Annotated in this window: 50 protein-coding genes (2 of these 50 only partly in view); 22 read left to right on the top strand and 28 right to left on the bottom strand. The window is 46.9% G+C overall.

From position 1 onward, the window contains the following. Nucleotides 1–419: the beginning of a sensor histidine kinase gene (locus tag GO755_RS12540; RefSeq protein WP_157585199.1), read on the bottom strand. Its footprint begins 742 nt before the window's first position; the window shows 419 of its 1,161 coding nt (coding positions 1–419); it begins with the start codon at nucleotides 417–419; the stop codon falls past the left edge of the window. A gap of 251 nt (nucleotides 420–670) precedes the next feature. Here GO755_RS12540 and GO755_RS12535 point away from each other — a divergent pair, with 251 nt between their 5' ends. The 3 genes from GO755_RS12535 (at nucleotide 671) to GO755_RS12525 (ending at nucleotide 3,499) form a co-directional block, all read left to right on the top strand. Continuing rightward, entirely contained in the window at nucleotides 671–1,012 is a 342-nt protein-coding gene (locus GO755_RS12535; protein ID WP_157585197.1) for a hypothetical protein, read from the top strand. A gap of 157 nt (nucleotides 1,013–1,169) precedes the next feature. Further along, on the top strand, nucleotides 1,170–2,627 hold the full coding sequence (locus GO755_RS12530) for a Gfo/Idh/MocA family protein (RefSeq protein ID WP_157585195.1): 1,458 nt from the start codon (nucleotides 1,170–1,172) through the stop codon (nucleotides 2,625–2,627). Between the two features lie 167 nt (nucleotides 2,628–2,794). Continuing rightward, on the top strand, nucleotides 2,795–3,499 hold the full coding sequence (locus tag GO755_RS12525; RefSeq protein ID WP_157585193.1) for a hypothetical protein: 705 nt from the start codon (nucleotides 2,795–2,797) through the stop codon (nucleotides 3,497–3,499). On the opposite strand, the gene GO755_RS12520 is transcribed toward GO755_RS12525, so the two are convergent. Beyond that, a complete protein-coding gene (locus GO755_RS12520; protein WP_157585191.1) occupies nucleotides 3,496–4,038 on the bottom strand; it encodes an RNA polymerase sigma factor in 543 nt (180 codons plus the stop codon). The genes GO755_RS12525 and GO755_RS12520 overlap by 4 nt on opposite strands. 247 nt (nucleotides 4,039–4,285) lie before the next feature. Between GO755_RS12520 and GO755_RS12515 the strand changes: the two genes are divergently transcribed. From GO755_RS12515 to GO755_RS12505, 3 genes are read left to right on the top strand one after another with little or no spacing between them, the layout of a single operon-like run. After that, nucleotides 4,286–4,591, top strand: a complete 306-nt coding sequence (locus GO755_RS12515; protein WP_157585189.1) for a (2Fe-2S) ferredoxin domain-containing protein — start codon at nucleotides 4,286–4,288, stop codon at nucleotides 4,589–4,591. A 55-nt stretch (nucleotides 4,592–4,646) separates the two neighbouring features. Next, complete coding sequence (locus GO755_RS12510; protein ID WP_157585187.1) at nucleotides 4,647–5,336, top strand: YjjG family noncanonical pyrimidine nucleotidase; 690 nt, start codon at nucleotides 4,647–4,649, stop codon at nucleotides 5,334–5,336. 24 nt (nucleotides 5,337–5,360) lie between these two features. Then, complete coding sequence (locus tag GO755_RS12505; protein WP_157585185.1) at nucleotides 5,361–6,140, top strand: 3-hydroxyacyl-CoA dehydrogenase; 780 nt, start codon at nucleotides 5,361–5,363, stop codon at nucleotides 6,138–6,140. 8 nt (nucleotides 6,141–6,148) lie between these two features. On the opposite strand, the gene GO755_RS12500 is transcribed toward GO755_RS12505, so the two are convergent. The 5 genes from GO755_RS12500 to GO755_RS12480 form a co-directional block, all read right to left on the bottom strand. Further along, nucleotides 6,149–7,426, bottom strand: coding sequence for an SGNH/GDSL hydrolase family protein (locus GO755_RS12500; protein WP_157585183.1), 1,278 nt, complete (start codon nucleotides 7,424–7,426; stop codon nucleotides 6,149–6,151). Between the two features lie 155 nt (nucleotides 7,427–7,581). Next, on the bottom strand, nucleotides 7,582–10,503 hold the full coding sequence (locus tag GO755_RS12495) for a TonB-dependent receptor (RefSeq protein ID WP_198174822.1): 2,922 nt from the start codon (nucleotides 10,501–10,503) through the stop codon (nucleotides 7,582–7,584). A 385-nt stretch (nucleotides 10,504–10,888) separates the two neighbouring features. Further along, nucleotides 10,889–11,776, bottom strand: coding sequence for an FKBP-type peptidyl-prolyl cis-trans isomerase (locus GO755_RS12490; protein WP_157585179.1), 888 nt, complete (start codon nucleotides 11,774–11,776; stop codon nucleotides 10,889–10,891). Nucleotides 11,777–11,810: 34 nt separating this feature from the next. Continuing rightward, nucleotides 11,811–12,749: an FKBP-type peptidyl-prolyl cis-trans isomerase gene (locus tag GO755_RS12485; protein ID WP_157585177.1), complete on the bottom strand. Its 939-nt coding sequence runs from the start codon at nucleotides 12,747–12,749 to the stop codon at nucleotides 11,811–11,813. Between the two features lie 112 nt (nucleotides 12,750–12,861). Then, nucleotides 12,862–13,818 carry a fasciclin domain-containing protein gene (locus GO755_RS12480; protein WP_157585175.1) on the bottom strand — a complete coding sequence of 319 codons (957 nt, stop codon included), beginning with the start codon at nucleotides 13,816–13,818 and terminating at the stop codon, nucleotides 12,862–12,864. Between the two features lie 309 nt (nucleotides 13,819–14,127). Here GO755_RS12480 and GO755_RS12475 point away from each other — a divergent pair, with 309 nt between their 5' ends. From GO755_RS12475 to GO755_RS12450, 6 genes are all read left to right on the top strand, one after another. Then, a complete protein-coding gene (locus GO755_RS12475) occupies nucleotides 14,128–14,406 on the top strand; it encodes a hypothetical protein (RefSeq protein WP_157585173.1) in 279 nt (92 codons plus the stop codon). 332 nt (nucleotides 14,407–14,738) lie between these two features. Next, nucleotides 14,739–15,476, top strand: coding sequence for an isoprenyl transferase (locus GO755_RS12470; RefSeq protein ID WP_157585171.1), 738 nt, complete (start codon nucleotides 14,739–14,741; stop codon nucleotides 15,474–15,476). A gap of 109 nt (nucleotides 15,477–15,585) precedes the next feature. Then, on the top strand, nucleotides 15,586–18,186 hold the full coding sequence (gene bamA, locus GO755_RS12465) for an outer membrane protein assembly factor BamA (protein WP_157585169.1): 2,601 nt from the start codon (nucleotides 15,586–15,588) through the stop codon (nucleotides 18,184–18,186). 116 nt (nucleotides 18,187–18,302) lie between these two features. Beyond that, complete coding sequence (locus GO755_RS12460; RefSeq protein ID WP_157585167.1) at nucleotides 18,303–18,875, top strand: OmpH family outer membrane protein; 573 nt, start codon at nucleotides 18,303–18,305, stop codon at nucleotides 18,873–18,875. A gap of 19 nt (nucleotides 18,876–18,894) precedes the next feature. Continuing rightward, complete coding sequence (locus GO755_RS12455) at nucleotides 18,895–19,572, top strand: OmpH family outer membrane protein (RefSeq protein WP_157585166.1); 678 nt, start codon at nucleotides 18,895–18,897, stop codon at nucleotides 19,570–19,572. A gap of 243 nt (nucleotides 19,573–19,815) precedes the next feature. Next, nucleotides 19,816–21,402 carry a hypothetical protein gene (locus GO755_RS12450; protein WP_157585164.1) on the top strand — a complete coding sequence of 529 codons (1,587 nt, stop codon included), beginning with the start codon at nucleotides 19,816–19,818 and terminating at the stop codon, nucleotides 21,400–21,402. Between the two features lie 45 nt (nucleotides 21,403–21,447). On the opposite strand, the gene GO755_RS12445 is transcribed toward GO755_RS12450, so the two are convergent. The 7 genes from GO755_RS12445 to GO755_RS12415 all read right to left on the bottom strand — a co-directional run bounded on the left by GO755_RS12445 (nucleotide 21,448) and on the right by GO755_RS12415 (nucleotide 29,343). After that, the gene (locus GO755_RS12445; protein ID WP_157585162.1) at nucleotides 21,448–22,317 is read right to left on the bottom strand and encodes an aldose 1-epimerase family protein; all 870 of its coding nucleotides are present in this window, start codon (nucleotides 22,315–22,317) and stop codon (nucleotides 21,448–21,450) included. 85 nt (nucleotides 22,318–22,402) lie between these two features. Then, entirely contained in the window at nucleotides 22,403–22,870 is a 468-nt protein-coding gene (gene rpsG / locus GO755_RS12440; RefSeq protein ID WP_012928933.1) for a 30S ribosomal protein S7, read from the bottom strand. Nucleotides 22,871–23,016: 146 nt separating this feature from the next. Further along, nucleotides 23,017–23,445 carry a 30S ribosomal protein S12 gene (gene rpsL, locus GO755_RS12435; protein ID WP_111347395.1) on the bottom strand — a complete coding sequence of 143 codons (429 nt, stop codon included), beginning with the start codon at nucleotides 23,443–23,445 and terminating at the stop codon, nucleotides 23,017–23,019. Nucleotides 23,446–23,590: 145 nt separating this feature from the next. Next, entirely contained in the window at nucleotides 23,591–23,914 is a 324-nt protein-coding gene (locus GO755_RS12430; RefSeq protein WP_157585160.1) for a DUF3467 domain-containing protein, read from the bottom strand. Nucleotides 23,915–23,973: 59 nt separating this feature from the next. After that, entirely contained in the window at nucleotides 23,974–24,363 is a 390-nt protein-coding gene (locus GO755_RS12425) for a DUF4870 domain-containing protein (RefSeq protein WP_157585158.1), read from the bottom strand. A gap of 197 nt (nucleotides 24,364–24,560) precedes the next feature. After that, nucleotides 24,561–25,793 (bottom strand): peroxiredoxin family protein, encoded by a 1,233-nt coding sequence (locus GO755_RS12420; protein WP_157585156.1) that lies wholly within the window; start codon nucleotides 25,791–25,793, stop codon nucleotides 24,561–24,563. Nucleotides 25,794–25,893: 100 nt separating this feature from the next. After that, nucleotides 25,894–29,343 (bottom strand): pyruvate carboxylase, encoded by a 3,450-nt coding sequence (locus GO755_RS12415; protein ID WP_157585153.1) that lies wholly within the window; start codon nucleotides 29,341–29,343, stop codon nucleotides 25,894–25,896. Between the two features lie 437 nt (nucleotides 29,344–29,780). On the opposite strand from GO755_RS12415, the gene GO755_RS12410 reads away from it, so the two are divergent. After that, complete coding sequence (locus GO755_RS12410; protein ID WP_157585816.1) at nucleotides 29,781–30,434, top strand: DUF1345 domain-containing protein; 654 nt, start codon at nucleotides 29,781–29,783, stop codon at nucleotides 30,432–30,434. 1 nt (nucleotide 30,435) lies between these two features. Here the strand turns inward: GO755_RS12410 and GO755_RS40905 are convergent, their stop codons facing one another. Next, complete coding sequence (locus GO755_RS40905) at nucleotides 30,436–30,612, bottom strand: hypothetical protein (protein WP_198174821.1); 177 nt, start codon at nucleotides 30,610–30,612, stop codon at nucleotides 30,436–30,438. A 377-nt stretch (nucleotides 30,613–30,989) separates the two neighbouring features. Here GO755_RS40905 and GO755_RS12405 point away from each other — a divergent pair, with 377 nt between their 5' ends. From GO755_RS12405 to GO755_RS12385, 5 genes are all read left to right on the top strand, one after another. Beyond that, the gene (locus GO755_RS12405; RefSeq protein WP_157585151.1) at nucleotides 30,990–31,703 is read left to right on the top strand and encodes a ferritin-like domain-containing protein; all 714 of its coding nucleotides are present in this window, start codon (nucleotides 30,990–30,992) and stop codon (nucleotides 31,701–31,703) included. 15 nt (nucleotides 31,704–31,718) lie between these two features. Then, on the top strand, nucleotides 31,719–32,462 hold the full coding sequence (locus GO755_RS12400) for a ferritin-like domain-containing protein (protein ID WP_157585149.1): 744 nt from the start codon (nucleotides 31,719–31,721) through the stop codon (nucleotides 32,460–32,462). Between the two features lie 139 nt (nucleotides 32,463–32,601). After that, nucleotides 32,602–33,957, top strand: a complete 1,356-nt coding sequence (locus tag GO755_RS12395; protein WP_157585147.1) for a neutral/alkaline non-lysosomal ceramidase N-terminal domain-containing protein — start codon at nucleotides 32,602–32,604, stop codon at nucleotides 33,955–33,957. A 59-nt stretch (nucleotides 33,958–34,016) separates the two neighbouring features. Next, on the top strand, nucleotides 34,017–36,617 hold the full coding sequence (locus GO755_RS12390; protein ID WP_157585145.1) for a glycoside hydrolase family 9 protein: 2,601 nt from the start codon (nucleotides 34,017–34,019) through the stop codon (nucleotides 36,615–36,617). 98 nt (nucleotides 36,618–36,715) lie between these two features. Then, entirely contained in the window at nucleotides 36,716–37,009 is a 294-nt protein-coding gene (locus GO755_RS12385) for a hypothetical protein (protein WP_157585143.1), read from the top strand. Nucleotides 37,010–37,079: 70 nt separating this feature from the next. Here the strand turns inward: GO755_RS12385 and GO755_RS12380 are convergent, their stop codons facing one another. The 4 genes from GO755_RS12380 to GO755_RS12365 form a co-directional block, all read right to left on the bottom strand. Continuing rightward, entirely contained in the window at nucleotides 37,080–38,291 is a 1,212-nt protein-coding gene (locus GO755_RS12380) for an ATP-grasp domain-containing protein (protein ID WP_157585142.1), read from the bottom strand. 62 nt (nucleotides 38,292–38,353) lie between these two features. Next, nucleotides 38,354–39,829, bottom strand: coding sequence for a leucyl aminopeptidase family protein (locus tag GO755_RS12375; protein ID WP_157585140.1), 1,476 nt, complete (start codon nucleotides 39,827–39,829; stop codon nucleotides 38,354–38,356). A gap of 18 nt (nucleotides 39,830–39,847) precedes the next feature. After that, nucleotides 39,848–40,924 carry an alpha/beta hydrolase gene (locus tag GO755_RS12370; RefSeq protein WP_157585138.1) on the bottom strand — a complete coding sequence of 359 codons (1,077 nt, stop codon included), beginning with the start codon at nucleotides 40,922–40,924 and terminating at the stop codon, nucleotides 39,848–39,850. Nucleotides 40,925–40,989: 65 nt separating this feature from the next. Continuing rightward, nucleotides 40,990–41,418 (bottom strand): response regulator, encoded by a 429-nt coding sequence (locus GO755_RS12365; RefSeq protein ID WP_157585136.1) that lies wholly within the window; start codon nucleotides 41,416–41,418, stop codon nucleotides 40,990–40,992. Nucleotides 41,419–41,902: 484 nt separating this feature from the next. On the opposite strand from GO755_RS12365, the gene GO755_RS12360 reads away from it, so the two are divergent. From GO755_RS12360 to GO755_RS12345, 4 genes are all read left to right on the top strand, one after another. Then, a complete protein-coding gene (locus tag GO755_RS12360; protein WP_157585134.1) occupies nucleotides 41,903–43,069 on the top strand; it encodes a DUF4856 domain-containing protein in 1,167 nt (388 codons plus the stop codon). Nucleotides 43,070–43,140: 71 nt separating this feature from the next. Beyond that, nucleotides 43,141–44,301, top strand: a complete 1,161-nt coding sequence (locus GO755_RS12355; RefSeq protein WP_157585132.1) for an imelysin family protein — start codon at nucleotides 43,141–43,143, stop codon at nucleotides 44,299–44,301. Between the two features lie 77 nt (nucleotides 44,302–44,378). Then, the gene (locus GO755_RS12350) at nucleotides 44,379–45,728 is read left to right on the top strand and encodes an HTTM domain-containing protein (protein ID WP_157585130.1); all 1,350 of its coding nucleotides are present in this window, start codon (nucleotides 44,379–44,381) and stop codon (nucleotides 45,726–45,728) included. Beyond that, complete coding sequence (locus GO755_RS12345) at nucleotides 45,706–48,129, top strand: TonB-dependent receptor domain-containing protein (RefSeq protein WP_157585128.1); 2,424 nt, start codon at nucleotides 45,706–45,708, stop codon at nucleotides 48,127–48,129. Before GO755_RS12350 ends, GO755_RS12345 begins: the two co-directional genes overlap by 23 nt. 130 nt (nucleotides 48,130–48,259) lie before the next feature. Here GO755_RS12345 and GO755_RS12340 read toward each other — a convergent pair whose 3' ends face one another. The 9 genes from GO755_RS12340 to GO755_RS12300 form a co-directional block, all read right to left on the bottom strand. Beyond that, entirely contained in the window at nucleotides 48,260–49,891 is a 1,632-nt protein-coding gene (locus tag GO755_RS12340) for a SulP family inorganic anion transporter (protein WP_227686938.1), read from the bottom strand. Between the two features lie 85 nt (nucleotides 49,892–49,976). Beyond that, a complete protein-coding gene (locus GO755_RS12335; RefSeq protein WP_157585124.1) occupies nucleotides 49,977–50,267 on the bottom strand; it encodes a hypothetical protein in 291 nt (96 codons plus the stop codon). A gap of 125 nt (nucleotides 50,268–50,392) precedes the next feature. Further along, on the bottom strand, nucleotides 50,393–51,760 hold the full coding sequence (locus GO755_RS12330) for a HAMP domain-containing sensor histidine kinase (protein ID WP_157585121.1): 1,368 nt from the start codon (nucleotides 51,758–51,760) through the stop codon (nucleotides 50,393–50,395). A 3-nt stretch (nucleotides 51,761–51,763) separates the two neighbouring features. Next, a complete protein-coding gene (locus tag GO755_RS12325; RefSeq protein WP_157585120.1) occupies nucleotides 51,764–52,447 on the bottom strand; it encodes a response regulator transcription factor in 684 nt (227 codons plus the stop codon). 338 nt (nucleotides 52,448–52,785) lie between these two features. Beyond that, nucleotides 52,786–54,000: a sialidase family protein gene (locus GO755_RS12320; protein WP_157585118.1), complete on the bottom strand. Its 1,215-nt coding sequence runs from the start codon at nucleotides 53,998–54,000 to the stop codon at nucleotides 52,786–52,788. Nucleotides 54,001–54,099: 99 nt separating this feature from the next. Then, entirely contained in the window at nucleotides 54,100–56,442 is a 2,343-nt protein-coding gene (locus tag GO755_RS12315) for a TonB-dependent receptor (protein WP_317165854.1), read from the bottom strand. Between the two features lie 115 nt (nucleotides 56,443–56,557). Next, the gene (locus tag GO755_RS12310) at nucleotides 56,558–56,935 is read right to left on the bottom strand and encodes a hypothetical protein (RefSeq protein ID WP_157585116.1); all 378 of its coding nucleotides are present in this window, start codon (nucleotides 56,933–56,935) and stop codon (nucleotides 56,558–56,560) included. Nucleotides 56,936–57,015: 80 nt separating this feature from the next. Beyond that, nucleotides 57,016–57,423, bottom strand: coding sequence for a hypothetical protein (locus GO755_RS12305; protein WP_157585115.1), 408 nt, complete (start codon nucleotides 57,421–57,423; stop codon nucleotides 57,016–57,018). Next, on the bottom strand, nucleotides 57,413–57,671 hold the 3' portion of the coding sequence (locus GO755_RS12300; RefSeq protein ID WP_157585113.1) for an MbnP family protein. The gene runs 536 nt beyond the window's last position; the window shows 259 of its 795 coding nt (coding positions 537–795); its start codon lies beyond the right edge, outside the window; the stop codon is at nucleotides 57,413–57,415. The genes GO755_RS12305 and GO755_RS12300 overlap by 11 nt, the downstream gene beginning before the upstream one ends.

The following is a 57,671-nucleotide window of genomic DNA, read 5'->3' as shown; positions in this document are numbered from 1 at the left end:
ATGGCAAAAACGAATGTATTCCCCGAGAAGCGCCCATTTACCATCATCCGAATAGGATAAACAATAAATTTGGCCAGTACTGCCGACAGGAACGAGGTTGCAATAATCAGAAGAATGGTGTTTATAAATGACCATCCATAGCGCCCGGTAAGTAGGTATCGGGGTATCACCCAATACATCAGACTATAGGCCAGAAAGATGTGAGCAGGCATGAATAAGATCGAGTCGATCCCCGATACAAGAAAGCCTTTCAGGAAAGCTATCGGCCAGGCAACTCCTTCATTAAGAAGGTAGTTAGCGGGCAAAAAACCATAGGTAAGCGTAAAAAATAATGCCCATGCCAACCAGAATAAACCATGCCGTACCAGTCGTTGGCGCGGTTGGTTTGAGAAGACAAATTCCTGCGTAAGAAGTTGCATAAGTCAGCTGATTACATAGCCGAAAATAGACAAACAGATTGGGTTTGCCTACAAGCTAGTCCAATTGTCGACAGACGACGGTGAATAGTCGCCCAATAACCACATTTAGGCCAAAATGCCGTTGGTAGACAGGAGAATGGAGTATAGTGTCGAACGTAAGTTGCCGGGCGAAAATCGAAGCGGGCTATTATGCGTGTTTCTACTTTTGATTCAGTTATCAACTAATCGTAAACACACAAACACGTAAAACAATGAACACCATTTCACAACTCCGCCTGGCCTTCGTGGCCCTCCTCTTTACCACTGCCTCATTCACTACGCAGGCACAATTAAAAAAAGAGCAACCCATTGCCAAAGATGGTTTCTGGGTCGTTGAAACAATGCCCAAAAGTCAACAGAGCATCGTACGTTTTTATACGAATGAGGAAAAACTCATTTACGAAGAAACCATAGACCGCAACCTGAACATTGCCCGCAAACAAACCAAACTTCAATTAAATGTAGCGCTTGAACAGACTCTATTTATCTGGAATGCTACCCACAAAGTACCAACCGACCGCCAATGGGTAGCCGTGCAGTTTGAGAAGAAGTAGGGTTGAACTGGCAACATTTTTAAACGCAGAGGCACAGAGAACACAGAGTTATCGGTATTATTTACCTCTCTGTGTTCTCTGTGCCTCTGCGTTTTAAAACAAGGGTAAATCGGCCTGTAAACGCGCTTTATCGGGTATACTAGAAACCCTCAACTCTATGCAGGCTAACAGACGCAAATTCATAAAAAGCTTATCGGCAGCTTCGGCACTCGTTGCTACTGAGAGCCTTGCCAAACCATTCGGTTTTCCAGCCTATATTCCGAACCTGAAGACGATTAGTCCCAACGACAAAATCCGGTTTGCTACGATTGGCATGGGTATTCAGGGCAACTTCGATACACAAGCCGCCCTGCGTAATCCCGATGTAGAATTGGTTGCTGTAGCTGATTTGTATGATGGTCGACTCGAGCACGCCAAAAGCGCTTATGGTAAAGACAAAGACCTCTTCACCACCCGCGATTACCGCGAAATTCTGGCTCGACCCGATGTTGATGCGGTCCTGGTTGTTACACCAGATCATTGGCACGACCACGTCACGATTGCTGCTCTGAAAGCAGGCAAGCACGTATATTGTGAGAAGCCGATGGTGCAACATCTGAACGAAGGCAAAGCAGTGATTGATGCCTGGAAGAAATCGGGAAAAACCATGCAGGTTGGCAGTCAGCGCATCAGCAGTGCCTCGTTTCAGGAAGCGAAACGGCTGGTGGAAGCGGGCGAAATTGGCCAGATCAATTATATCGAATCCAATAATGACCGGTTCAGCGCAATCGGCGCCTGGGACTATTCCATTCCACCCGATGCATCGACCCAAACCGTCGACTGGGATCGTTTTCTGGGCGATGCACCGAAGCGACCTTTTGACGAAAAACGATTCTTTCGCTGGAGGAACTACAAAGATTACGGCACGGGCGTAGCAGGCGATCTATTCATTCACCTCATTACGGGCGTTCACTTTGTAACCAACACAATGGGACCCACTCGCATTTACTCGTCGGGCAACCTGGCTTACTGGAAAGACGGTCGCGATGTACCCGATATCATGGCGTGCATTATGGATTATCCCAAAACAGATCAGCACGAGGCTTTCCAGATGGTGCTCCGGGTAAATTTTGCCAATGCGGGAAAAATCAACGACGTAACGCGCATCATTGGCAACGAAGGCCAAATCGAGTTTTCGGAAAATAACCTCATCATGACCAAGAAGAAACTGCCACTTGCTCCTGGCTATGGCGGCTACGACAGTTTCTTTACGTTTACTGAACCTGTTCAACAGGAATTTGTGAAAGGGTATGATGCCAAATATCCACCCGAAACGCGCAAGGCAGATCCAGTAAAAGAAGTGAAATTCGAAGCGCCCAAAAATGATGATGCCCATGCTAAGCATTTCGGTAACTTTTTTGATAACGTGCGAGCTGGTAGTCAGGGTACCCTCGAAGATCCGGTTTTCGGTTTCCGGGCGGCCGCACCCGTGCTAGCCTGTAACGAAAGTTATTTCGAGCAGAAAGTTGTGCATTGGGACCCCGTTACAATGACTCAGAAAAACCCAACGACTCCATCAGCGACGCATAAGAAAAAATCGACTGTTGCTTCAGCAAAGACTGTAGCTAAAAAGTAATTCTCAAAGACAACAAAACCACGCAATCCCCATTGGAATGGCTCACCCAAAACAGTCAATCTAATGGGGTTTTTGTGTAACTATAAAACCAAATTGCCCACTATTCCGGTATATATATCCAGGCTTTAAAAACCGCACGAAACTCCGATCTATAGGTTTATTTACATATGGAAAACTTGACGACAAAACCTGCTCCCGTCCGCAAACCTAAGCCAGGCCGCTGGTTCTGGTGGGGTATTTTGTTGGCATTGGTAGTCTGGGTCGTGGTGGATTTGTATATACCCAGAAAGAACAGCCTTCGCCAATTCGATCCGAAAGAGGTAGCGCGACTGGAAACCGCCATGTGGCGATCTTATTATGAAAAAAAGCCAGTACTCCTGTTTTGGCAATTGGCTACTGGTCTGCGTCAGCAATTCCATGCACCTTTCTGGCGATCATTTACACTAGGATTTCAGGCCTCTAAAGCCGCGTTCGATTTCAAGGAAGGCCATTCCCGAGCCGATTACCAGCGCACCATCCCCGATCTAATTTCGTATTATGAATCCATTCAGGCACTCAGTACTGAGTCATTCGATGTACCGAAAGTGGCCAAACTCGAACTGGAGTGGTGGATTGTTCATCGCCAACGGGAACGCTATTCCTACGATGATTTGGCGAACGCTTTAGTACAAACGTCTGCTGCTTTATATAGCCAACCTGCCGCACCATTTACGACGTATGGGCGCCTGCGGGCCGACGCCATGCGTTTATGTGACGATGTGCGAAATCATCCCGGCGGGGCCACCGAAGCCGATTGGCAGCAGATTGATGCCGTATTACGTCGGGCATGGGGTGAACTGCACACAGTTGTTCAGCGAAATACTAGTAATTAAGCCTTAGGAGTTGTGCGTAGTTGTTGCAAAGCTACCCGCAATTTCTGGCGAGCGAGTTCAACGGGTATGCCTATTGAGTTCGCGGCTTCTTCGGGCGTACAGTTTTCAAAAAGGATAGAATCAAGTAACGCTTTTGATTGAGAATCAACCAGATTGGTAAGCCTGTCTCCTGATAAATTCGGGCTGCTCTTTTGCCAGGCTGGGTTAATTATTTCCCCAGTTTTGGTAAGTTGAAGAGGTACGGTCTTTGCCCGACCATGCTCATTAAGGGCTTCTAAAGCTGTAGACCGGGCAATCTGTAACAACCACAGAAACAAGGGTTGTTTACCAGGCCGAAACTGATCTATTCGTAAACGAATCGTTGTAAAGGTTGTTTCCAGTAACGACACTGCCTCCGTTTTATCAAAAACAATTTTCATGATAATACCCAGCAATATTGCTCCGTATCGATCATACAGTTTCGAAAAAGCAAGTTGATTATTGGCCTTTAACCCGCTCAATAGTTCCTGCTCCAGAAGCAAAGAATCTGGGGTACTCATAACTGGTTGACTAAGGTAATTCTGCTCACATTACTAGTAACATCAGACGCATACAAACCAGATAGTCAGCACATTTCAAAGTTCTCATTCAGTAGGCGTATCAACTACTAACCAGAAGTGATTTATTTAGTTTAATAGTTTTTTTTATTCGGTATACAATTTAATTCCCTCTTCCTCCTGATCATGACGGCGAAATGACGGTGGCATCTGCTTCGTTCGTACCTTTGAGAAGAATTCAATTAGATCTATGAAATATAAAAAGCACGTTTTCATCTGCAATAATCAGAAAGCCGCACCAAAAAAATCCTGTGGCGAAGCACACGGTAACGAACTGGTCGATGCCTTTAAAGCCGCTCTCGCCGAGCGTGGTTTATTGAAAGAAATGAGAGCACAACGAACAGGCTGCCTCGATGCCTGTGCCTTTGGTCCGGCTCTAGTCGTTTATCCAGAAGGTATCTATTACGGTAATGTCCAACTAACAGACGTTGACGAAATCGTAGACAGCCATCTTGTGAATAATCAGCCGGTAGAGCGACTGAAGTTGGATTATTAGTAATCATAGTATTCGGCATTCGGTTTACAGTATTCTGTATTGTAAACCCATTCTCATGTACAAACACCTCTTTTTTGATCTCGACCATACTTTATGGGACTTTGACCGAAATTCGGCGGAGTGTATTGCCGAGTTGTTCGACACATTCCAACTAGCGGAAGCTGGCATTGCATCGGCAGAGGAGTTTAGCCGGCACTTCATTACGATAAACCATCAATTGTGGGCCGACTACGACAAGAACTTAATTGAGCATAGTTACATCCGACAACATCGGTTCCCAATGGTATTCAGGGCATTGGGAATCGATGAATCGGCGGTTCAGGCTGATCTCAACGTCGAATACCTGAAGTTGCTCCCTTACAAATCTCATTTGCTGGAGTCGGCACGAGAAATTCTGGATTATCTGCAAGGACGATATACCATGCACGTCATCACAAATGGGTTTGCCGATATTCAGGCCACGAAGATGAACAGCTCGGAGATTGCTCATTACTTTACGAACGTCATTACAAGTGACAACGCCAATGCTAAAAAGCCCGATCCGCTCGTATTTCACTATGCTATGGAAATCAGCGGTGCCACGGCAAGTGAAAGTCTGATGATTGGCGATAATTACGAAGCGGATATTTTAGGGGCTAAAAGCGTCAGCTTAGATACGATCTTTTATAATCCACAAGGCGTAGTCGTTGACGACAAACCAACCTATGATATCCGGCATTGGCGAGAATTAATGAGCATTTTATAATACCTGAAACGTAAAACCTATCCCATGCAACTAACGAACGCAACCGCTATTGTTACAGGAGGAGCTTCTGGCTTAGGCGAGGCAACCACTCGAATGCTAGTAGCGAATGGAGCCAATGTTGTTATTCTGGACATGAACGACGAGCGTGGAAATGCGCTCGCCGAAGAGTTGGGCGCAACGGTTCGCTTTGTCAAAACCAACGTAACCGATGAAAGCGATGTGCAAACGGCAATCAACATGGCTATTGGCACATTTGGCAGTCTGCATATCAATGTCAACTGCGCAGGCGTAGCCGAAGCCCGCAAAACGGTTGGTAAAGTAGACGGTGTGTATGGTGCCCACTCACTGGCGGCTTTTCAGAAAGTCATTTCGATTAACCTCATTGGAACGTTCAATGTCATTCGCCTGGCGGCTCTGGCAATGGAACATAATGCGCCGAACGATGAGGGAGAACGGGGTGTCATTATCAATACGGCATCCGTAGCAGCTTACGACGGTCAAATCGGGCAGGCGGCTTACTCGGCTTCGAAAGGGGGTATTGTGGGCATGACGCTACCCATTGCCCGCGATCTGGCGCGCTCGGGTATTCGGGTTATGACCATTGCGCCGGGTCTATTTGAAACACCGCTATTGGCTGGTCTACCCGAAGAAGCCCGAATTTCGTTGGGCCAACAAGTACCGTTCCCTTCGCGGCTTGGCCGGCCAGCAGAATACGGTATGCTGGTTAAAAGCATCCTTCAAAATCCAATGCTGAATGGCGAGGTTATTCGGCTCGACGGCGCGATTCGAATGGCTCCGAAGTAGTACGAGATTTATTCATTGAGAAGTTCTCCGATAATTAAGAACTGACCGGCATAACAATCCTGTGGTTCATATGGCTGCGGATTTGTTATGGATGTATTCCGTTGCTTAAGGATGGCCGCCTTGTCTAACGTCTGAGAATCAACATACAACTCAATCGTATGAACACCCTCTGGGAGAGCTGGCAACAAAAAATAGTTTGACCGGTAATAGGTACAATACTTGTCAAATCGAGGGTATACCTGTGGCTTCCCCCCATCTATAACTACTCGGTATTGACCACAACCGGGGCCCATCACGTCATACAAACCAAAACGAGTTCCCCGAAAACGTACCTGAATTCGTTCGCCCGGAGCTGTTGCTTTCAGTAAAAAGGTGAACCGATTAGCCAATTTCCGTGCTACAGAATCTGTACCTGGCGTGATTTCCAGCCAGCCCGCCGAACGGGTACTCTGTCGGGCACTGATCATTTGGGCTTTTTCCCAGTTATCAGGATACAAGGGCGCTTTAAGTTTTTTAGTCCGCTTGGTTCCTGTTTTATCCAGTATATTGAAAGCCCGCGCCAACGCTTCCGTGTAAAGTCGATGGCCCGTTTGTGGATAGGGATGCACATTATCTGCCGAGAAGACCAGCTTACCTGGGTATTCATCTAGTTTCCCGCTAAATACCAGCTCTCCTTTCTCCGCTAAGCGTACCACGTCCAGCCCAAGGTGAATGGAAGGTATGGCATACTGATCCGCAATCCTTTCCATCACCGAGGCCGACAGTGGAAAGTAGCCTTTGGCGATTGTGGGAGCCATCGTAGCTGCCAGTGTATAAACAAAACAAATATCCGTATGCGCATTTGCTCGCCAGATTTGCCGAACAATGCCCTCCATAGCTACAGCAATTTGATCAGGCTTTTTTCCATTATCATTGACAGCAAACTCGACGAAGACTAGATCGGGTTGGTAATTTAATACCTGTTCTTGTAGCCGAAAAACGCCCAAATCGGAGCCGGTTCCACTTATGGCAGCATTTATTTGCTCAACCGTTGCTTTAGGATACTGTTGTCGAATCCAGGCTAGTGACTGCTCCCGCCACCCCCCTCCTGCTTCGGTGATACTACCGCCCAGGTAAGCAATTTTCACCGCCTGCCCATCCTTTAGTTTGGCAAAGAAATAAGGTAGTCCTCCTCGTGTGCTGCACTCGTTAGCCTTCACTAATGAGGTGTCTGACTGAGCTACACTAAGAAAAGAAACACTCATCATCACCGTCAGCAATACAGAAAAAGAAAGGATTTTGGCCATAACGAACTAAGCTATTTACTACTCAAAGTTCTCTAGAAGCCGTTTCTCACTACCAGACTGTTTAATTATCCAGACGTTTCTCTCACAAAAAAGAGCCGCTCCAATCGGAACGACTCTTTATATCATTCACGCTCAAAGCCGTGCTACGGCTATTCTTAGAAATTCACACTAACTCGGCCAAATACATACCGGCCATTATAGCCACCCTGGTTCGGTTGATACAAAAAACGGCCTCGGTTTGAATTATCGCGACCCGACGCATAATCTGTACTACCCAGCGCATTTCGGGGATCGATATAGATTTGATCAGGATAAACATCGAAAATATTGTTTGCGCCCAGCGTAACACCAATGGCTTTGGTAGCACGGTATGTCACAATCAGGTCTGTAATCCAAACAGGCTTAAACGTCTGGTCGATGTACGCATGGCCAGTTTCATCACGTGCGAACTGTGTGTTCCAGTAGGTACCATCCGCTTTCTTGGCATCAGGATCAGTGGCGGTTTTGAATTTTACTTCTCCAAAACGTACTGTACGTGCCGAGATGTCAAACTTGCCAATTGTATAGGTTGCGCTTAAATTCCATTTGCTACGGGGTAAATAATCTTCGATGATCGAAATCTGATTGCGGTCAAACAACGATGTCCGATACCAGGTACTTGGGTTGGCATCGGCCGGATTGTTTTTAGGATCGTCGATTAATGGCGTACTATTGATTCCGGTAACCGTGTTTTTGTTGAAGTTCAACGCAGCTGTTAATACCAACTGCCCTTTCCCTACTGTAAGTCGTTCAGAACCAACAATGTCGATACCCCGCGTACGGGTGTTAACAGCATTACCGAAGAAACGAACCAGATTCACACCCGGATAATCGGTTGTTGAGAAGCCCAACTGAGCTCGCGTAAACGAACCCGAGTACACAATTCGATTAGTAATGTCAATCTGGTAAGCATCTACGGTCAGGGTAAATGCCCGACCGGCGCGAGCGGTTACACCCGCTGCGATGTTCACCGACGTTTCGGGTTTAAGCGCGTCTACACCAATCACGTTTCGAACAATCGGACTATCGTTGTTCAGCGTCAGCGTGTTCGATGGCAAGCCGTTTACAAACTGCGTACTTGTATTCTGAAAATATCGCTGGTGAAGCGAAGGAGCCCGGAAACCCGTACTTGCCGAACCACGTAAGGCAATGGCTGGGGTTATCTGCAAGCGGGCTGTCAATTTACCGTTAATCGTCGAGCCAAAGTCGCTGTAATGTTCATATCGACCAGCCGCACCTAGCAACAGGCGCCCTTTTTCACCTTCTAAATCAAGATAAAGCGCCTGACTATTCCGTGATTTATTAATCGCATCAGTCGGTTGGTTACCCGGAAACACCTGCGAACCCGGAGCCGCAACAACCGTACCTGATAATGGAGGAGCGATAGGCAACACACGCGTCGGATCGCCCGAGTACGAACCTGACTCCCCTGCCTTAATCTGGAAATTCTCGAAACGAGCCTCACCACCATACGCTACGTTGAGTGTAGCATTATTAGACGCTATAAACCGGCGACTGAAGTCCAGATTGAATGTATTCTGGAGAAACGAAAGCGAACCAGCATCGAATGTAGTTTGTGGACTGTCATTGGCTGGAAGCGATGCGTTAGCGGAGTTTACAATCGTGTAGGCAATCGAATTCCGGCCAATAACATTACTAACTTCGGCATTCCACTTGCCCAGCATTGTTTTATAGCCCAGAATCAGTGACTGGTCGTTAATGCTTGGCTGAATTCCCGGCAGGAAACCATCGGGATAATAGAGCGATCCATCCAGTTTCAGAGGTTGCTGATTACGTGAGTTTGGCACACGATTGTTACCATAGCCCGTACCTGAACGGTGCGTTATACCGCCCGAGAAATAAAATTCCGATTTCGAGTTGGTTGGAATACCTCCGTTGATAAATAAGCCAAGGTTCTGTGCGTTGGAATTACCAACAATCATATTGTGGCGATCATATCCCCGTTGCTGGATAATAGCCTTATCCTGTGTAATCAGGTTTTGGCGGAATGCCGTTGCATCCTGACCGGCTGGCGTGGTTGGGAAACCACCAGCCGATCCAAGATAGATCGTTGGCGCATTGTCATCAGCACTCCGATTCGTCCGGTCGTGGTTATTGTATTGGCCACTTACCGATAACCGGCCCTGGCTACCTAATCGGAAACCTTTGGTGAAGTCAAACTGAATTAAACTACCATCATTGATTTTCTGCGTTTTCTGATCCGATCCTCCATTACTATTCGGAATCATGTACTTCATAGTGGTCATATTCTGGCCACCCGTCAGTGATGCCGAAAATCCAGTATAGTTCTTCTTCAGTACTACGTTGATTACGCCGGCAATCGCATCAGTGCCATACTGAGCTGCAGCACCATCACGAAGCACTTCAATGCGCTCCACAGCCGATACCGGAATTACATCCATATCGGTACCAACCGAACCCCGACCAACTGATCCGTTGATATTGACCAAGGCTGTTGTATGCCGACGTTTGCCGTTTACCAGAACCAACACCTGATCAGGGCCAAGTCCCCGTAGCGAAGCTGGGTTAATGTGATCTGTACCATCCGTTACAGTTTGGCGGTTCGAGTTGAACGACGGAGCTACATAGTTCAGTACCTGACTAATATCCACTTGTGGAAATCCCTTCAGTTCTTTCGTTGTAATGACATCCACCGGAGCGGCAGTCTGTACATTCGTACGGGCAGTTTGTGAACGCGACCCAATAACCACCACTTCGCTCAGCGCCGACGATGTTTCTTTCAGGGACGCATTTGCGACGGCTTCTCCATTCCCAATAGTTACAGGAACACTCAGCGTTTCGTAGCCAACAAAACTTACCCGCAGCGTGTAGCTGCCTGGATTCACTTTCAGGGTATAATCCCCATTTACATCAGTAGTTGCTCCGATGTTCGTATTAGCCACTACAATGGTTGCACCTGGAATGGCAGATTTGGTTGTAGCATCTGTTACACGGCCCCGAACGCTTTGGGCCAAAACGGCAGTGAGTGTTAATGCCCATAGGACAGCACTCAACATGAAACGGTTCAATTTGTAGTAAGTAGGCATATAGCACATTATATATTAAAGGGCAAATCTAAAATAATATACTATACATACCGCACTTTAATGATACAATATTTTGATTATATCATTTTTATCAAAATAAATAATAAGTAAACATTATAAGATATGAAGAAACTTTCTCTCTATTTTATACTTCTACGTTACTATAAACAATAGCTATCGACTACGTATATTCACCTAGTATACCTTATCCTTTTTGAATATAAATGCTACCAAAGTGTAGGGCTAAGTCACTAATCCACTAGTCTACTTAATGCGATTTTCCTAATACATAATTCATAAAAAAACGCCCTATGAATTAACATAGGACGCTCTAAAAACTTACTGATTTTCTGGCTTACTGTGCCGAAACCAGCTCTATATCGAAACGAAGTGGGGCATAAGCCGGAATGACCTGGTAACCAGTTGATCCGTACCCAATTTTCGATGGAAAAACGATAGTTGCTTTTTCGCCAACTCTAAGTTTAGCAAGACCTTCTGCAAAGCCTGGAACAAACTGGCTTGCCTGTGCAGAATAGGTACCCGTGCCCGTACTGTCGAAGGCCGATATAGATCGTAGCAACTTCCCTTTATACTTAATCGTCAATACCTGAGTTGGCGTTGTCGAAGCACCCGCCGTGTTTTCAAGCGTTCTTACAAATCGTAATCCACTCTGAGTTACTTCTGTTGGTGTCAGTTTATTCGCAGTAAGATACTCGTCGATCTGTTGCTCTTCCGTGCGTGTCCGCTTAAGCGTTACATCCAATCGAACAGGCGAATTGGGTGGAATTACTCCGTTGCCAGCCCCTGTTCTGCCAAAGGCATAGACGGAAGGCAGCAAAATACTGCCCTGATCACCCTCGTGCATTTTTAGCAATCCCTCTGTTATACCCGGTGTATTGTCGATCAGATAGATATAACTGGATTTAGTAGCGTAGGTCGAATCGACAAACGTATCGATCACCGCATTAGCGCTATTACGAGACAACAAATACAATTTGTAATTAAACTCTACCTCCTGACCATAAGCCGGAGTTACCGTCGATCCGCTGGTTTTATTCAACGCATAATAAACGCCGGTAGAGGTCATGGACCCCGTTAACCCTTTAGCTGCGGCATAATTAAGAATATCGGATTTATTCGACTCTAGAATCTGATCGTCGGTGAGGCCGACATCTTCTTTTTGGCAAGAGGATAGCCCCCCAATGAGCAGGAGGCCGAACATGAATACAGGTAGATTACGCATGAAAATAGGAAAACAACTAATTGAACTTACTGATTTATTTGGCCGAAATCACCTCAACGTCGTAACGTAGCGGAGCATAAGGCGCAACTTTATAGAATCCCGTACTTTTATCAACAAGACCACCGGTACTATACCCAATTGATGATGGGAATAGGAATGTTGCTTTGTCGCCAACTTTTAATTTAACTAACCCTTCGCTAAAGCCAGCCACAAGACCAGCCAGATTGCTTTTGCTTAAACTGGTAGTAGTACTGTCGAAACCCACAGCTGTTTTAGCATGAAGTTGTTTACCGACATACTTGACTGTTAACGTCAATCCGTTGTCTAATGCCGTTTTCACAGAATCGCCCGTTGCGCTTGGTGTTGTCAGAAAAAAACGCAGTCCAGTTGTGGTTGTCTGGGTAAGGCTTAAACCGGTAGCGGCCACGTATTCATCCATCTGTTGATCTTCGGTTCGGGTTCGATTCAGGGTTACGTCGAATCGCACGGGCGAGTTAGCCGGAACCAACCCATCAGAACTAATGACATCGCCATAGGCTAGAATAGAGGGCATCAATAAAACGACCTGATCTCCTTCGTGCATGGCTAATAGACCTTCTTCTAACCCAGCTTTTAGCGCACCTTTAATAAATGGAATAAACGTTGGGTTGGTCGCATAGGCCGAATCAACCTTTGTTGATGTCACAACCGCAGTGTTACTGGTACTGCGGCTCAACACAGACAATGTATAAGTAAACTCAAGTTCCTGGCCGTAAGCTGGAATTACAGTCGATGAACTTGCTTTCGTAACAACATAGTATAAACCCGAACTTGTCGATGTGCCAGACATTCCTTTGCTGGTGGCATAATCAGTAATGTCCTTTATGTTAGATGCATAGGTTGTTGCTACACTGGGATCTACTTCCTGGGTTTTGCAGGATGCTAACCCGCCAAGTAACAATACACTGAAAATAAATAACTGAAGTTTACCCATGAAAATAACTGAACAAACATACCTTATACGCTAAATGACCCCAGACTGTGGCAATGCGTTGGTAAGTCGATTAAAATTTCTCCTGATTAATTTAGAAATTACTACCTATCCACTACGGCTGCAGGACTTGATCAATGGTGTGAATGACGCCATTGGTTGCGGGAATATCAGCCTGTTTAACGAATGCCGCTGTTGAATTTTTATTACCTTTAACCGAAAGCTGGCTACCCGTTACGATCACGGTTACTTTATTTCCACTAAGTAATGTAGTAAAGCTACCCGACTGAAACTGATTGGAAAATAGTACTCCAGACAGAACATGATACAAAAGCGTATTAGCTAACGTTTGCACATTAGCCGATTCGATAGCAGCCAGCGTATTATACACTTGATCGGCTTTAAAAGCGGCATCGGTTGGCGCAAACACCGTTACAGTATTGGTCGGCGATGCATTGTCCAGCGTGGCTAACAAGGTCGGATTACTGGTAGCAATGCGTTTGATAGCCGCCGATAAAAATGTCAGATTTGGATTCGCCTGAATGGTTGCCAGCAAACTTCCGGTTGCTGGAATCAACACCCGATCAATCGCATGAATATACCCATTAGCTACGGCTATATCAGTTTGCGTCAGCTTCGCCATGTTCACATAAATTGACCCATCGGTCGTCTTGTTAACAAAGGCAATCGCCTTGCTGGCTGTTGCAACCGAATTAAGTCCGGTTGGAATAGCTGATGCAGCTACCCGACCATAAAGAACGTGATAGAGCACAAGGCTCCGAATCTGGTCCTTTGGCATTGCTTTGATAGCCGCTTCGGTAGATAAACCCGCTGCCTGAAAAGCCGCATCGGTTGGGGCAAATAATGTCAAATTTCCCGCTTTGAGTGCATCGCTAGCGTCCGCATAAGACATGGCCACTCGGAATAAGCCGAACTGACTATCTTCCAGAATACGGTCGGTGATCGTTTGAGGAGTTGCAACCGCGTCATCCCGTTTCTGGCAACTCAACGAGGCCAACAGTAATACAACTACCGACAGTCGGCTTAGAAACAATGAAAACAACTTAGTCATTTAAAGTGATTAGTGAAATATTGGTTTGTATCCCAAAAACGTACCGACTCTATTTATGTTTTCTTCCGACAAAGATACAGAGAGTTAATCTGTGAAACAGGTGGAGCGCCACCCCGACTGAGTGCTTTTGCTCTCTTATCATGGAACCGCCATAAACTTATTCATAGTCTTATGTGTTTTTTGGGAACGTCTTGTTACCGGCTTCCTGTCTGATACCGCTCGCACCCAGAACGGTACCTTTCTTATTCATTACTACTTCATCATCAACTTATGATCTTACTATAACTACTCCTAGACATTATTACGCCCATGAGCATGCTTATCTACGTCGTACTATTACTGACCATTATCGCCTATCAATCTATTAGAGACCGAAGAGCCTATAAACTCGATCAGTTGAAGAAAACTACGATGAAAGCTCAGCTGGAGCATCAGGAACAGGAGATTAGTGAGGAGTTAAGCCAGAAAAAGGCATTTCAAAAGGGTACTGACGGCCACTATGAAATCACTTATCGAGAATCGCTAACGCCTATACAAAATCCAGAAACACAGAGAGCGCGAAAATCGAAGCCAATCAGCCAGTCATAAACTACTTCTTCGACTACCGACCCTTTAGTGCTCCGGCCATTTCCTATTATCTATTGCCTGAACGATTACAGAATAGACTTGTCTTATTAGTCTAGGGATAGGTGCATGCCTCAAGCAAAGTAATCGTGCTCTACTCCCTGATACCTAGCCCAAGCCGGCTCCAGTTTACCTATATCGGCTCTGATTGGGCTCTGAATAGCTCTATAAACCCGACTACTATCTATTAGACCCATAATTGGAAATCAGATTTAACGACAATGCAGGCAGTTTGTTAGGAATTAGGTAGTTTTGTAAGTTGAAAACTTAATTCTTGTTAAAACTCCTCCCTTGGGATGAAGGAACACATTGACTCGGGCAATCTGCCTCAGCACATAGCCGTTATCATGGACGGAAACGGCCGCTGGGCTAAGCGTCAGGGAGCTGCCCGGGTGTTTGGCCACCGCAATGCCATTAAGGCTGTACGCGAAGTAACGGAAGGATGCGCCGAATTAGGCGTAAAATACCTTACGCTCTACGCCTTTTCAACCGAGAACTGGAATCGTCCGAAATTTGAAGTAGATGCGCTCATGACGCTACTGGTTCATACCATTCGGGGGGAAATAAAAACATTAATGGATAATAATGTACGGTTGGGAACAATCGGAGATACGAATAGTCTGCCTGCCGACTGTCGGCGCGAGCTGGCTGAAGCCATTCGGGAAACCAGCCAGAACACTGGCCTAACACTGCTCTTAGCCCTTAGCTATAGCGGTCGGTGGGATATTCTCGAAGCTACCCGAAAGCTGGCAGCCGACGTGCGTGACGGAAAACTTACCCCCGAGCAGATTGATGAAACTATTTTCGATCAGCATCTGGCCACAGGTGGCATTCCTGATCCTGAATTGATGATTCGCACCAGTGGCGAAATGCGAATCAGTAATTTTATGCTCTGGCAATTAGCTTATGCTGAATTATATATGCCCGATGTACTCTGGCCTGATTTCCGAAGATCCCATTTGTATGAAGCTATTCTGAATTATCAGCAACGTGAGCGCCGGTTTGGAAAAATAAGTGAACAATTAGTAAAATAAGGAGGATTCGGGCGTGGGGCTCTGCCAAGTGAGAAATAAGCTGTATGTATTCCAACCCTACACGTTCAAACTGAATCCAGATAATCAATCAATTAACCCGCATTACAACTTGGAACACCGTATAAAAGTCCTATTGGGAGCCGTCTACTTGCTCATTGGCCTATTGCCTGCTCAGGGGTGGGCGCAAGTGCGTGTTGGTGTAGGCGTTGGGCGAGACAATACTGCCGCGCCAGTGGAAAGTAACGATCTGCTCAACTACGCCAGCCCGAAAGAATATGAAATTGCCGGATTAACCGTAACAGGTACTCGCTACCTTGACCCTAACTCATTAGTATCACTGGCCGGCCTGAAAATAGGCGATAAGATTCGTATTCCAGGTGAAGTCGTCGGCTCATCGGTACGTAAATTGATGGAATCAGGCTTGCTTGATAACGTTGAACTGTTTGCAACTAATGTCAATGAAAATAAGGTTTCGCTCATGTTTCGGGTACAAGAGCGCCCTCGTCTTTATCGGGTTAGTTTTCTTGGCGTAAAAAAAGGAGAGCAGGACAATCTGAAAGACAAAATAAAACTCAATCTGGGCAAAATCGTGACCAACACGATTACCAAAAATACCCAGATGGCTGTGCGTAAATACTTTGTTGATAAAGGCTTTCTGAACACGAAGGTAAAGATTACAACCATCCCTGACAGCACGCGCAACAATGCTACGATGCGTGTATTGGTTGACAAAGGTCAGAAAGTCAAGATTTCAAAAATTAACTTCGAGGGTCTCAACGAACTTGACGAGACGGCTGTACGCATGAAGATGAAGAGCACGAAAGAACAACGGTTCGGACGTGTATTTACACCTTCGAAATTCATACCCAAGAAGTATGAAGAAGACAAGAAAAAGCTACTTGAGTATTATAACAAACTCGGTTATCGCGATGCGACCATCGAGCATGACACTGTAGTACATAAGGGCGGTAATACGATCAGCATCAACCTGAAGCTGAACGAAGGTCATCAGTACTATTATCGAAACATTGATTTTTCGGGTAACTATCTTTATACGGCTACTCAACTTCGTCAGGTTCTCGGCATTACGAAAGGGGATGTCTATAATCCGGAAGATCTGGATAAACGAATGAACGGTAATCCAGGTCAGGATTTAAGTTCGCAATACATGGATCTTGGCTATTTATATTACAATGCGCAGCCTATTGAAAAATCCATCGAGGGAGATTCTATCGATCTCGAAATTCGAATTTTTGAAGGTAAGCAGGCTACAATCAACAAAGTAATCCTGAACGGTAACACCAAAACCAGCGATCACGTGGTGATGCGTACGATTCGCACGTTACCTGGCCAGAAATTCTCAAAAACAAACCTGATCCGTACCCAGCGGGAACTATCCACACTTGGTTATTTCGACCCGGAGAAAATTGGGATCAACCCTGTGCCACAGAGTGATGGCACAGTGGATATTGAATACACGGTCGAAGAAAAGCCGTCTGATCAGATCGAATTGTCGGGTGGCTGGGGTGGTTACGTAGGCTTTGTGGGAACACTTGGTTTGACGTTCAACAATTTCTCGGCCCGCAACATTCCGAATTTCAGCGCCTGGAAACCACTACCTGCTGGCGACGGCCAACGCGTTCAATTGCGCTTCCAGGCCAATGGTAGTCAGTATCAGGTATACTCACTGTCATTTACAGAACCCTGGCTAGGAGGTCGCAAGCCAAATGCCTTATCGGTAAGTGCCAGCCATACCGTGTACCGTACATTCTACGATCCAGCGAACCCATATAGTATTTACCAAAGTCTACAGGGTCGTACACCCACAGGTTCTTATACCAACACAGCCATTACCATTGGGTTGGGCCGTCAGTTGAAAATACCAGATGATTATTTCTCGCTAACTAATTCGATTTCGTATCAACGATATGATCTGAACAATCTTGACTTGTTCTATATCGGCTACAAAGATGGTATCTCGAATAACATTACGTTCAATACGACACTATCGCGTAACAGTATCGATAATCCGCAATTTCCACGTACCGGTTCGTCGTTTACATTGAGTGGCTCGTTTACTCCTCCCTATTCGGCCTGGCGCACCACAACTGCAACCGAGGCTCCACGGGATAAATATAAATTTGTCGAGTACCACAAATGGATGTTTGACGCCAGCTGGTTCCAGACTGTATTTGGCAAACTGGTCTTAAATACTCGGGCCCACTTAGGCTTCCTGGGTAGCTATAATAAACGTACCGCCATCGGACCATTTGAACGATTCATCTTGGGTGGTTCAGGGCTAGCAGGTCAGGGACAATTCGCATTGGCACAAGATATTATTGGTCTTCGTGGTTATGATGACCGTAGTGTTTACACTGCCGACTACGACCGCGCAGTCGATCAAACCTCTCGTAGTCAGGGTGGTGTTGTCTACAACAAGTTCGTAGCTGAGCTTCGCTATCCTGTTTCGCTGAACCCATCAGCTACCATCTTTGTGCTGACTTTTCTGGAGGCCGGTAATAACTGGGCTAGTTATAAACAGTACAATCCGTTTGATCTGAAGCGGTCGATGGGCTTTGGTGCACGTATTTTCATGCCTGCATTTGGTTTGATCGGTATTGACTATGGATATGGTTTCGACAAAATTCCAGGAGTTAAAGACCATGCATCGGGTCAGTTCCACTTCACAATTGGGCAGCAGATCAGATAAGATTTGAGAAGGTCATACGTTTTTAATTAATCCTGTAAGTTCTTCAAGAACTTACAGGATTTGCTGAAACTATCCTTGAAAATCAATCACTTCCTGCAAAATTTGACTGGCTACTAATGAAAAAAGCCCTATTCTTCGTACTTTTGTCTTCCATTTGGATAGCTACTCCTGTTGAAGCCCAAAAATTTGGGTATGTAGATACGGAGTATATATTAGGTAAAATGCCTGAATACCAGAAAGCACTTAGCGAAATCGACAAGTTTGCCGATAAGTGGTCGAAGGATATTCAGGATAAATACGTTGAAATTGAGAAGCTACAAAAAGCTTATCAGGCAGAAGAAATCCTGCTGACGGAAGACATGAAGCGGGACCGGCAACGAGCCATTAGCGATAAGGAGCGCGAAGCCAGAGATTATAATAATAAAGTATTTGGCTATCAGGGGCTATTATTTGAGAAAAAGAAAGAGCTAATGAAAGCTCCCATGGAGTTGATTTATCGAGCCCTTGATAAGGTATGTGCGCAGAAAAAGCTAGATTTCATATTCGACAAGGCATCTGATTTTGTTATGCTTTATACAAATCCCCGGCATGACTATTCAGATTACGTAATGGAAGAATTGGGACTGGATACTAAACCAACTGCGACCAACAGCAATCCAACAAATAAAATAACCACAAAACCTAAGTAATACAAACAATCAATTCGAGATGAAGAAAAACCTCGTCATGGCGTTTGCAGCAGCCCTTTTACTGGGCGGTTTAAACGCACAGGCACAAGCCCCAACCGCAACGCCTGCTACGACTACCGCAGCCGGGCCGCTGAAGTTAGGCTATACGAACATTGATTTTGTTCTGTCGCAAACGCCCGAAGCAAAAGATATTCAAAACCAATTAACTATTCAGCGGACGCAGTCAGAAAACGAACTGAAGCGGATGCAGAAAGAATTGGAAGACAAATATGCGGCCTATGAAAAAGGGGCAGCTCAGATGTCGGACGTGATTAAGAAAGATCGTGAAACCGAATTGCAGAGTTTACAAGCCCGGATTCAGGAATTTAGCCAGACGTCTCAGCAATCATTGCAGAGTAAATATCAGCAATTGGTAAATCCAGTGGTACAGAAAATCCAGAAGGCGATTGATGCTGTTGCCAAAGAGAATGGCTTCCAGTATGTCTTTAATCTTGATGCCGGAGCCAATACCATTCCTATTCTTCTGGTTGCACCAGAAGAAAACAATATTACGGAGTTAGTCTTGAAAAAGATGGGTATAGATCCTGCTAAAGCTGCCGCTGCTGCGAAACCAGCCACAACAGGTGGAAGTACGCCAACTACGGCGAAACCTACAGCTCCGGCATCGGGTACAGCAGCTGCACCTAAGAAAAACTAATTGACGTTTAGGCTACAGCCTGCCCAAAACAGTCGCCATCTGTGTCAGGTGGTGACTGTTTTGCTTTTAAGTAAGATGAGTGCATATTAGTCATCAGGACTTTATCTTGGAAAAATATAATTATAATATACAAAAGCGCCAAAATAGATAAGAAAAATCTCAAAACTGGCTTATAGGCTCAGGGAGACGAAATCTTCGGCTTATTTTTACGTTTTTTAACACAGACCACCTTTGACGCTCCTTATGAACCGAACTGCCGGTATAATTGCATGGCTACTGCTGACCACGACGGTTATTAGTACCCACGCGCAGGATTCCAAACCATTACAACTCGTATTTCCTTCACAAGCTAACTGGACGCTTGTGCCAGAAGGTAACCCTGTTCGATTTGATCTGAAAGCCATTGGCCCCCAAGCTGATACAGTAGCTTTTTCCATTCGAAGCGATATACCCGAGGGTGTCTATTTCGATTCACTTGGGCATTTTAACTGGATACCCAGCTTTGGCCTGGCCGACCGGATTCAAACGGTAAAAACCATTCCAGTAACGTTTGAGGCTCGAAACAGGCGTGGTCAAACGGTTTCGCAAACCATCGATTTTAAAGTGCTGCACGTAAATCGTCCACCCGTAGTAGGCGAATTGCAGCCATTCTATGTAAGATATCGGACGCAGAATACGTATAAAATTGATCCACAAGTAGTGCGGGATGATGATGGCGATCCTATCGTTTTTATTCCCATTACCGACCAAATGCCAGAGGGTAGCAAACTCTCATCGCAAGGGGAGCTGACCTGGACACTTTCGCTCAACCAATTCAATCGACTGAAGCAATCGCCCCAATACATTGAGTTTTGGGTAGAAGACCAGCCTGCTAAAACACGAACAAAAGGAAGGCTGAAAGTAGAAGTTACGGCTATGGATCTCCCGCCTGATATTGCCGTTATTCCCAAAGAAACGCACTATAAACTGCGCGAGAATGCAACAGTAGATCTCAAGTTTTATTTATCAGATCCAAATGGTGAAGATGACGTAGCAGCTTTTGGTTTCCTATCTGACAATCAATTGATTCCTAAAACAGCTTTAATCAAAAACACAGAGAATCAGTATGAATTTATCTGGCAGCCAGGTTATGATTTTGTGAAAGACCCGTACGATTCTCTGAATGTTCAGATTACATTTTACGTACTAGATAAGGCACAAAATCGGTCAGAACAACGCATTACGTTCACTATCCTAAACACGGTTAACGAGGCCGAAAAAGACCGTTATTACTATATTCAGTATCGGCAGGTGTTGGTACAGGCATGGGGATTGGTAGAACAATTGGGGGACAAAGAAGAACAGCTCAAGCACGATTACAAAAAAGCCAAAGGAGGCAAGCGTAATCGCTCCGTAGCCAACGCATCACTGGGTGCTGTAACGGGCGTAACGCCGGCCGTTACAGGAGCTAGTACAAGTCAAGCGGCTCAGAATAATGGTCGCCTGATTTCAGCGGTTGGCGGGACAGCCGTTCTAACAATGGGAACATTGGAAGCAACGGAGGTAATCGGTAAGTCGATGAAGGATTTGCTCGATCGTTACAACTATGTACTGGGTAAGCGAAGTGAGTTGCAAAATAAAGGAGATGTTTTCGCTCGTGAGTTTGCTTTAAAATCAACCCGGCGGAATGGAGACTTCATTAAAAAATTAGATGATTTTCGGAATTCAATGAGTCTGAGTGGTTTAGTTGCTCTTGAGCTGGATGCCAACTGGCAGAGCAAAAAAGAAGCAACTGACAAAGCCATTAAACGGACTTTCAAAGACTTCACTCCACTGGAGGAAACACAGTAGAGACAAGACATGCCTTGTCTCTACCCTCATCAAATACAGAGAATCTCAAGCTATTTCAATCGTAAAGGCGGCTTCAAAAACCTCTCCTTCTGCCACCTGCTGAATAGCTTCTTTTTGTTGAATCGGCTTTAGTTCTCCTTCGCTATCTGCACAACCCAACCAGGGCTCAATACAAACGAATGAAGCGCCAGGTTTAGCCCATAAACCCAGATAAGGGAATGGAGGGAAACTTACCGTTACTGCGTGATCATGCTTATCGCTCCGAAGCGACACACTTCGAGATGCCAGATTTTTAAACACCTGCGCATCGTCGTCAAACAAATGCTTTGTTAGAGGAAGCCGCCTACCTTCAGTTGGAACAGGTTTTGTTTCGCCGGTGAAATAGCCTGCAGCCGAAAGCATGTGTGTTTCTAATGGCTCAGCCTGATCAAATTCAATAAAATAATCTTCGTAGTTTTCATTGACAAAAAACGGAGCGGCAAAAGCCGGATGAGCACCCACGGAGAAGAAAATAGTCTGTTCATCCTGGTTAACAACACGATACGTGATAGTCAGGCGAGAACCAGTGAGTTCATAGATTATCTGAAACTCAAATTCGTACGGAAAATGTACGCGCGTTACGACACTAGATCGTAAGGAGAAAATTGCGTGTGTGGCCGTCGATTCGGTCGTTTCAAACAACGATTGACGAGTAAAGCCATGGCGTTCAATCGGGTACGTTTTTCCGTCAATGAGTAGTTGATTGTTCAGGCACCCACCTACTACCGGAAATAGATTTGGCGCATGCCAACCCCATATAGATGGGTCAGCTTGCCAGAGATGCTCGATTCTACTTGGCTTATGAAAAATAGACGTCAGTTCGGCCCCTTTCGGGCGTATTGAGACGCGAAGATGGTCGTTTTCTAAGATTGTCATAGGGCCAAAAATAACAAAAGCCCCCCAATGTTGGGGAGCTTTTGCAAATTCAACGGCCATCGGGACTTTGGCACGTATAATTGGTTTAGAACCGGAAGTGTGAGAACGCCTTGTTGGCTTCTGCCATACGGTGCGTATCATCCTTCTTTTTAACAGCTGCGCCTTCACCTTTTGCGGCTGCGACGATCTCGGCTGCTAACCGGTCTACCATGGTTTTTTCACCTCGCGAACGAGCATACTTAATAAGCCATTTCATGCCTACCGCGACTTTTCGGTCTGCCCGTACTTCGGTTGGCACCTGGAAGGTAGCTCCACCGACGCGACGACTTTTAACTTCAACTGATGGCATTACATTGTTCAATGCCTTTTTCCATGTATCCAGACCACTTTCGCTGGTGCGTTTTGCAACCACGTCAAGGGCATCATAGAAGATGGAGTACGCCAGGCTCTTTTTGCCTTCGTACATCAGATTGTTTACAAATTTGGTTACGAGAACCTCCTTATATTTAGGATCAGGTAACACGTAACGCTTGGGCGGTTTCGCCTTTCTCATGATTGCTTCAGATTTTTGATCTTACTCTGAACGTAGTCTTTCCAGCGTCCAGTCATTTTTTTAGTAATTAGTCAATTAAGTGAAGTGGTGTAGTAAGTTCTAACACTCACTTACACATACTACACGCATCAACTTATTACACTAACTTATTTTTTCTTTTTTGCTGGTGGTGCACCTTTACCACCTTTTACTGGAGCCTGACCTGGTTTCGGACGTTTGGCACCGTATTTCGAACGGCTTTGCAGACGACCGCTAACGCCAGCCGTATCCAAGGCACCCCGAACAATGTGGTAACGTACACCTGGAAGATCTTTCACACGACCACCACGAATCAATACGATCGAGTGTTCCTGTAAGTTGTGGCCTTCTCCTGGAATGTAAGCGTTAACTTCCCGGCCGTTCGTCAAACGAACACGGGCAACTTTACGAAGAGCCGAGTTTGGCTTCTTCGGCGTGGTCGTGTACACCCGTGTACACACACCCCGACGTTGTGGGCAGGCATCTAAAGCTGGCGACTTCGACTTGTCGATCAGCTTTTCGCGGCCTTTACGCACTAATTGTTGTATAGTAGGCATTCTTGATTTTGTTTACGAAAAAACAGTCTTCCCGAATTTTGAGGTGCAAAGATACGGAAAAAATGTTTCACGTTTCAAGTTCAATGTTTAAAGTTTCAGGCAATTAGCTTCGTGAAGCTAATTGCCTGAAACTTTAAACATGAAATTATGCCTGTCCTACTGGTCCGCCGAAACCTCCAGCCGGAAATCGAAAGCCATCGTTGGGTTCGTTGATACCGCCATAAGCTTCTTCGTAACGACTTATATTCTCACGAAGGGCCTCTAGTAATCTTTTGGCATGCTCAGGCGTCAGAATAATACGCGCTTTTACTTTTGCTTTGGGAACGCCCGGCATCAGGCGAATAAAATCCAGAATAAATTCACTATTTGAATGAGCAATCATCGCCAGATTGGCATAAACTCCTTCTGCAATTTCTTCACTTAATTCGACATCAATGGCACCTTCGGGGTTTTGTTGTGGAGCATTCATATTGATAAAATTGTTGTCAACCGCGCTATCAGGCACTATAAAGTGAGGTTGGTAGCGCGTTATTTAATAAATCGGATCGCTATTGGGTAGCGGTAGTACTCTCCATTATTGGCTTTAATGCCAGCAATGATAGTGAAAATGAGCCAAATGATACCTACAACAGTAATTAACACAAACCCAATCAGGACAAACATTAGTAGTAGCGATACACCTGTCGCCAACGCTATTGTGATTTGAAAATTTACGGCTTCTTTACCGTGATAATCGACAAACGCTGATTTATCTTTTTGAATTTGCCAGATAGCCAAAGGGGCTACAACACTACCGATCAAAAAGAACGAGCCAGGTAGCGCACTCAGGTGAGCAAGCATAGCCCACATACGAGCGTCTGATTCACTCAACGGTGTAGGAGTAGGCAGCACAGGAGGTATTGGCGGCTGATTTTCCATAATAGTGAAGTGATTTAGTTACAGCAGTAAGTTGCGATAAAACTTTGATTGATACAATGTTAACCTAGTAAATAGCTATATCAATGGGCTAGCTTTGGGCCTTCATTAAGTTTCTACTGATTGAGAATAAACTATACTATAAAACCAAAGCTATTGCATCGATGCAGTAGCTTTGGTTTTATAGTATACGTTAGAAATTACTTATTGAGATTTTGTTTTGTTTCACCAGAAATCGGCTCGTTGATCAATTGGTCCATTTCTGTATTGAATTCCTTAACAAACTCCTCATAATATTGACCCGTTGCTGGGCCAGAGTAGCCCGTATGAACTTTAGCTACTTCACCATTCCGCCGAACAAAAATCGTTGTGGGAAAAACAGCTACTTCGCTCAAAGCTGGCAACGCTTCTGAAGGATGTTTACCATCCAAAATACCCGCAAACAGAATATCGTAACCAATCTGATATCGTTTTTTCATGGGTTCGAGCCGGGCTTTGGCAAAAACAGGATCGTTTTTATATTCGAATGACAGCCCAATAATCTCAACACCCCGCTTCTTATTCGCTTCGTACCATGGCGACAAAAGAGCCGCTTCATCCATGCAATTGTGGCACCAACTGCCCATAATAGTTACGATGACTACTTTATCCCGATACTTCGGATCGTTCAACGATACTGGCTTACCCGAGAAGGCATCTGGAAAAGTAAACGCGAAAGGGACGCCTTTTTTCATTGTTGTTAGGCTATAGGCGTCGGGCAGAGCAGCCTGGGCGTTTCGGGTACCCGTAATAGGCTGCACAGCGCGCGCGCTGGCCTGTTCACCAATCAGTTGATTCCCGCTAACTTTCCCTTTAAATAGTTGCGGACTAGACCCATCAAACGCCGATAGCGCAAAACTATCAGCTTGTACAACGCCTTCATAATAACGAAGGTCTCCTCCTGTGCTCAGGAACGTACCCGTAAGGCGGTTTGCACGCTGCTCGAAAACACCAATAACTTTGGTTTTGCCATTGATGAGCACATCCCATTTCCCCTGCAAACTAACCGCAGCAGGGGCCGGTTGCTCAACAAATCGATATTTTTTGCCGTATTCTGCCCGAAAGGGTATTGGTTTAACAGGTGTCGAGGTATCCAGGTAGTTGAACGTTCCCGACAACGTTCCGTCATTTTCGATTTTTGCGGCTAGTAGTCGATTGTAAACATCGACCGGAATAAACAATGAATCGGCTCGTTGGTGGACACCTGGAAGTTCGAAGCGCTCAGTGCCGTTGATCAGAAAAGCCGATTTACCCTTCAATTCAAAATTGAAAGGTGCTTGCAGACCACCCGCCATTGTAAAAACTCCTCGCCAAAAGCCATCTTTGGGCTTTGTCTGTGCCTCGCTACTAAAGCCTGTCAGCAACAATCCGGTTACTATAAGCAGTTTTTTCATGTCGGTCTGTTTATTCGTTTCTATCAGTGTACCCTAATAAGCAATTAGACGGAGCCATCTGAACGGCCCCGTCTAACGACTTCTATCAAATGCTCAAAAACTATGCAAGCTCTAATACACAGTCATCCTGTTCGACCGTTGTACTTTCTTTCAGTACGACTTTGCTAACTTTTCCTTCCTTCTGTGCTGCTACGATACTCTCCATTTTCATGGCTTCGATGACAAACAGTGGCTGGTTTTTCTTAACCGTATCTCCTTCTTTTACCAGAATACGCGTTAGTCGGCCTTGCAATGGTGCGCCCACATCGCCAGCTTTGCTCACTTTAGCGTGCTGAGATTTCTCAACCTTCGATGATTTATCACGCACTTTAACCTGCCGACTCTGTCCGTTCAGTTCAAAGGTGATCGTTCGCATACCGAACTCATCTGGCTCTGACCGAAACAGCAGGCGCACAAGAATATTTTTCCCTTCCTCTATATTGATGAGAATTTCCTCGTTCTCTTTCAGACCGTAAAAAAAGGCTGGAGTCGGAATGATGCTGACGTTCCCATATTGCTCATTAGCCTTATAATATTCGTCGTAAACCTTCGGATACATCTGATACGATAGGTAATCCAGGAAGCCGTCGCAAAGAGGATATTTTACCTGGAACTCTTTGAAATCAGCATCGAAATCAATTGGTTTCAGGTGGCTGTTTGGACGATCGGTAATTGGCTCCTCACCTTTTAGAACAACCTTCTGTATGTCTTCCGGGAATCCACCAACGGGTTGACCCAGAATACCCTTCATCAGTTCTTTTACCGATTCGGGGAATGCCAGGGAGTCTCCCCGAGTCAGCACATCATCGGCAGTAAGGTTGTTGGCAGTCATGAAAATAGCCATATCGCCAACCACCTTCGACGAAGGCGTTACTTTCACAATGTCGCCAAATAGCTGGTTCGCCACCGAGTAGTTTTTCTTCAGCGTTTCGAACTTATCGCCCAGACCGGTTGCAATAGCTTGTGGCTTTAAGTTGGAATATTGACCACCGGGAATTTCATTCTCATAGACCTCGGCACTACTCGCTTTCATGCCCGACTCGAACGGATAGTAATACTCCCGAACATCTTCCCAATAGTTGGAATAGGCATTCAGCGAAGGCAGATTCATTTTACATTCACGCTCGTGTCCTTCCATCATAGCTACTACCGAGTTGAAATTCGGCTGTGACGTCAGACCCGATAAAGCACCTAGTGCACAGTCGACAATATCCACGCCCGAGTCAATAGCTTTCAGGTAGGTTGCCGCCTGAATACCAGCCGTGTCGTGCGTATGCAGGTGAATTGGAATGCTTACGGCTTTCTTCAATTCGCTCACTAATACTTCGGCAGAGAGCGGTTTCAGTAAGCCGGCCATATCTTTAATAGCTAACAAATGAGCGCCCTCGTCTTCGAGTTGGCGAGCCATGTCAAGATAATACTGGAGCGTGTATTTATGCTGTTTGGGCGACAGAACATCTCCTGTATAACAAATAGCTGCTTCGCAAAGAGCATCAGTACGCTCACGAACGGCGCGGATGCTCACTTTCATAGCCTCAACCCAGTTGAGTGAGTCGAAAATGCGGAACACGTCGATACCTGTTTCCCAGGACTTCTCAACGAATTTTTCGATCAGGTTATCGGGGTAAGCCGAATAGCCAACCGCGTTGGAACCACGAAACAGCATTTGCAGAAGCATATTCGGCATAGCTTCGCGCAGAGCTTCCAGACGTTTCCAGGGACTTTCGTAGAGGAAACGCATGGCGACATCGAAGGTGGCTCCGCCCCAAACTTCCATCGAGAATAGTTCTGGATGATTTTTAGCGAAACCTTCCGCTACCTTTTGCAAATCCTGAGTTCGAACGCGTGTTGCCAGTAACGACTGGTGTCCATCCCGGAACGTAGTATCAGTATAGAGAACGCATTTCTGATCCTTCACCCACTGGGTAAATTGCTCTCGACCTAGTTCTTTCAAACGATCCCGATTGCCGGTTGGGTATGGGCCGTAGGTGTCGAACGCCGGAACAATAGGGGTTCGGAATATCTTGCTATCGTCTTTCTTCTTTACTTCGGGATTACCATTTACGATGACATCGGCAAGGTAATTGAGTACGCGTGTCGACCGGTCCTGTGGTTTGCGCAGGTCGAATAGTTCGGGATGCGTTTCAATGAACGATACCCGAGCTTCACCCCGCTGAAAAATTGGGTGACTAATTACATTCAGCAAAAAGCTGATGTTGGTTTTAACGCCCCGAATCCGGAACTCCAGCAGCGCCCGAGTCAGACGTTGGGTAGCTCCTTTTAGGGTGCGTCCCCGCGCCGAAACTTTCACAATCATCGAGTCGAAGTAAGGCGAGATTTTCATACCCGCATAACTACTTCCCTCATCTAAACGAATACCAAATCCGGCCGCGTTTCGATAAGCTGTGATCGTACCAAAATCGGGTTTAAAGCCGTTCGATGGATCTTCGGTCGTGATACGGCACTGAATGGCGTAGCCGTTGAGCGGTATATCTTCCTGCCGATTGATATAAATCCCATTGTCGGAAAGCTGGTAACCCATCGCAATCAGAATCTGCGTTCTGACAATGTCGATGCCAGTTACTTCTTCCGTTATTGTATGCTCAACCTGAATCCGGGGGTTTACTTCAATGAAATAGATATTCTCATTTTTATCAACCAGAAACTCGACTGTTCCCGCGTTAGAGTACTCCACGGCGCGGCCCAGTTGGAGCGCGTAGGCATAGAGTTTGTCTTTGGTTTCCTGCTTTAAGCCAAACGAGGGTGCTACCTCGACCACCTTCTGGAATCGCCGTTGTACCGAGCAGTCCCGCTCATATAAGTGAACGATGTTGCCATGCTGATCACCGAGCAGCTGAACCTCGATATGTTTGGGTTCTTCGATGAATTTTTCCAGGAAAATCGTGTCATCGCCAAATGCGTTTCGGGCTTCGTTTTTGGCTTCAGCAAATGCTTTTTCAAAGTCTTCGGCCTGCCGAACTACACGCATCCCTCGCCCACCGCCACCGGCCGCGGCTTTCACCATAATCGGGAAGCCAATGCGTTCGGCTTCGGTCAGGGCAAATTCGGGACTCATGTTCTCCTCCCGTGAATCGGGAATGAGGGGCACACCAGCTTTGGTAGCCAGGTTTTTTGCCCGAACCTTATCGCCCAGCGCATCCATAGCTTCGGGCGATGGCCCGACAAAGATGATCCCTTCTTCGCGGCACCGGCGAGCCAGTTTTACGTTCTCTGACAGAAAGCCATAGCCCGGATGAATAGCATCTACTTTGTGGCGTTTGGCCAGCAAAACAATGCCTTCAACATCCAGATACGGTTTTAGTGGGTCCTCATCCCGACCAATCTGATACGCTTCATCAGCTTTATAGCGGTGGAGCGAATAGCGGTCTTCATACGTGTAAACTGCAACGGTGGTGATGCCCAATTCGGTGGCAGCCCGCATGATTCGGATGGCAATTTCGCCCCGGTTAGCTACGAGCAAGCGTTTGATGGGTCGGATGTACTCTTTCATAGATTTTCAACAAAACGACTTCTGGCTATAAGACCGTCAAATGACAGGGCAAGATGGTTGAAAATTTCGAAAAAGCCCTCCTGTACCGTATAATCATTGGAAAAAACAGATTTTTCCCGAAATATTACACGAATCATATAAACAGAGAATCTCCAAAAAATGAAGCAGTCAACGCCTTGTAGACTGATTTTAAGTGCCTTTACAGCTAATAGATCTGTTTTTAGTCAGTTCAATTAGTGCAGAAGCAGATCGTCTGATTCGTTAATTAAGGCACCAAAAGCCGTAGAGCACGAAACGTCACTAAATTACACTACCCAACCTTGAAGGGTGGTGTCCTGCATAGATCTAAATCTAATTTTAATCTGAGCCGTTATATATGGTACCAAATTTACTCCCGCCCTTTTAGTACCTATAAATTTGGGGTAAAAATGAGCGAAATGATCAATAGATTACTCCAGTACATTTCCCGCTTTGATTCTCATCACCGGTTGATGATTGCCCTGGTTGTGGCCGGAATCGCCTACTTCGTTGTTCCGGAAAGTTATAATGTTCCTGCTCATATCACTGCTGTCTGGGTGGCCTTTGCCGTGACGGTATTAGTACTGGCATGGACATCCATGCTGGTGGCGCATCCACGCGATTTGCCAAAACTGTCTCAGCTTCAGGATTCAAGTCGGCTCTTTATTCTGGTGTTTGTCGTCGTAGCCGCTGTAGCCAGCTTATTCGCCGTTATAGCCTTGCTCAACTCAATGGACAAAAACCGAAGGGAACATATTTTGCTGCCTATTCTAGCAGTTTCGAGTGCATGGAGCTTAGTGCATACTGTGTTTATATTCCGTTATGCGCATCTCTATTATGGCAATGACCGCAGACCAAACAAACGACCCGGTGGACTGGATTTTCCGAATGAACCCGAGCCCGATTATCTCGACTTCGCTTACTTTTCATTTGTGATTGGCATGACCAGTCAAGTCTCCGATGTAACAATTGGTTCGAAAGAAATGCGCCGGACGGCGCTGTCTCACGGTGTGTTATCGTTCGGTTTTAATGCTATTATTATTGCCTTAACCATTAGTGGCTTATCGAAGTAAGTTATCCAGAACGTCGACCTCCACTTTGCTTTTTTGCTTTTTCCAGTTGTTCTTTTTCATAGGATTCTCGTTGGCGCTTATCGGCAACCAGCGTCCGATAAAGGCCATTCAGCACGTATAGATCGTCGACTTCATCAATAAGCCGATGGAGGTGTTCGCGCACTTGCGTAATATTCATAGTAAGTCGTTGGCCGCGTTAATTCTGTGTAATCGATTAGGAAAGTCGTTAACGAAATTACAATCGACAACTGATTTTACCCTATTTAGGAGTCGATTCAATTCGGCAATTCATCCTTAGCTACCAGTTTATACACCTGCAAATCAATGAATAGCATTCTCCCAAAGAATCCCAAAATCCATAGAATCTATTTTAATGAAACATCAATTAGTTGGTTCTAACAAAGTTGACGTCAATCTGTTAAACAGAAAATAGGACCTGGTTTTGTAGGCCGGAAGTGTTTTTACATAAAGTCAGAATCCAAATTTCATTTGTAGTCGTAAGTGTATCTAACCGCAAGAAATTGCACGCTTTCGCTCTATTTTAATTAATACGTTATGAAAAACCAGCAAAATGAATCAGGCCTGACCATGCTACCAGGCCAGCTAGAACCGGTTAAGGTGGGTCGCCGGTTGTTCCTGTACTATGCAGGCGCACTTACCACTGGAGGTGCCCTTCTAGCCGCTTGTGGGAATGAAGAAAATCCGACAACGGTAATGGCTCCTGTAGATTTAGGGACTGGCGACACCGGGATTCTGAATTATGCTTATGCATTAGAACAATTAGAAGCCGCTTTTTATACGCAGGTAATTGCTACGCCCTACAGTGGGATGACCGATGCGGAAAAAACACTATTAACCGACATCCGTGATCATGAAATTGTTCACCGCGAATTTCTCAAAGCCGCTTTAGGCACCAGTGCAATTGCAGGATTAACGCCCAATTTCGCGTCGATCAATTTCACCGATCGGACCAGCGTTTTAGGTACAGCAAAAGCGTTTGAAGATCTGGGTGTATCGGCTTATAATGGAGCTGGCCCCCTGATTACAAACCCAGATTATCTGACAGTAGCCGGAAAGATTGTATCGGTTGAAGCGCGCCATGCTGCCGCGATACGTGATCTACTCAATCCTAAGTCAGCTGACTTTGCTGGCGACGATGTAGTTGCTCCAACAACAGGTCTTGATGTGTCGAATCCACCGGCAACCGTGTTGCCCATCGCACAGAAGTATGTAAAAACGTCCATCACCGCCACTAATCTTCCCAAGTAAACCTGACACAACGCTATGAATCTATTTAAATTAATCTCTGACATTGAGCAGGTTGACCCCGAATTTAGTGAGCGCTACAGCTTTTATTCGCGCCGGAACCTACTCAAATTTAGTTCGAATCTGATCGCTGCGGGTATTCCAGCTATTGTGGCAGGTACGCTGAATAAAGCACTGGCTCAAACCACGACGCCCCCTTCACAGGCAGCGATCGACGTAGCCAATTTTGCCCTTACGCTCGAATATCTGGAAGACGAGTTTTATCGTACTGGCTTAGGCACATCTGGCCTGGTACCTTCTACCGATACAACGGTCATTTCGCAGATTAGCAAACATGAAACAGCGCACGTCGCTTTGCTAAAAGGAGCACTGCTCACGGCTGCTGTACCGAAGCCAACCTTCAAGTTTCCAGCGGGGACGTTTACGAGTTATCCCACTTTTTTAGCCACCGCACGTGCTCTCGAAGACACGGGAGTTCAGGCTTATAAAGGGCAGGCACCTGCCTTGATTAACGATAAAGCTATTTTAGGGATAGCCTTGCAAATTCACTCTGTAGAAGCCCGGCACGCATCGGAAGTTCGTCGAATGCTAGGATTGAAAGGCTGGGTTTCAGACACGACCCAGACCACCTTTATGCAGGGAACCGTGAATTTGAAAACGCTGCCAAACGTATCCAACATATCCGACGACAATCTCCGTGGGGCATTTGATGAGCCCCTGACCAAAGCACAGGTGTTAGCTATAGCAGCGCCATTCTTGTAATAAAATTTCATACTATAGGGAGGCCGGGACACCGGTAGGGTGACGGAAGGCATCGGAGATTTTCTCCGGTGCCTTTTTTTATTAGAAAGAGTCAGGAGTTGTCAGATTTGACGAAATTCGCCAGTCTAAGCAATCGTGCATGAAATTCCTCCGTATTCTTCTGAAAGTTCTTCTGGGACTTATTGTGTTCATCTTGTTATTCCTGGCCGTTAGTCTGGCACCGGTTGATGAGACGCCTTACCAGCAAATGCCCTATTATACCCAAACCAAACAACGACTGGAACAACTCCCCGCATCTCCTGCGGCCAAAGCGCCACTTCGGGCAGGATGGGCTAAAGTGAATATTACGCCCCCCTACTCTACCCCCACGGGAGGTTATGGAGCCCGGCGTGGCAAACACTGGCACGTTGTCGCCGACTCCATCTTTGCGCGGGTCATTGTATTGGATAACGGTGGCACAAAGGTAGCCGTGGTTGGTTTGGACTTACTTATTACACCGCCAACCGTCATGGAAGCGCTCAAAAAACGCCTGCCAGAGGTTGGGCTGCGCTGGGAGAATGTGTATACGGGCGCTATTCACTCGCACAATAGCATTGGAGGATGGGCACCTGGACTGGTCGGGCAGTTGATTGCGGGTGGTTACGACGAGAAAATCGTACCACTCATTACCGATGGAGTTCTGCAAGCGATTCGGAATGCCCAGGCAAATATGGCTCCTGTACAGGTTGGTTTTGGCCAGACGGATGCCAGTGACCATATCTATAACCGAATCGGAAGCTCAGGCCCAACCGGTCCACTCGATGGCATGATTCGTTTACTGAAACTGAAGAAATCAACGGGCGAATCGGCGCTGCTTTGCACATTTGCAGGGCATGCGACATTGTATGAAGATAGCATGTGGAACTACCTCAGCCGCGATTACCCAGGTTCGCTGGTCGATCGTTTGGAAAAAAAATCGGCTGATTTTGCCGTGTTTATGGCAGGAGCTGTTGGCAGTACAGGTCCACAGGCGCGAGGTAAAACCGACTTTCAGGAGATCCGAAACTATGCAGGTGATCTGGCCCTTCGTATCGAACGAACCGTACCCCAAATTCAGACTAAATCCGATAGTTCTCTGGCCATTCTCACGCTGCCACTGGGACTACGTGAACCTCATCCACGTGTCATTGGTAACTGGCGTGTGCGGCCCTGGCTATTCTATGCTATCTACGGCGATTACCCGTCCGATCTGAAAGCTTTACGCATTGGCCAGACCGTACTACTAGGCACTCCCTGCGATTTTTCGGGGGAATTCGTTGCCGACTTCAAGCCACTAGCTACAAAAAAAGGCGTTAACCTTATGATTACCAGCTTTGATGGTGGTTATATTGGCTACGTCACTCCAGATGCCTATTACAATCGTCCAACCTACGAAACCCGCGACATGAACTGGTTTGGTCCCTACAATGGTGCCTATTTCGAGGAAATGATGATGGGATTGTTGAAGAAAATATAACGGTATAGACAAGGCATGCCTTGTCTATACCAAAATCGCAATCGCCACCCTTACAACCCATGCCTATTCGTATATTAATATTCATAGCGTCCGCAATCAGTCTCGCGGCACTTATTATTCCAACCGTAGAGACAAGGCATGCCTTGTCTCTACAACCACCACAACAACCGTCTGCCGTTATTCGAATTAATCTGCTTGGCTATCGACCAAATAGCCCTAAAATAGCCGTTTGGGGTAGCCTGACCGAACAGACGTTGACTCAATTTCAACTCATCGACGAACAGACAAACCAGAAAATTCAACAATTACCAGTGGGCAAGGTATTTGGTAGCTATGGACCTTTCCGACAAACCTATCGACTCGATTTTTCAACCGTTCGAAAACCGGGGCGCTATTATCTTCAAACAGACGACGGTGCCCGATCCCCCAGTTTCCGCATTGACGAAACAGTTTACGATGGGGCCGCCGATTTCTGTTTGCGCTATATGCGCCAGCAGCGTAGTGGCTACAATCCTTTTCTGAAAGACTCCTGCCACACGCACGACGGCTACACACTTTATGGCCCCATGCCCGATAGTACGCATATCGACGCGTCGGGGGGCTGGCACGACGCGTCAGATTATTTGCAGTATGTAACCACCTCGGCCAATGCAACTTATCATCTGCTGGCGGCTCAGCGCGATTTCCCGAAGGCATTTAGTGATCAGCATCAGGCCAATGGATTACCTGGTAGTAATGGCCAATCCGACGTACTGGATGAAGCTCAATGGGGATTGGACTGGCTGCTGAAAATGCACCCCAGAGAAGATTGGCTCTTTAATCAACTCGGTGATGATCGCGACCATGCGGGTATGCGCATTCCGAAAGAAGATAACTTTTATGGAAAAGGTCTTGAACGGCCTGTTTACTTCGCTTCGGGGCAGCCACAGGGCATGTTCAAGTACAAAAGTCGGGCAACAGGAGTAGCTTCTACCGCTGGAAAAGTGAGCAGTGCTATGGCGTTAGGCTATCAATTGTTACGCAATCGTCAGCCTGACTACGCGAAGCGACTTTGGCAACGGTCTCAGTCAGCGTATCAGTTGGGGTTGAACAAACCGGGAAATTGCCAGACAGCGCCCGGTCGGGCACCTTATTTCTACGAAGAAGATAATTACACCGACGACATGGAACTGGCGACTGTTGAGCAACTCAATGCAGCCGGAGCCGCAGGCAAACAGGCTATTAAATGGCAAACAACAGCACTGTATTTCGCTCGTCAGGAACCCGTAACTCCCTGGATTCTGAACGACACAGCCCGGCATTATCAATGGTATCCGTTTGTGAATGTTGGTCATGCAGAACTGGCAAAAAAATTACCTGCAAATCAGCGTAAGGCGGTTACTGATTTCTATAAACAAGGTATCGAGATCATCTGGCAACGGGCAAAGCAAAACGCGTTTTATCGGGGCGTTCCCTTTACCTGGTGCAGCAACAATCTCACTACCTCGTTTGCCACACAGTGTTTCTGGTACCGACAACTCACACACGATACGCAATATGAAGCGCTCGAACAGGCGAATTTCGATTGGTTATTTGGCTGCAATCCGTGGGGAACAAGTTTTGTGTACGGTCTCCCGGCCAATGCTGATACCCCTTCTAATCCACACTCAGCATTCACTCATCTGAAGCAGTATCCTATTGATGGTGGCCTGGTAGATGGACCCGTTCGGGGAAGTATTTACAAAAATCTGATTGGCATAACGCTCTATCAGCCTGACGAATATGCTGATTTTCAGAGCAATGTAGCTGTCTATCATGACGACTATGGCGACTATAGCACCAATGAACCAACCATGGACGGCACAGCAACGCTTATCTACTTGTTAGCGGCCAAACAGGCTGAAAAACCTGGTTTGTCTCGCCATGAGGTTACTCCTAAAAAAGTAAGCAGGCCCATTAAAAAACTGAGTCAGGTGCGAGCTAACGACCCAAAATCAACCTATTTCAAGGGCGCTAAAATTAGAGGAGATACGTCGCTTAAGCGGCTCGCACTGGTATTCACAGGCGACGAGTTTGCTGATGGTGGTCCAACAATAGCCCGAACGTTGCGAAAGCATGATGTTCGGGCTTCGTTTTTCCTGACCGGTCGTTTCCTGCGAAATCCGGCATTTACAGCGATAGTAAAGCAATTAGTCCGGGACAGGAATTACATCGGCCCTCATTCCGATCAGCACTTGTTGTACTGCGATTGGGGTAAGCGAGATAGCCTGCTCGTCAGTCGAGACGAGTTCTTGAACGATTTGCGGGCGAACTACACAGCGCTGGCACGCTTTAGCAATTCACCTACGTGCCTATTTCTCCCGCCTTACGAGTGGTATAATGATAGCATTTCTGTCTGGACAAAGGCTGAAGGAATTCAACTGATCAACTACACTCCAGGCACACTTAGCCATGCTGATTACACAACACCTGAAGACCGAAACTACCGAACCAGTGAAACAATTCTTAAGTCAATTCACGCATATGAAGCGAAGAATCGGGCTGGTTTGAATGGATTTATCCTTCTGATGCACATCGGCACTGGTCCCACGCGTACCGATAAACTCTACGATCATCTGGATGAGTTTTTGATCGAATTCCGACAGAAAGGGTATCGGTTTGTGCGAGTCGATGAATTGTGAAATTAACTCGAAACTTTACGCATGAAAGATAGTTGATAGGATACCAGATTTTCAGCGATTTAGCTGGCATCGGCTTACTCAACAAATGATCTTTTCTTATGCGTACGCTCCTATTTTTCGTAGCTGCCAGCTTGTCTGGCACTCTTTGTCTCGCCCAAAACGACTCGATCAAAACCACTACACAGGACCCTACTCCAAGACAGGTACAGGTAGCGATTCCGGGTGTGGACACGCCCATATCAGGCGGAGGGTTGACGGCGCAAACGCCAACAAACCCATTGCCACCAGTTCAGAATAACAAAAAACGGAAAACGATGCCCCCCAGTGATCCACGGGCATTTGGCGTTTCGGTGCCGGTTGGTAAGGCTAAAAAGGATTCTTTAAGAAACTAGCTGTACCTACGGGCTTTAGTCCATATTGTATGTAAAAAATACGGGCTAAAGCCCGTAGGTACAACTAATTTTAGCTCGTTGGCTTATCAGGCAGCGGGGCCGATGCGTGAAACTCGGCATAAATCCGGTGCATGTAATCATCTAGTAAGGTCAGCACCCGATCCCGATCCGGAGAGTGAACGATTAACCCAACGTGGTATTCTCGATTGATACGCCAGAATATTTCAGGTTCGGTAAATACCGAAAGATCAGGCCATTGCTGTCGAGCCAGCGATACAATTAGGCCAGCGAAATTTGCTTTATCAACGGGAGGTACATAATGCTCCTTGCGCGCAACGGCCACTTCCAGTTTGGCCCACTCACGCCAGAGATTCACCCCCGATGCAGCCTCGACCATCTCGGCAATGTGGGCACCACCCACGCGGGAAGCCGTTTCCAGAAAATACAACTCCCCATCATGGTCGCCCCGTATGTACTCAGAGTGGGAAGCACTGTATCGCATACCAAATGCTTCTAATACTTGATCATTAATCTGGTGGAGAGCAGCCGTTTCAGCCGTGTCGAGCGGTAGTGTTCGCGTACGAAATACGCCACCTCCGTGGGCAACTTCCATCGGGGTTGCCAAATATTGACTTACCCGCGTAAAAACGGCTTTCCCATCAACAGATAAGGCATCTACGTGATAAACTTTTCCCGGTTTAAATTCTTCGATCAGGTAATGGTGTCGAAGGTCCCCTAACAAATGAATGGCCGACCAGGCTTCTTCCAGCGAATGTACTTTCCGAATCCCCGTTGTAGAGGCTTCTGAACGTGGCTTAATCAGCCAGGGCGATTCAGTCGTTTGCAAAAAAGCCGTAACCGTTTCATCATGAAACAGGGAGCTAAAAGCGGGTACCCGAATGCCAGCCGCGAAAGCCCGCGTTCGCATGGCCAGTTTATCACGGAAGTACCGGGCCGTTGTCTGCCCCATGCCGTCAATGCGGAACGTTTCCCGAATAAGCGCTCCTTTTTCTACATCGAAGTCATCCAGCGCCACGATTCGGTCAATCTTGCGGGAGCGCATGGCATGAGCCAGCCCCAGAATCATCTTCTCCAGATCCTCGGGAGCGTTACTCGGCGAAGGCAAAAAGAAGAATTCGTCGATAGCCTCACGTGGCCAGTTTTCATTGGCAAGTTTTTGATCCGTCAACAAATAGACGGTGTTGCCCAACTCTTTGCAGGCCTTCATGAAATCGTGCCCCTTCAGGAAGGTGGCAATGCACAAAAAAGACAACTGGCTCATACGACGTACTCGTTAATTTTGACGAAAAAGATACGGCCAAAACAGCAAACAGCGAATTTTTCTTAGTGAGTTTCTGCAATTAATGTCCGTAAATACGCTACTAGCAACCGAATACCAAATCCAGTTGCATTTTTCTGCGAACCAAACTCTGTATCGGCAAACGCCATACCGGCAATATCAAGATGCGCCCAGGCAGGGTGATTCTCCGAAAACACCTCCAGAAACTTAGCGGCACTAATGGCTCCAGCAATGGGTTTTCCGCTGAAATTTTTCAGATCAGCTACATCCGATTTGATGTCCTCGCGATAGACATCCCAAAGTGGTAACCGCCATAACCGTTCGCCTGTTTGGTTCGATGCGTCAATAAGTTGACTGGCCAGCTCGTCATTTTGCGTAAATAATCCGGCGGCATGATACCCTAAAGCCGCAATGACATTGCCCGTCAAGGTGGCCAGATCAATCAGAATATCGGGTTGATAATTGCGGACCATGTAGCCAAGTCCATCAGCCAGAATGACGCGTCCTTCGGCATCCGTATCAATGACTTCAATGGTTTTTCCGTTATAGGCCGTAACTACGTCGCCGGGTTTGGTCGAACGGCCATCGGTCGAGTTTTCGGTTGCCGGAACAATGCCGATCACATGGATTGGTAGTTTCAGTTTGGCAGCCACTTCCACAGTGCCCAACACAGCCGCAGCCCCGCCCATATCACTTTTCATGAGGTGCATGTTGGACGATGTTTTGATCGACACACCGCCCGTATCGAACGTAACGCCTTTGCCCACCAAGCCCACTTTCAGCGTATCTGGAACACCTTTAGGTTTGTATTCGGTTACAATTAACACGGGTGGCACATCGCTACCCTGGCTAACGCTCAGTAAAGCGCCTAGTTTCTGTTTTTCCAGTTCAGCTTTATCGAGTATCGTAACAGAATACTCGTATTGAGTACCTGAAGAAATGGCCCAATCGGCCAGCGTTTGTGGAATTTTATAATTGGCGGGCGCATTCATCAAATCCAGTAGTTGACGCTGCGTTTGCGCAATCGCTTCGGCACTGGTTAAGGCAGCTTGTGCAATCGCCTGTTGGTTATCGTTGATAAAGATTGTCAACTGACCTGCAGCGGAGAAGAAAACCGGAGTTGTAGGTTTATCTGTCTGGTATAATTTCAAGTCATATCCACCCCAACGCACACCTAATACAACGGCTTCGATCACTGCAGCATCAAAGGCGGTTAAATCAATACCAAGCTGCCCAGACAGTTTCGTTTTCTGCTCAAAAAACAACTTCCGAAAAGCACGAAGCCAGTCGATTGCCTGCGGATTGGCGCCTACACCAAGCAAATACGTTTTGCTCCCATCGGGCTTGTACAGAACCAGCACTTCTTTGGCGTCGGCTTTGAAATCACGTTCAATTACAGAAACAGGTAGAGCCAATTTCTCGGCGATACGAGTCAATTGATTCGCAAGTTCGGCGGTTTGCTCAATCGGAATAATCAGATCACCAGTGCCGGGTAATTGGGTATTTAGGGTAATATTCATAGTTGATATAAACCAAAATCAATAAAATAACCACTCCACCGCTTTCGGAAATTCGCGGCCCCAGTGGGTTTCCTGATGTATTCCTGTTGGGTCAACAGACAAATGAATGTCGATAGGATTTCCACCATACTGCTGACGAGCTAAGGCTTCATTGAATCGCTGAATATTCGGTACCATATAACGCGACTCTTTCTCTCCGCCATAGACGTATATTTTCATTGGTACAGCTGCCTTGAAGCGAATGGCATCAAAATAGATTTTGGGCGAAATCCAGAGCGAGGGCGAAAATACCATCAATCGTCCGAACACTTCCGGGTGCAAAAGCCCGGCATAAATGCTAATCAGTCCACCCAGCGAACTCCCACCAATACCCGTATGGGTCGCATCGGTCAGTGTGCGAAAACGTCGATCAACCAGCGGTTTTAAGGTGTTTCGAATAAAATCCAGGTAGTATTGTCCTCTGCCTGTACCCGCCCGCGTACGGTGGAAAGTAAACTCCCGAATACGCTCATCATGGGCGTGATCAATGGAAATTAAAATGACTTCGTGATGATGTCTGGCAGCCAGAAGGGCCATTTTCTGGTCAATTTCCCAACTCCCGTAGCCAACCCCTCCCCCAAATAAATTCTGCCCATCATGCAGATATAACACCGGATATCGTTTATCCGTCTGACCATAATCATGCGGAAGCAGGATATGAACCCGGCGTGTCTGTAGGAGTTTGGGGACGTTGAATGTATCGCCGAGCAGTTCAATTTTAGGTAAGAATGCCGGATTGAAAGGCATGCCGAACCATCGCCAATGGGGTACATATTCGCGTTTTGAGTTCACCGTACGCGATACAGTTCGGTTAGCAACCGACTCCCCCGCCGAATCCAGTTCAACATGATCCCAGCCACCACGGGTGTATTTGTATTCTAACGTCCTGGGGAGTACCATTCCCTCAGGGAACTCATAGACAAACTGCCCCTCTCCAACAGTCCGCATCTGAAACTGCGCCAAATCGGGGAGCCAATCGCAAAAATTACCCGATACAAATACCGGGCGATCGTCACTAATAGGCGTACTGAGTTCTAAACGTAGTGCTGAAGACATACGTAAAGAATCTGATACCGGGTGAAGTGGTTCAGACGAGGAGCGAAAAATTTAGATAGGTGAGCTTACGCCAGTGCCCAGTCTTCGGTTAGTTCTTTAACCAAACTGACCAGTTGTTTATACGTAGTGGGTTTCGTCAGACACTGATTGGCCCCTAACGCTAAACTCCTCTGACAGTCGGAAATGTCCGACGATGTTGTCAGCATGACGACTGGTAAATGGGCAAAGTTAGGTGCATTCCGAATTTGATTGAGTGTCTCAAATCCATCCTGACGATTCATATTGATGTCTAACAAAATCAACGAGGGTAACTCGTCACAATCTGTTAGCTGGGGAAGCAGTTCGTCGCCATCGGCCAATGCACGCACAGAAATAGGCTTATGCGTCTCTTTAAAGGCAGACCGAATAAAAAGCTGATCGTCTTCATCGTCGTCAACGATCCAAACGGAAGGGGCGGGCGGTAGCCTAAAGCCGGTTAGTGAGTGTACAGTCATGACGATTCAGAGTTATGGGAAGTTTAACGGCGGATAAAGCAAAAATAATCACCGACTGACTACGGCGTAACAGGGATTAACAGATAGATTCTTTCTCTGCTAAAACCGTTGGAATAAACGGTTTTATATCGGTTGTGTCGGCTAAAAGCCGGAAACACTGTGCGGATCAGTAAACGATAAATATACTATTTTATCCTGTAATCAATCAATATTTGTTACCGAATTTAACACTTATTTAACGGTTTTTGGCGTCAAAGATTTCAGAGCTAACGTCCAATTTATTAATCGGTCGACTGTATAACGAGGTAATAGACATCTATTGAAGCTCTCATCGCTACAAAGTCAACCATCTAACTACAAGCTATTTACAAAGTCATAGATTAATTTCCTAATTATTTTTTTAATCTTTTTTTAATCTTTCTTTATAATTAGTCTAAGTACTCCTTAATTTTGTCGGGAATATTGACTCAATTACTCATTAAACATGATAAAGCTAAATTTACTATCGCGATTGGCACTAGTATTCACACTTATAACTAGTCTATCTGCCTGTAAGGATGAAGAAAATCCTACCACGGTTCGCCCGCAACTTCGTAAAACCATCGATTATGCGAAACTGACGGATACAACTACCTACGCTACTTTTTTCGTTGATGATGCTGGTGCCAGAACTGTTGACCTGACCACGGGAGCCAATCGGTTATTGATGTTCAGAGCGATCAACACATACAATGGTACGGCCGTTGGGACAGGTGCTACGCTGGATGCGACTGTGTTGAAAAATATGTTTTCGAATACAGGAAGCCCTTTTTCCGGCACAGCCAATACTGCTCTGAATTCATCGGGCGTTCAATTGCGTAACGTAACAGCTTCTTCTTTTTCCGCAGCCGACGCCGAAAAAGAACGCCTGACGGTTGAAGCTGGTTTCCCTAAAATTGCGACCGCCAGCAAATCGGTAACGGCTACGGCTTCAGAAGGGCAGGCAGGTAAGCTAGGAACGTATCTGGTTGACGAACAAGGTATTGAGTGGGGGCAAATTATTCAGAAAGGGTTAATTGGTGCTTTTCAGGTGGATTATATCGGTAACGTTCTCCTGAGCGATAAGAACCTTGCGCTTGACAATACGACCCTGGTTGCGGGGAAGAAATACACGCTACTGGAGCAAAACTGGGATGAGATTTACGGCATCCTGACGGCCAATCCAATTTATGGTGCTAAAGCTACCACCACATCGTCGGGTGAAAGCTTTATTGGTTCTTACCTATGGGAATACAATCTGGAAGATTTCCCGAAAATTCATAAGGCGTTGTTAAAAGGTCGGGCAGCTATTGCTAACAACGACCTGCCAGTAGTGAAAGAGCAAGCTGCCTTTATTCATAAAGCATTGGAAAAAGCCATTGCTGGTGCCGCTCTGGGTTATCTAGGAAAATGGAAGTCTGGCACGACCGATGCCGCTCGGGCACACGCAATAGGCGAAGGGTTGGGCTTTATTTATAGCCTGCGTTACGCAACCTTGGCCAAAGCCGATGCTGCTTTTTCAGATGCCATCCTCGTTGGTCTGATTGGTGCACCCAATGGTTTCTGGGGTCTGACCAATGCCAAAATTGATGCGGCTTCAACGGCGATCAAGACGAAGTTTTCGATTCAGTAAGCAAGCTTAGATTCTACATTCAACTCATACAGAGCGGTATTTCACGTGCCGCTCTGTCCCTTTTTACAATCATGAACCAATTCAGGTGGAAACAGATCGGCTTGATATGCGCATTTGTTGCTGCATTATGGGCATGCGGAGGCAGTGGATCAGATACACCAACGCCCACACCGCCCAACCCAACCGATCAGGCCAGCAGCGATCGAAAGGCCATGCTGACCAATATTGCCGATAATATTATTGTACCCAGCTACGCCAATTTCAAGACGAAGTTCGATGCAATGGTTGCCAAATCGGATGCATTTGCGGCTAAGCCCGACAAAACCACACTCACCGATCTCCGGCAGGCGTGGGTAGATGCCTACACCGAATGGCAGAAAGTTGAGTTGTTTGACGTTGGACCAGCGGAACAATACACGCTACGTAATTTCTTCAATATCTATCCGACAGACGTTGCTGGTGTCGAAGCCTACATTGCTGCGGGCACAGGTTCGTTTGATGTTCCCGCTTCGTACCCTAAACAAGGGTTCCCTACGCTAGACTATCTGATCAATGGCCTCGAAACAACCGATGATGCCATTGTAGCCCGCTATGCAACGGCGGCTGATGCGGCCAAACGAATCGCCTATCTGAAACGATTGACGACTCAGATGAATTCGCAATTCACTACTGTTTACACTGCCTGGACTACAGGTGGTTATCGGGATACGTTCATCAACTGTACTGCCCTGAACGCTGGTTGCTCAACGGGGAAGCTGGTTAATGGGTTTGTCCTGAACTATGAGCGGTACATCCGGTCGGGCAAATTCGGGATTCCGTCGGGTGCTATGGCTAACGGTACGGTGGCCCCCGATAAAGTAGAGGCCTACTACAAAAAAGATCTGTCGCTCACATTGGCCAAAACGGCTCATCAGGCTTCTATCGACTTTTTCAATGGTAAAAACGTGAAGACTGGACAGGAAGGGCCAAGTCTAAAAACGTACCTGAATGGTATTGGCGCCAAAGACAGTCAAACCGGAAAATCGCTGGTCGATATTATTAATGCCCAATTTGAGGTATCGAACCAAAAACTCGCGGCACTGAAAGCCAATTTGACCGATGAGGTCAAGACGAATAATACAGCTATGGTGGCGGTTTACACCGAAATGCAGAAAGCGGTTCGGATGCTCAAAGTAGACATGACCTCAGCGATGAGCATCACTATCACCTACACCGATAACGACGGGGATTAACAACGTTTTTGTCATGGCTCTGGCCGTCGGACCGGGTGGCTGGAGCCATTATAAAAACTATATGAGCATCTATTTTCATGCGGAATTATCTTCGCAAAACTACCTCGGCGGCTCCACTCGCTGTTTTCAGAGTCCTGTTCGGATTGATGCTCTTCGGGAGCATTGTTCGTTTCTGGAGTAATGGCTGGATTGTGGATTTATACATTACCCCACACTACTTTTTCCCTTTCTACGGATTCGAGTTTGTAAAGCCATTGGGCGAATACACCTATGTGCTCTTTGCCATTTGCGGCCTGTCAGCTCTTCTGGTGGCTATTGGGTTGTTTTATCGCGTGGCGATGATAAGCTTGTTTCTAAGTTTTACATACATCGAATTGATTGATAAAAGCACGTATCTGAACCACTATTATTTCACCAGTTTGGTTTGTTTACTGCTGATTTTTTTGCCCGCTCATGCCTACTTTTCGGTGGATGCTTACCGTCGTTCTGGTTTACTCGCCGATCAAATTCCGGCCTGGTGCATCGACTCACTGAAACTATTTGTGGCGTTGCTCTATCTGTTTGCCGGTTTAGCCAAACTAAACAGCGATTGGCTCCTCCACGCTCAGCCCCTGCGTATCTGGCTACCCGCGCACAACGATCTGCCCATCATCGGTTTTTTGTTCAATTACTCCTGGATTCCTTATTTATTTAGTTGGTTCGGCTGTCTATACGATTTGTCGATTCCATTCCTGCTCTGGAACTCGCCAACACGACCCTGGGCTTATGTGGCCGTCGTGGTTTTTCATGGCTTAACAGCTTTGTTGTTCCCAATCGGAATGTTCCCTTACATCATGATGGTGACGGCGTTGATTTTCTTCTCCGCCAGTTTTCACAAGGAACTCATTCGGCAACTTGGGAACTGGCTATCCATACCCGCCAGCTTTCTATGGCCCAAACGAGTGTACACGTATCAGCCAGTAATTCGCAATTTTGTGCTGGGTCTGTTTGCCATTTTCTTTGCCATCCAGATCCTGTTCCCGTTACGCTACCTGGTTTATCCGGGCGAGTTATTCTGGACCGAACAGGGCTATCGATTTTCGTGGCGGGTGATGTTGATGGAGAAAACGGGCTATGCTCAGTTTACGGTTAAAGACAAGTTGGGCCACCAGACCATTGTCAACAACGCAACCTTCCTGACTCCCCTGCAGGAAAAAATGATGTCGACTCAACCCGATATGTTGCTGCAATACGCGCATATTCTCCGGGATTACTATACCCAACGCGGCTTTCGAAACCCGGAAGTCTATGTGGATTCTTACGTAGCGCTGAACGGGCGTTTAGGAAAACCACTGATTGAGCCGACCACCAATCTGGCCAATCAACAGGACTCATTTACCCACAAAGAGTGGATTACCTCCTTCCATGATACGATTTACGGTTTTTAGTTTTTTGGTCGTTTGTCTTTTCGCTACTTCTACCTTCGCCCAGTATCAGCTCTCGGGAACGGTGCAGGCTCGGCATGATAGTGCGGCCATAAAAGGCGTTACGATTTACCTCGATAACGGGAAACGGCAGGCAGTGACCGATAGCCTCGGCCAGTTTACGTTTACCAATCTGCCCAATGGCCAATACGTACTGCACACCAGCGCCCCCGATTTCAAGGCCAGCAAACAGACCATTGCCCTCGCCGGACGCGACCAGTCGATACGTATTCTAGTTGCCAGTCGGCAGGAAACCCTTGCCGAAGTGACCGTCACCGATAAACAATCCGACTTCGGCTTTACCCGCATGCGGGGTGTGGAAAGCATGGGCATTTATGAGGGCAAAAAGTCCGAAGTCATTATTCCCGAACAGCTCGTAGCTAACTTATCAACCAACAACGCCCGCCAGATTTACGCTCGGGTGGCTGGACTCAATATCTGGGAAAACGAAGGAGCGGGTCTCCAGTTAAGTATTGGCGGGCGTGGGCTCGACCCCAACCGAAGCTCGAATTTCAATGTCCGTCAGAACGGTTACGATATCAGTGCAGATGCTCTGGGCTACCCAGAAAGTTATTACACCCCGCCTACCGAAGCTGTGGGCCGTATTCAGATTGTGCGCGGAGCCGCTTCACTCCAGTACGGCACCCAGTTTGGCGGATTGCTCAACTTCGTCATGAAGAAGCCCATTACCGACCGTAAGTTTGAGCTTACTGCCCGGCAAACCATTGGCTCTTTTGGCTTTTACAATGCCTTTACCAGTGCCAGCGGTACGGTGGGAAAGTTGAGTTATTACACCTTTTTCCAATACAAAAAAGGCGACGGCTGGCGCCCCAATTCTCACTTCACCAACTACACTGCCTTCGCCGATGTCGACTACCACTTCTCGGAGAAAACCACACTGGGTGTCGACATTACCCAAATGAGCTACCTGGCTCAGCAACCCGGCGGCCTGACCGATGAGATGTTTCGGGAAGATCCCCGCCAAAGTAATCGGGAGCGCAATTGGTTCAAGGTCAACTGGACGATGCCCGCTCTGCACTTCGACCATAAGTTCAACACCAACAATGAGTTCAACCTGCGTCTGTTTGGCTTATACGCCTATCGGTATTCGCTGGGTTTTCGACCCAACCGGGTGGCCAGCATCGATGACAATAGCGAACGCGATTTGATAAAAGGGGATTTCCAGAACTATGGGGCCGAAGCGAGGTATTTGAAACGCTATTCGATTGGTAAACAACAGGCCGTTATGCTGGTAGGAGGTCGTTATTATCATGGCTTCAATCACAGCGTTCAGGGCTTGGGAAGTACAGGAAAAGACGCCGATTTCGACTTCATCACCGACGCTCATGCCATCTCTTACGACTACCGATTTCCCAATCGAAACGTATCGGCCTTCGCCGAAAACATCTTCTATATCGGCGAGAAACTTTCGATTACTCCCGGCGTTCGCTTCGAATATATCAAAACGACTGCTGATGGTTTTTACGGCACCATCACCCGCGACTTAGCCGGAAACATCATCAACTCAGTCAGTACAACAGAATATCGAACCAACGGGCGTCAGTTTTTGCTGGGAGGCATTGGCATCAGTTATAAACCATTTACTCAGTTAGATATCTATGGAAACCTGTCGCAGAATTATCGGTCCATCACCTTCACCGACATGCGAATTGCCAATCCCTCCTCGGTGATTGACCCCAATATGCAGGATGAAAAAGGGTACTCGCTGGATGTGGGCATTCGTAGCACACAAACGACACTGTACAATTTCGATGTGAGCGCATTTTATCTGAACTACAACAATCGCATTGGCGAAGTGCAGTTTTCAGATGTCAATGACCGGGTGCTACGTCGTCGGGGCAACATTGGTCAGGCGGTGATTATGGGCATTGAATCTTATGCGGAAGGTGATTTTCTGCGGTTAGCTAATCCCGCAAATCCCAACTTGAGCGGGGTCATTTTCGCCAATGTGGCCCTGATTCATTCGACTTACAAAGCCAGCGAGATTGCGGGGGTTGCCGGTAATCAAGTGGAGTTCGTTCCCAATCTGAATCTGAAGAGTGGGCTTCGACTGGGTTATAAAAATCTGAAAGGTTCGTTTCAGTACACGCATTTGTCGAATCAGTTTTCGGATGCGACCAACGCGACGGACGGGGGCGTGTCGGCAGTTCTGGGGTTGATTCCGGCCTACACGATTCTGGATGCGAGTCTATCGTATCAGTTCACTCGCTTTCGTTTGGAAGGCAGTCTGAATAATCTGGCCAACACGGCTTACTTCACCCGCCGGGCAACGGGGTATCCGGGGCCAGGCATTTTACCTTCCGATGGTCGGAGTTTCTATTTGACGGTACAGGTGAAGTTGTAAAATGATCTTTTCTCGTTTTCGCTCGGCTTTGCCAAGCGAAAACGAGAATCCCTCTTAGTTGATCATCATTATAGTGGTCAACTAAGAGGGATTCATCATGTTTATAACAAGCATCCGATGCCTTATGGCATTACTGCATCGATACGCTTCCAGCCGTTCGGAAGTTGCTGACGAACTCTTTTGATGTATGGACGGCCGGCGAATCGGCTACACGACTTGGTAAAAAGATAAGCCGAATATTCCGCTGACGAGCCGACGTACCAAAGTTCTGAATGGCCGCAACTACATCACTATCAATATAAGACGACTCAGTCCCGTTGATTTCGACGATCGAGTTATCGGGAATGCTCTTCAGGAGTTTGACCAATTTGGCTTTGCTCAGGAACGATACGTGGTCGCCCAGGCTTACATGAATCCGCTTTATATCGCTATCCCATTCCGTTCGCACACGGTGCGTATTCTGGTAATGATCGCGCAGGATGAAGAAAATCCCCGTTGCCATTCCGATACCAATACCTGTCAGCAGGTCGGTTAGCAGGATCGCCAGCACAGTTACGACAAAAGGAATAAATTTCGAAATACCTTCGGCAAAAACAGCTTTGACGATCTCGATACGCGCCAGTTTATAACCTGTCACTAACAGAATGGACGCCAGACTAGCCCACGGAATTTTGTTTAATAAGGTGGGTAATGTTACTACGCAGACCAGCAATAGCGTTCCATGAATAAGCGCAGCCAGTTTCGTTCGAGCGCCCGCATTGATACTGACCGAACTTCGTACGATAACCGATGTAAGTGGAATACCGCCGATCAAACCGCTCACCAGATTACCAATTCCCTGCGCTTTTAACTCGTGATTGGCTGGTGTTTTTCGCTTAAGTGGGTCCAGTTCGTCAGAAGCTTCTATTGCTAACAGGGCTTCCAGGCTTGCGACGAGCGCAATCGCTACAGCCGATGTGTACACGAGCGGGTTACTCCACTGCGAGAAATCAGGCAGGGTAAACAACTGGAAGAAAGCCGACGCACTTTCGGGAACAGGCAGTTGAACAACATGATTGCCCTTCAATACCCATTCAGGAGAAATCACCCGAACCAGTTCATTGATGCATATACCCAGCACCACGACCACTAACGCAGCCGGTACGTTTTTAGCAATAGCCCGCTGCTTAAAAGCGGGACGTTCCCATATGTAGAATACGGCCAGCGATATTAACGTAATGAGAATTGCCACCCCACGAAACTGCCCGAGAGCCATGTGCAGTTGCTCAATAATATTAAATCCGCCCGGCTGAAAGAGTGTCATCCCTTCCGCAGCATCCGCATCATACCCAACAAGGTGCGGCAGTTGCTTAAGAATCAGGATAATACCAATACCCGCAAGCATGCCTTTAATGACCGACGACGGGAAGAAATTACTGACAATACCGGCTCGGGCAAACCCCAACCCGATCTGAATAAGGCCAGCGATACACATAGCCAGCAGGAAGGCAGGGAACGAGCCCAATGCCTGAATAGCACTTATCGTAACGACAATCAGGCCCGCTTCTGGGCCCGAAATACTTAAGGCCGACCGGCTAAAAATACCGACGACGAGACCGCCAACAATACCGGCAATAATACCCGCAAACAGTGGAGCGCCCGAAGCCAGTGCGATACCCAGGCACAAGGGCACCGCCACCAGAAACGAAATCGCTCCGCCCCGGATGTCGCCCTGTACATTGCTGAAATCAATAGATTGAGAAATAGGTTGTTTCGTGTTCATGTTCATTGTCTGGTTGTATTTCATACGTAAATGGTAGGCCATTTACATAGTATATTCCGTTGAGTTTGGTAGGTGAAGGATAGGCTTATAATTTATTGGCTACCACTGGATTTGGCCCTGCATCTGACTGGCTCGTTGACAGTTGTCTTACGGTAGACTTTTCGATTTGCCGTAGCCGTTGCTCCAATCGAACTTTCTCCATGTATAATGAATCGGCTCGCTGGCTTTCTGCTTCGTATTGGGCCCGGTATCGATTGTTGTTCAGGCGATTATCGAAATAAATATTGTAGGCGATAAGCACCCAAATCAATCCCCACACGACTATCCAACTGGCAGGTTTTCTAAAATTAGTCTTTTCATCAACGTTGTTATCCATGATTCAAAATGGTTTATAATCCACTCGGAAATTCAGATAACAAAGTTCGTTTAATAAACTACAGCCTTAATTAAGGGCCTCTTAGAAGGTGATGAGAGACTAGTTAGAAGATGATTAGAGATCGATTAGAACTTCTTGGGGAGACGAATGACAAAGGTTGTACCTCGTCCAATTTGTGAAGAAACATGAATCTGGCCGCGGTGGAGCTGAATGATGCGGTACGTCAAGGGTAGGCCAACACCATGCCCGTGGATTCGTTTGACGTTTTCAGCGCGGAAGAAGGGCTCGTAGATACTTTTTAGATCGGTTTCTGAAATGCCAATACCTTCATCTTTAAACGTAATCGTTACCCATTGTTCATCGGCACCCAAAATGACGTCGACGCGCTTTTTCTCCGAAAACTTACAGCCGTTTTCCATAAGATTGAAAAAGGCCGAGTACAACAGTGATTTGTTCCCCTCCAGCGTGAGTGAGGACTGAACCTGATCTGTTTCGCCTTCGAACGAGAAAACAACGGCGTAGTCAGATTGCCGGTTCATGAGCATCTGAGCAGCCTGATAAATAACTTCATCGACACTTACCTCACTGAATTTCAGAGGTGTAGCCCCTAAACTTACGAGAGTCAGGTCGAGCAGATTATTTGTTAGTTTGTTCATACGCTGGATCACGCCCAAGGCAGCTTTCCATTTTTCCTCGTGCTCTTCGACCGTGCGTCGTTTGAGCAATGTCACTTCAATCTGCCCTGTAATGATGGTGAGCGGAGTACGCAATTCGTGCGATGCATTCGCCACAAAATTTCGCTGGACTTCAAAAGCCTCCTGCACCCGGTCGAGCATCAGGTTAAACGTGTGGGCAAGTTGAGCCAATTCGTCATGATCGCTACCGGCCGTTACACGTTGGTCCAGATTCGATGCGGTAATTTGATCGACCTGTTTCACTACGTCAGAAATCGGCCTCAGCGTTCGGCCGGCATAAGCCCAGCCTACGACAGCCACTAAAGCCAGACTGCACACCAGCCCCACAATCATGATTGTCCCTAAATGACCGATCTCTTCTTTTCCATACTGGTCATAAGCGGAAGCAACCAGTACGTATTCCTGATTTTTATGCTGATAGGTAAAGCCAACAATTTCAGATCGGTTTTTCCGAAAAAAGATCTCTTTCTTCGTTCGGATAAGCGTCAAGACCTCGGAGTTTACAATCGAGCTATCCCGTGTTGAGTACAGAATTCGATTGTTGTGGTCGTAAACATTGATTTGTTCTTCGGGAAGCGCTGTAATGTTGTTGCGTTCGATAATCCGAAATAGGCGGAGGTCAATTTCTTCTTCATCCAGTAGAAGCCGGGCCACATTCTTGGCCTTGTCGCTTAATCGACTATAAAAATCGCGTTGACGAAAATACTCTGCCGTGGCATACACAACACCCGAAAACAGGAGCAGAATAGCCGCTACAATTCCCACGAACGTAACCAACAGGCGAGTGCGTATTTTCATAAGCTAATCATCGGTGGCCTGCATAATATAGCCAATGCCACTAATTGTATGAATCAGTTTGAGTGGAAAATCCTTATCGATTTTCTTACGTAAGTAGTTGACGTACACATCTACTACGTTGGTGCCGGTATCGAAATTGAGATCCCAGACATGCTCCATAATTTCGTTACGGGTAAGTGCCTTATTCTGGTTCTTCATGAAAAACTCAAGCAATGCCAGTTCTCGTGCCGTCAGCACTAACTTCTGATTACCCCGCTTGACCGCTTTGCTTTGCTGATTAAATTCGAGGTCGGCAATTTTAAGTATCAACGCTTCCTGTGATGCAGCTCCACTCCGCCGATTAAGTGCCCGCAAGCGAACAACCAGTTCTCGAAATTCGAAGGGTTTCACTAAATAATCGTCGGCACCAGCCTCAAATCCGTTGACTTTACTGTCGGTACTACCAAAGGCTGTCAGCATCAGAATAGGCAACGTATCAAAGCGATTCCGAATCATTCGGCACAGGTCGAACCCGTTAATGACCGGCAGATTTACGTCTAAAATCACGGTATCGTATTCGTTTTCGGCCAGTCGCTGCTGTGCTTCCATAGCATTGCCCGCCGTATCAGCCTCAAAGTCGTACTCCTCTAAACCAGCCTTAATGAGTGAAGCAACCTCCCATTCATCTTCAACAATCAAAATTCGCATAGTCGTGTCTTCTGACAGCGGTTGATCAAAACAAAGGCTAAAGTAAGTCGGTAGAAACCACTTTTATAGCATACCGCACCCAAAGGCCCGCTAAATAAAACGCAGCGGTCTGGTTTAATGTTGGCGGGAGGATTATGTTAAGTAATGTGAATACGGGGCAGCGTGATGCCGTGGGCATCTAATGTTTATAGAAAATTCGAATTGTCATCTTCCAAGCATGCCGAAGGTATGCTACCATTCGCCTATTGTTGCATACCTTCGGCATGCCTTCTCCACGAGGCTTTTCGGCATGCTATAAACATTTGACACCTACGGCATCCTAATGTTGAATTATACGTCTACTGAGCCTCCAGAAACCGCACGACGACGACCGTATTCTGTTTATCCTTTGTCTGCTCATAGGCAACTAACGTCCCATTCTTTGTGCCCAACACAGCGGGGTAAGTCGCGTCAACCGATTCGAGTGTGAGGTATGTAGTGGGACTAACGACTCCGCCGACTACGGTTCGCATGCCAATACGTTGTACGAATGAGCCCATTTCGCCAGAACCATCTTTGGAAATCGACTCGTCCCAAACCCATACCAGTCGCCCGCCAGCAGACGCGATTTGCGGGTGTTTCGCCCGATTTGATAACACACTGGATACCAGCTTATCAGAACCCAAACGAGCCAGCCGTAATCCGGCGGCATCTTCCTTTCCCGAAAACCAGGTAGCCAGAATATCATTGCCTACCTGTGCCACTACTGGACCCGCATGCGGGCACGCATTGACCTGCCAGTGATCGGCAAATAAGACTTGCGGCTTACTAAATGTTTTGCCGCCATCCATTGAAACAGCTGTACTCATATCACGGGATGCGATTTCACCGGATTTGGCAGCGGGCAGTAAATCACGATAGGTCAGGTGAATGTATTTTTTAGCATCGATAAATACATTCATGCGGCAGCATTGGCAGGCATTATCATCAATCAACACCGCCGAACCGAAGCCTTTTCCTTTCGTTGTCTGTGCAAACACCACTGGCCGACCTTCCCGATTCGGCAGCTTCTCATCGAGCCAGGCCACGCCAATTTCCCCATTCGGCAGACGCGTTATGTCACTGAATGAATGACTCTTACCCGGTGTAGCATCCTGATGAACCGGCTTGGGGTCAGTCCAGGTTTGGCCTTTGTCGGACGACACTGTATAGAGCAGATCACCCGCAAATCGTGATGCCGGTGTGGGATTCGGCACTTCAAATACGGCTAGCAACGTACCGTCGGCTTTTTCGGCAATCTTCGGCATACCTTCCGCGTGAACCGAGAGCGTAGTGGGCGCTTTCACCCGAATCTTTTCGCCAAAGGTTTGTCCGCCATCTTTTGAAATGGCGAAGTAAAAAGCGCTGCCTTTATCGCCTTCTTTCTCGGCCCAGCTTAGTAGTGGATTACCGGAAGCATCAGTCGTCAGGCGTGGTACTGCCCCAACGAATTGCGGGTTAGAAACGGAGGTTTCCTTGGTTGGCTTTTCAGCAATCAGGCCGAAAAGGAGGAGTGTAACTACTAAGCTTTTCATGGTCTGTTTATTTTTAACACGGAGATACGGAGGCAGCACGGAGTACACTAACTTTCTCCGTTTACTCCGTGAGACCTCCGTATCTCCGTGTTTAGTAATTTATTTGCCTGAAAAATTATACTGAACGCCGAACACAAATGTGCGCGGAGCTGCTGGGGTGTAGGTGGTGCGGTCAGTAGCATTGTTACCACGTGTAGCGTTGGTGGCGAAGAGTGCGTTGGTGACGTTCAGGATATTAGAGAATACCTCGATGCCTTTCCATTGGTAACCTACCCGAACGTTCGCAAAATCGTAGCCGCCATAGTTAACCGTATTGGTCTGGTTCTGATACCAGCTCGCTACGTGTTGCCACTCCACCGATGTCCGGAAATTCTTCAACCAGGACGGGTAATATGAAATTTCGGTATTCCAGAGCGTGCGCGGAGCAGATGGCATATCTTTTCCATTTACGTTCTGTAGCGCATCAGAAGCCCGCTGACTGAGGGTAAATTCAACAAACTGATGTACAGCATGAGTGCCCCCAAAGCGAAAAAACACTTGTTTCGAAGGTCGGTACGTAATGCCCAGCTCAACACCTCGGTGCAGCGTCCGACCTGCTGATTGATAGTCCGTTGAGTTATCGGGCTGGCGGATGCTGAGCAGTTCGTTCGTGCCATTCATCTGATAAAGCGCGGCATCGACATACACTTTATTGTTCAGCAACGAAGCCCAGCCACCGATTTCCATGTTATCGAACTTGGCGGGTTGCAGGTTGTAATAGAACTGATCGCCGGAAGCGGTGGGCGTGGTTCGTTTCAGGAAAATCGACGTAAGGGCAGGTGGCGAAAAGCCTTTGGCATAGTTGGCGTACAAGCCCTTGCCATTACCTAAATCATAGGTCGCCCCGATTTTCGGAGTGGCCTGACTATAGTCTTTGTTCCCTGAGCTTTTATCCAGCGCATTCGTATAATCGAAAGCCATACGGTCGTAGCGCAAGCCTGCCGATACGCGGAATTTGGGCAACGGTTCAAAATCATACTGCACGTAAGCTGCTACATTATGAATATCGGCCTGGTAGTTAGCCAGTTGAATGTCAGGACGTTCAGCCAAGAGTGTGTATTTGACCACTGATTTTTTATCGGCTCGCAACTCGGCTGCCATATCGGTCTGATACGCGTAATACGTATTAGGCGAAAGGTCGACCGTGGCACCGACAATAAGCTTGCTGTTCAGAAAATTCAGCCGTTGCGTATGTTGGGTAATGAAGCCGTAACTCTTGAAATCATTGCTGTTAATCTGCCCTGTTGCCGTTGTCGCGCCCGTTGTCCAACGAATCGAATACGCCGGATTTTGGCCTACGCTGTTGTTTCGTACAAAGGCCGTTATGAACGATTGCGAACCGTCTTTCCAGTCATGTTCCAGTGTCAGGCGGCTACGTAACGAGACCGTTTTTCGATACGTAAAATCGGTAGTACTAACGTATTGACGGGCAAAAAAGGCTGTACTGTCTACGCTGCCACTAGTTTGCGAATTGTAGTCGTTATAAGACAGCGTGCCGGTCAGGCGGGTTCTGGGGGTGAAGGCGTATTCGAGTCGGGCAAAGTATGAGGACTTGTCGTAATCTGAACTGGCTAACCACGAATTGCGCTGCCGCGAGACAAAGCCACCTACATAAATTCCGAATTTGCCCTGCCTCGCTCCTGCCCCAACCTGAAGTCGCTGATAACCCCACTGGTCAACCTGAATACCAACACGAGCGGTTGGTACAGCGGTCGGACGTTGCGTGATGAAATTTACCGCTCCCCCTACCGCTTCCGGCCCATAAATCGACGACACTGGCCCTTTGACCACCTCAATTGAACTGACCGTAAACTGATTCATTTCGAGCAGCGCATTATGATTAAACACGCCCATCGGTCGAATCGGCACACCATCTTCCATGTACAGGAAATACGCATTGGTGGTCATCGGTTGCCGAATGGCCATCATGTGCTGCTCGTTGTTGAGGTTCACCATGAGCACACCCGGCGTTTTGTTGATGACCTCGTAAATGCTCGTGGGCTTGGTTTCGTTGATCAGTTTGGCCGATAGTTTGGAAATCGCAATGGGCGTTTCAGTACGTAGCGCAGCCTCCCGATTTCCCGTTACAACTACCGTCTGGAGATCTTCGGCGGCTGGTTCAAGGGCAATCTGAAGCGGCTGCCCAGGTGTTACCGTAATCTCCTGGCGACGATAACCCACCGCCGATACGATGACTTTTGTCGGGCTAGTGGCTAATGAAAAATGGCCATTTGCATCGGTAACGGCACCCGATTTACCATCGGCCCACGACAGCGTGACGCCGGGCAGAGGTTCCTTGGTTTGGGCGTCGAAGACAAGCCCCTGTTTTACATCCTGTGCGGAAGCAGAACATACAATGATTGCCCATAACCAAGCGGTTATGAGTAACTTATAAATTTTCACAATGATGTTAGTTTAAGTCAGAAAACGACACATTTAGACCTATAGGATTTTAGAAAACGCTCCGGCATAGTCTGCCGTTGCGAGCCTGACATATAGGTCCTTTTGCGAAAACGGCTTAAACTTGGGGCGGCTGAAACAGGCTCTCTAACGGAGCTACATACGAAGGAAATCGATACGCTGGAAAGCCAGCAGACAGGAGCAACTTCCAAACCGGAATGAACTGAAACAAAAAGCCTGCCTGATAAAAGAGCTGAATAACCGGCGAATTCTGTACACGTTCGGTCGTCTCTTTATCCTGCTTTTCCTGTTGTGCTTTTAGTTGTTTAGCCAGATAACACTGCCCATCGCAGTGAAGTTGGGGCTTATTGCGGTTCTCACAAAGTACACGAGCAATGTAATCTTTATCGAGCTGATAATGCGCAATAATTCCCCATTGGCTAACCGTCGGTAGCAATGTCGCAAACAGCAAAATATAGAGTACAAGTGTCCGCATAAAGTTTTTTTTACTACTAAAGCAAAAAGCAGACCAGAAGCATTTCTTATAAATAGCTATCAATCAACCTATTAAAGAAATTAATTATTAGGCGCTTTTTGCTGAATCCATTTGTATACCAGCGCAATCGTCCCTGCGGGCAAACGACCGGTCGGCGGCATCGGATCACTCACTGAGTTCATCTGGATATAGAGCACACTTTGTTCAGGATGCAACGTATCAACGAGTTGATGCTTCCACAATTGGCTATACGCAACCGACGCCGACAGGTCGACATTACCCTTCGGATTAGGGCTGAGATGGCAACCCGATAAGCTACAGTTTGTCGAAAATATCGGCTGAATATCGCGCTGAAACGAGACTGTAGCCGGCAACGTAACGGGTGGATCGACTGGTGTTTTGCTACAACTCAGTAGCAAACTCAGGATCAGTAGCTCAAGCGCCCGACCTATAGCCCAACCAGTTGCGCCATTGGCATTATTCCTCATAACGAAACATGGCTGGTATGTTGTTGGTTACCTTATTGGCTACTGTCAGATTACTAAAAGGCGTCGCTTTGTTCTCGGTTTTCAGATTCAGTCCTTGTAGAAGTTTGGCGTAGTCGATGGTGATGTGAACCTCCTGTCCCTGCCCCGGTGAAATCGTGAATTTTTCCGTCGGCATGGTGATCGTCTTCAATTCATCGGCCGTGCCTAGCTGATAACAGAACGGCTGAAACTGGGCCAATGGCGCATTT

The organism is Spirosoma arboris, assembly GCF_009754945.1.
GTDB lineage: Bacteria > Bacteroidota > Bacteroidia > Cytophagales > Spirosomataceae > Spirosoma > Spirosoma arboris.
This window is presented reverse-complemented; position numbering and strand designations above follow the sequence as displayed.

Excerpts from the sequence above, each read along its gene's own strand:
- GO755_RS12395 (WP_157585147.1), top strand. The coding sequence starts at position 32,602 with ATGAAATTCCTCCGTATTCTTCTGAAAGTTCTTCTGGGACTTATTGTG.
- GO755_RS12310 (WP_157585116.1), bottom strand. The coding sequence starts at position 56,935 with ATGCGGACACTTGTACTCTATATTTTGCTGTTTGCGACATTGCTACCG.
- GO755_RS12470 (WP_157585171.1), top strand. The coding sequence starts at position 14,739 with ATGAAGGAACACATTGACTCGGGCAATCTGCCTCAGCACATAGCCGTT.
- GO755_RS12430 (WP_157585160.1), bottom strand. The coding sequence starts at position 23,914 with ATGAATGCTCCACAACAAAACCCCGAAGGTGCCATTGATGTCGAATTA.
- GO755_RS12380 (WP_157585142.1), bottom strand. The coding sequence starts at position 38,291 with ATGAGCCAGTTGTCTTTTTTGTGCATTGCCACCTTCCTGAAGGGGCAC.
- GO755_RS12370 (WP_157585138.1), bottom strand. The coding sequence starts at position 40,924 with ATGTCTTCAGCACTACGTTTAGAACTCAGTACGCCTATTAGTGACGAT.
- GO755_RS12360 (WP_157585134.1), top strand. The coding sequence starts at position 41,903 with ATGATAAAGCTAAATTTACTATCGCGATTGGCACTAGTATTCACACTT.
- GO755_RS12450 (WP_157585164.1), top strand. The coding sequence starts at position 19,816 with ATGAACCGAACTGCCGGTATAATTGCATGGCTACTGCTGACCACGACG.
- GO755_RS12350 (WP_157585130.1), top strand. The coding sequence starts at position 44,379 with ATGCGGAATTATCTTCGCAAAACTACCTCGGCGGCTCCACTCGCTGTT.
- GO755_RS12425 (WP_157585158.1), bottom strand. The coding sequence starts at position 24,363 with ATGGAAAATCAGCCGCCAATACCTCCTGTGCTGCCTACTCCTACACCG.
- GO755_RS12320 (WP_157585118.1), bottom strand. The coding sequence starts at position 54,000 with ATGAAAAGCTTAGTAGTTACACTCCTCCTTTTCGGCCTGATTGCTGAA.
- GO755_RS12530 (WP_157585195.1), top strand. The coding sequence starts at position 1,170 with ATGCAGGCTAACAGACGCAAATTCATAAAAAGCTTATCGGCAGCTTCG.
- GO755_RS12385 (WP_157585143.1), top strand. The coding sequence starts at position 36,716 with ATGCGTACGCTCCTATTTTTCGTAGCTGCCAGCTTGTCTGGCACTCTT.
- GO755_RS12410 (WP_157585816.1), top strand. The coding sequence starts at position 29,781 with ATGATCAATAGATTACTCCAGTACATTTCCCGCTTTGATTCTCATCAC.
- GO755_RS12505 (WP_157585185.1), top strand. The coding sequence starts at position 5,361 with ATGCAACTAACGAACGCAACCGCTATTGTTACAGGAGGAGCTTCTGGC.
- GO755_RS12355 (WP_157585132.1), top strand. The coding sequence starts at position 43,141 with ATGAACCAATTCAGGTGGAAACAGATCGGCTTGATATGCGCATTTGTT.
- GO755_RS12365 (WP_157585136.1), bottom strand. The coding sequence starts at position 41,418 with ATGACTGTACACTCACTAACCGGCTTTAGGCTACCGCCCGCCCCTTCC.
- GO755_RS12340 (WP_227686938.1), bottom strand. The coding sequence starts at position 49,891 with ATGAACACGAAACAACCTATTTCTCAATCTATTGATTTCAGCAATGTA.
- GO755_RS12445 (WP_157585162.1), bottom strand. The coding sequence starts at position 22,317 with ATGACAATCTTAGAAAACGACCATCTTCGCGTCTCAATACGCCCGAAA.
- GO755_RS12305 (WP_157585115.1), bottom strand. The coding sequence starts at position 57,423 with ATGAGGAATAATGCCAATGGCGCAACTGGTTGGGCTATAGGTCGGGCG.
- GO755_RS12500 (WP_157585183.1), bottom strand. The coding sequence starts at position 7,426 with ATGGCCAAAATCCTTTCTTTTTCTGTATTGCTGACGGTGATGATGAGT.
- GO755_RS40905 (WP_198174821.1), bottom strand. The coding sequence starts at position 30,612 with ATGAATATTACGCAAGTGCGCGAACACCTCCATCGGCTTATTGATGAA.
- GO755_RS12515 (WP_157585189.1), top strand. The coding sequence starts at position 4,286 with ATGAAATATAAAAAGCACGTTTTCATCTGCAATAATCAGAAAGCCGCA.
- GO755_RS12455 (WP_157585166.1), top strand. The coding sequence starts at position 18,895 with ATGAAGAAAAACCTCGTCATGGCGTTTGCAGCAGCCCTTTTACTGGGC.
- GO755_RS12405 (WP_157585151.1), top strand. The coding sequence starts at position 30,990 with ATGAAAAACCAGCAAAATGAATCAGGCCTGACCATGCTACCAGGCCAG.
- GO755_RS12520 (WP_157585191.1), bottom strand. The coding sequence starts at position 4,038 with ATGAGTACCCCAGATTCTTTGCTTCTGGAGCAGGAACTATTGAGCGGG.
- GO755_RS12495 (WP_198174822.1), bottom strand. The coding sequence starts at position 10,503 with ATGTTGAGTGCTGTCCTATGGGCATTAACACTCACTGCCGTTTTGGCC.
- GO755_RS12535 (WP_157585197.1), top strand. The coding sequence starts at position 671 with ATGAACACCATTTCACAACTCCGCCTGGCCTTCGTGGCCCTCCTCTTT.
- GO755_RS12390 (WP_157585145.1), top strand. The coding sequence starts at position 34,017 with ATGCCTATTCGTATATTAATATTCATAGCGTCCGCAATCAGTCTCGCG.
- GO755_RS12490 (WP_157585179.1), bottom strand. The coding sequence starts at position 11,776 with ATGCGTAATCTACCTGTATTCATGTTCGGCCTCCTGCTCATTGGGGGG.
- GO755_RS12510 (WP_157585187.1), top strand. The coding sequence starts at position 4,647 with ATGTACAAACACCTCTTTTTTGATCTCGACCATACTTTATGGGACTTT.
- GO755_RS12460 (WP_157585167.1), top strand. The coding sequence starts at position 18,303 with ATGAAAAAAGCCCTATTCTTCGTACTTTTGTCTTCCATTTGGATAGCT.
- GO755_RS12375 (WP_157585140.1), bottom strand. The coding sequence starts at position 39,829 with ATGAATATTACCCTAAATACCCAATTACCCGGCACTGGTGATCTGATT.
- GO755_RS12475 (WP_157585173.1), top strand. The coding sequence starts at position 14,128 with ATGAGCATGCTTATCTACGTCGTACTATTACTGACCATTATCGCCTAT.
- GO755_RS12325 (WP_157585120.1), bottom strand. The coding sequence starts at position 52,447 with ATGCGAATTTTGATTGTTGAAGATGAATGGGAGGTTGCTTCACTCATT.
- rpsG (WP_012928933.1), bottom strand. The coding sequence starts at position 22,870 with ATGAGAAAGGCGAAACCGCCCAAGCGTTACGTGTTACCTGATCCTAAA.
- GO755_RS12525 (WP_157585193.1), top strand. The coding sequence starts at position 2,795 with ATGGAAAACTTGACGACAAAACCTGCTCCCGTCCGCAAACCTAAGCCA.
- rpsL (WP_111347395.1), bottom strand. The coding sequence starts at position 23,445 with ATGCCTACTATACAACAATTAGTGCGTAAAGGCCGCGAAAAGCTGATC.
- GO755_RS12480 (WP_157585175.1), bottom strand. The coding sequence starts at position 13,818 with ATGACTAAGTTGTTTTCATTGTTTCTAAGCCGACTGTCGGTAGTTGTA.
- GO755_RS12330 (WP_157585121.1), bottom strand. The coding sequence starts at position 51,760 with ATGAAAATACGCACTCGCCTGTTGGTTACGTTCGTGGGAATTGTAGCG.
- GO755_RS12345 (WP_157585128.1), top strand. The coding sequence starts at position 45,706 with ATGATACGATTTACGGTTTTTAGTTTTTTGGTCGTTTGTCTTTTCGCT.
- GO755_RS12415 (WP_157585153.1), bottom strand. The coding sequence starts at position 29,343 with ATGAAAGAGTACATCCGACCCATCAAACGCTTGCTCGTAGCTAACCGG.
- GO755_RS12420 (WP_157585156.1), bottom strand. The coding sequence starts at position 25,793 with ATGAAAAAACTGCTTATAGTAACCGGATTGTTGCTGACAGGCTTTAGT.
- GO755_RS12335 (WP_157585124.1), bottom strand. The coding sequence starts at position 50,267 with ATGGATAACAACGTTGATGAAAAGACTAATTTTAGAAAACCTGCCAGT.
- GO755_RS12485 (WP_157585177.1), bottom strand. The coding sequence starts at position 12,749 with ATGGGTAAACTTCAGTTATTTATTTTCAGTGTATTGTTACTTGGCGGG.
- GO755_RS12400 (WP_157585149.1), top strand. The coding sequence starts at position 31,719 with ATGAATCTATTTAAATTAATCTCTGACATTGAGCAGGTTGACCCCGAA.